Origin of the sequence: Collinsella sp. CLA-ER-H4 (genome assembly GCF_040092395.1) — a bacterium.
GTDB lineage: Bacteria > Actinomycetota > Coriobacteriia > Coriobacteriales > Coriobacteriaceae > Collinsella.
In genome coordinates, this window is the sequence record NZ_JBBNLQ010000007.1 from 1 (window position 1) to 57,106 (window position 57,106).

54 protein-coding genes and 5 tRNA genes (1 of these 59 cut by a window edge) are annotated in these 57,106 nt (G+C 59.2%); 19 read left to right on the forward strand and 40 right to left on the reverse strand.

What is annotated here, in order from left to right; all coding sequences use genetic code 11:
* Nucleotides 1-170 precede the first annotated feature (170 nt).
* The 5 genes from AAAX34_RS05950 to AAAX34_RS05970 form a co-directional block, all read right to left on the reverse strand.
* Nucleotides 171-1,175 carry a nucleoid-associated protein gene (locus tag AAAX34_RS05950; protein WP_022094136.1) on the reverse strand — a complete coding sequence of 335 codons (1,005 nt, stop codon included), beginning with the start codon at nt 1,173-1,175 and terminating at the stop codon, nt 171-173.
* A gap of 111 nt (nt 1,176-1,286) precedes the next feature.
* Nucleotides 1,287-2,321, reverse strand: coding sequence for a DUF2974 domain-containing protein (locus AAAX34_RS05955; protein ID WP_162010697.1), 1,035 nt, complete (start codon nt 2,319-2,321; stop codon nt 1,287-1,289).
* 255 nt (nt 2,322-2,576) lie between these two features.
* Complete coding sequence (locus tag AAAX34_RS05960; RefSeq protein WP_006234343.1) at nt 2,577-3,527, reverse strand: L-lactate dehydrogenase; 951 nt, start codon at nt 3,525-3,527, stop codon at nt 2,577-2,579.
* 201 nt (nt 3,528-3,728) lie between these two features.
* The gene (locus AAAX34_RS05965; RefSeq protein ID WP_117745888.1) at nt 3,729-4,892 is read right to left on the reverse strand and encodes an aminotransferase class I/II-fold pyridoxal phosphate-dependent enzyme; all 1,164 of its coding nucleotides are present in this window, start codon (nt 4,890-4,892) and stop codon (nt 3,729-3,731) included.
* 118 nt (nt 4,893-5,010) lie between these two features.
* Complete coding sequence (locus AAAX34_RS05970; protein ID WP_349110410.1) at nt 5,011-6,990, reverse strand: NAD(+) synthase; 1,980 nt, start codon at nt 6,988-6,990, stop codon at nt 5,011-5,013.
* Nucleotides 6,991-7,193: 203 nt separating this feature from the next.
* Between AAAX34_RS05970 and AAAX34_RS05975 the strand changes: the two genes are divergently transcribed.
* Together AAAX34_RS05975 and AAAX34_RS05980 are read left to right on the forward strand one after the other, a co-directional pair.
* On the forward strand, nt 7,194-8,156 hold the full coding sequence (locus AAAX34_RS05975) for a hypothetical protein (protein WP_349110411.1): 963 nt from the start codon (nt 7,194-7,196) through the stop codon (nt 8,154-8,156).
* 140 nt (nt 8,157-8,296) lie between these two features.
* Nucleotides 8,297-9,589 carry a hypothetical protein gene (locus AAAX34_RS05980; protein ID WP_349110413.1) on the forward strand — a complete coding sequence of 431 codons (1,293 nt, stop codon included), beginning with the start codon at nt 8,297-8,299 and terminating at the stop codon, nt 9,587-9,589.
* A 214-nt stretch (nt 9,590-9,803) separates the two neighbouring features.
* On the opposite strand, the gene ettA is transcribed toward AAAX34_RS05980, so the two are convergent.
* From ettA to AAAX34_RS05995, 3 genes are all read right to left on the reverse strand, one after another.
* Nucleotides 9,804-11,483: an energy-dependent translational throttle protein EttA gene (gene ettA, locus AAAX34_RS05985; protein ID WP_349110414.1), complete on the reverse strand. Its 1,680-nt coding sequence runs from the start codon at nt 11,481-11,483 to the stop codon at nt 9,804-9,806.
* Nucleotides 11,484-11,667: 184 nt separating this feature from the next.
* Nucleotides 11,668-12,372 (reverse strand): SdpI family protein, encoded by a 705-nt coding sequence (locus AAAX34_RS05990; protein ID WP_349110415.1) that lies wholly within the window; start codon nt 12,370-12,372, stop codon nt 11,668-11,670.
* Nucleotides 12,365-12,643, reverse strand: a complete 279-nt coding sequence (locus AAAX34_RS05995; RefSeq protein ID WP_022094448.1) for an autorepressor SdpR family transcription factor — start codon at nt 12,641-12,643, stop codon at nt 12,365-12,367. Before AAAX34_RS05995 ends, AAAX34_RS05990 begins: the two co-directional genes overlap by 8 nt.
* Before the next feature lie 300 nt (nt 12,644-12,943).
* On the opposite strand from AAAX34_RS05995, the gene AAAX34_RS06000 reads away from it, so the two are divergent.
* Entirely contained in the window at nt 12,944-13,738 is a 795-nt protein-coding gene (locus AAAX34_RS06000) for a tRNA threonylcarbamoyladenosine dehydratase (protein ID WP_117794489.1), read from the forward strand.
* A gap of 14 nt (nt 13,739-13,752) precedes the next feature.
* Nucleotides 13,753-14,535, forward strand: coding sequence for a TatD family hydrolase (locus AAAX34_RS06005; RefSeq protein ID WP_195361224.1), 783 nt, complete (start codon nt 13,753-13,755; stop codon nt 14,533-14,535).
* 279 nt (nt 14,536-14,814) lie between these two features.
* Here the strand turns inward: AAAX34_RS06005 and AAAX34_RS06010 are convergent, their stop codons facing one another.
* The 4 genes from AAAX34_RS06010 to deoC all read right to left on the reverse strand — a co-directional run bounded on the left by AAAX34_RS06010 (nt 14,815) and on the right by deoC (nt 18,128).
* Nucleotides 14,815-15,678 (reverse strand): PfkB family carbohydrate kinase, encoded by an 864-nt coding sequence (locus AAAX34_RS06010; RefSeq protein WP_117855039.1) that lies wholly within the window; start codon nt 15,676-15,678, stop codon nt 14,815-14,817.
* A 59-nt stretch (nt 15,679-15,737) separates the two neighbouring features.
* Complete coding sequence (locus tag AAAX34_RS06015; protein ID WP_349110416.1) at nt 15,738-16,397, reverse strand: HAD family phosphatase; 660 nt, start codon at nt 16,395-16,397, stop codon at nt 15,738-15,740.
* A gap of 64 nt (nt 16,398-16,461) precedes the next feature.
* Nucleotides 16,462-17,304 carry a Cof-type HAD-IIB family hydrolase gene (locus tag AAAX34_RS06020; RefSeq protein WP_349110418.1) on the reverse strand — a complete coding sequence of 281 codons (843 nt, stop codon included), beginning with the start codon at nt 17,302-17,304 and terminating at the stop codon, nt 16,462-16,464.
* A 149-nt stretch (nt 17,305-17,453) separates the two neighbouring features.
* Nucleotides 17,454-18,128, reverse strand: coding sequence for a deoxyribose-phosphate aldolase (deoC, locus tag AAAX34_RS06025; RefSeq protein ID WP_022094433.1), 675 nt, complete (start codon nt 18,126-18,128; stop codon nt 17,454-17,456).
* 757 nt (nt 18,129-18,885) lie between these two features.
* On the opposite strand from deoC, the gene AAAX34_RS06030 reads away from it, so the two are divergent.
* The 3 genes from AAAX34_RS06030 to AAAX34_RS06040 all read left to right on the forward strand — a co-directional run bounded on the left by AAAX34_RS06030 (nt 18,886) and on the right by AAAX34_RS06040 (nt 21,754).
* Nucleotides 18,886-19,776 carry a hypothetical protein gene (locus tag AAAX34_RS06030; protein WP_349110419.1) on the forward strand — a complete coding sequence of 297 codons (891 nt, stop codon included), beginning with the start codon at nt 18,886-18,888 and terminating at the stop codon, nt 19,774-19,776.
* Nucleotides 19,777-19,839: 63 nt separating this feature from the next.
* Nucleotides 19,840-20,457 carry an ATP-dependent Clp protease proteolytic subunit gene (locus tag AAAX34_RS06035; protein ID WP_238022799.1) on the forward strand — a complete coding sequence of 206 codons (618 nt, stop codon included), beginning with the start codon at nt 19,840-19,842 and terminating at the stop codon, nt 20,455-20,457.
* A complete protein-coding gene (locus tag AAAX34_RS06040; protein WP_349076433.1) occupies nt 20,450-21,754 on the forward strand; it encodes a VirD4-like conjugal transfer protein, CD1115 family in 1,305 nt (434 codons plus the stop codon). Before AAAX34_RS06035 ends, AAAX34_RS06040 begins: the two co-directional genes overlap by 8 nt.
* A gap of 141 nt (nt 21,755-21,895) precedes the next feature.
* Here the strand turns inward: AAAX34_RS06040 and pgi are convergent, their stop codons facing one another.
* Both pgi and AAAX34_RS06050 read right to left on the reverse strand, forming a co-directional pair.
* Entirely contained in the window at nt 21,896-23,590 is a 1,695-nt protein-coding gene (gene pgi / locus AAAX34_RS06045) for a glucose-6-phosphate isomerase (protein ID WP_349110420.1), read from the reverse strand.
* A gap of 199 nt (nt 23,591-23,789) precedes the next feature.
* Nucleotides 23,790-24,314, reverse strand: coding sequence for an iron-containing alcohol dehydrogenase (locus AAAX34_RS06050; RefSeq protein WP_158558624.1), 525 nt, complete (start codon nt 24,312-24,314; stop codon nt 23,790-23,792).
* 237 nt (nt 24,315-24,551) lie between these two features.
* Between AAAX34_RS06050 and AAAX34_RS06055 the strand changes: the two genes are divergently transcribed.
* Nucleotides 24,552-26,057, forward strand: a complete 1,506-nt coding sequence (locus AAAX34_RS06055; RefSeq protein WP_346979392.1) for a DNA repair protein — start codon at nt 24,552-24,554, stop codon at nt 26,055-26,057.
* Nucleotides 26,050-26,475 carry a hypothetical protein gene (locus AAAX34_RS06060; protein ID WP_346979393.1) on the forward strand — a complete coding sequence of 142 codons (426 nt, stop codon included), beginning with the start codon at nt 26,050-26,052 and terminating at the stop codon, nt 26,473-26,475. Before AAAX34_RS06055 ends, AAAX34_RS06060 begins: the two co-directional genes overlap by 8 nt.
* Before the next feature lie 26 nt (nt 26,476-26,501).
* On the opposite strand, the gene AAAX34_RS06065 is transcribed toward AAAX34_RS06060, so the two are convergent.
* Nucleotides 26,502-26,885 carry a heavy metal-associated domain-containing protein gene (locus AAAX34_RS06065; protein ID WP_346979394.1) on the reverse strand — a complete coding sequence of 128 codons (384 nt, stop codon included), beginning with the start codon at nt 26,883-26,885 and terminating at the stop codon, nt 26,502-26,504.
* A gap of 175 nt (nt 26,886-27,060) precedes the next feature.
* Here AAAX34_RS06065 and AAAX34_RS06070 point away from each other — a divergent pair, with 175 nt between their 5' ends.
* Together AAAX34_RS06070 and AAAX34_RS06075 are read left to right on the forward strand one after the other, a co-directional pair.
* The gene (locus AAAX34_RS06070) at nt 27,061-27,765 is read left to right on the forward strand and encodes a DUF3793 family protein (protein WP_349110421.1); all 705 of its coding nucleotides are present in this window, start codon (nt 27,061-27,063) and stop codon (nt 27,763-27,765) included.
* A 46-nt stretch (nt 27,766-27,811) separates the two neighbouring features.
* A complete protein-coding gene (locus AAAX34_RS06075; RefSeq protein WP_349076427.1) occupies nt 27,812-28,231 on the forward strand; it encodes a flavodoxin in 420 nt (139 codons plus the stop codon).
* 115 nt (nt 28,232-28,346) lie between these two features.
* On the opposite strand, the gene AAAX34_RS06080 is transcribed toward AAAX34_RS06075, so the two are convergent.
* From AAAX34_RS06080 to AAAX34_RS06105, 6 genes are all read right to left on the reverse strand, one after another.
* Entirely contained in the window at nt 28,347-29,096 is a 750-nt protein-coding gene (locus AAAX34_RS06080; RefSeq protein ID WP_128620108.1) for an amino acid ABC transporter ATP-binding protein, read from the reverse strand.
* A 12-nt stretch (nt 29,097-29,108) separates the two neighbouring features.
* Nucleotides 29,109-30,470 carry an ABC transporter permease subunit gene (locus tag AAAX34_RS06085; RefSeq protein WP_349110422.1) on the reverse strand — a complete coding sequence of 454 codons (1,362 nt, stop codon included), beginning with the start codon at nt 30,468-30,470 and terminating at the stop codon, nt 29,109-29,111.
* 118 nt (nt 30,471-30,588) lie between these two features.
* Nucleotides 30,589-31,449: an ABC transporter substrate-binding protein gene (locus AAAX34_RS06090; protein ID WP_349110423.1), complete on the reverse strand. Its 861-nt coding sequence runs from the start codon at nt 31,447-31,449 to the stop codon at nt 30,589-30,591.
* 147 nt (nt 31,450-31,596) lie between these two features.
* Nucleotides 31,597-32,463, reverse strand: a complete 867-nt coding sequence (locus AAAX34_RS06095) for a deoxyribonuclease IV (protein ID WP_349110425.1) — start codon at nt 32,461-32,463, stop codon at nt 31,597-31,599.
* A 151-nt stretch (nt 32,464-32,614) separates the two neighbouring features.
* The gene (locus tag AAAX34_RS06100; protein ID WP_349110426.1) at nt 32,615-33,634 is read right to left on the reverse strand and encodes a Gfo/Idh/MocA family oxidoreductase; all 1,020 of its coding nucleotides are present in this window, start codon (nt 33,632-33,634) and stop codon (nt 32,615-32,617) included.
* 90 nt (nt 33,635-33,724) lie between these two features.
* Nucleotides 33,725-34,915 (reverse strand): aldo/keto reductase, encoded by a 1,191-nt coding sequence (locus AAAX34_RS06105; protein WP_349110427.1) that lies wholly within the window; start codon nt 34,913-34,915, stop codon nt 33,725-33,727.
* A gap of 326 nt (nt 34,916-35,241) precedes the next feature.
* Between AAAX34_RS06105 and AAAX34_RS06110 the strand changes: the two genes are divergently transcribed.
* On the forward strand, nt 35,242-36,156 hold the full coding sequence (locus AAAX34_RS06110; protein ID WP_349110429.1) for a 2-dehydropantoate 2-reductase: 915 nt from the start codon (nt 35,242-35,244) through the stop codon (nt 36,154-36,156).
* A 109-nt stretch (nt 36,157-36,265) separates the two neighbouring features.
* Here the strand turns inward: AAAX34_RS06110 and AAAX34_RS06115 are convergent, their stop codons facing one another.
* From AAAX34_RS06115 to AAAX34_RS06125, 3 genes are all read right to left on the reverse strand, one after another.
* Nucleotides 36,266-36,472 carry a hypothetical protein gene (locus AAAX34_RS06115; RefSeq protein ID WP_349110431.1) on the reverse strand — a complete coding sequence of 69 codons (207 nt, stop codon included), beginning with the start codon at nt 36,470-36,472 and terminating at the stop codon, nt 36,266-36,268.
* Nucleotides 36,473-36,658: 186 nt separating this feature from the next.
* On the reverse strand, nt 36,659-37,435 hold the full coding sequence (locus AAAX34_RS06120) for a hypothetical protein (RefSeq protein ID WP_349110433.1): 777 nt from the start codon (nt 37,433-37,435) through the stop codon (nt 36,659-36,661).
* A 312-nt stretch (nt 37,436-37,747) separates the two neighbouring features.
* Nucleotides 37,748-39,058 carry an O-acetylhomoserine aminocarboxypropyltransferase/cysteine synthase family protein gene (locus AAAX34_RS06125; protein WP_117564438.1) on the reverse strand — a complete coding sequence of 437 codons (1,311 nt, stop codon included), beginning with the start codon at nt 39,056-39,058 and terminating at the stop codon, nt 37,748-37,750.
* A gap of 273 nt (nt 39,059-39,331) precedes the next feature.
* Here AAAX34_RS06125 and AAAX34_RS06130 point away from each other — a divergent pair, with 273 nt between their 5' ends.
* From AAAX34_RS06130 to AAAX34_RS06150, 5 genes are all read left to right on the forward strand, one after another.
* Nucleotides 39,332-40,234: a LysR family transcriptional regulator gene (locus AAAX34_RS06130; RefSeq protein WP_349110435.1), complete on the forward strand. Its 903-nt coding sequence runs from the start codon at nt 39,332-39,334 to the stop codon at nt 40,232-40,234.
* Between the two features lie 48 nt (nt 40,235-40,282).
* A complete protein-coding gene (rnhA, locus tag AAAX34_RS06135; protein ID WP_117776457.1) occupies nt 40,283-40,819 on the forward strand; it encodes a ribonuclease HI in 537 nt (178 codons plus the stop codon).
* A 73-nt stretch (nt 40,820-40,892) separates the two neighbouring features.
* A complete protein-coding gene (locus tag AAAX34_RS06140; protein ID WP_349110438.1) occupies nt 40,893-41,999 on the forward strand; it encodes a Gfo/Idh/MocA family oxidoreductase in 1,107 nt (368 codons plus the stop codon).
* Nucleotides 42,000-42,001: 2 nt separating this feature from the next.
* Complete coding sequence (locus tag AAAX34_RS06145) at nt 42,002-42,412, forward strand: acylphosphatase (protein ID WP_347478599.1); 411 nt, start codon at nt 42,002-42,004, stop codon at nt 42,410-42,412.
* A 61-nt stretch (nt 42,413-42,473) separates the two neighbouring features.
* Nucleotides 42,474-42,854, forward strand: coding sequence for a transcriptional repressor (locus AAAX34_RS06150; protein WP_349110439.1), 381 nt, complete (start codon nt 42,474-42,476; stop codon nt 42,852-42,854).
* A gap of 23 nt (nt 42,855-42,877) precedes the next feature.
* Here the strand turns inward: AAAX34_RS06150 and AAAX34_RS06155 are convergent, their stop codons facing one another.
* From AAAX34_RS06155 to AAAX34_RS06165, 3 genes are all read right to left on the reverse strand, one after another.
* Nucleotides 42,878-43,675 carry an HAD family hydrolase gene (locus AAAX34_RS06155; RefSeq protein ID WP_349110441.1) on the reverse strand — a complete coding sequence of 266 codons (798 nt, stop codon included), beginning with the start codon at nt 43,673-43,675 and terminating at the stop codon, nt 42,878-42,880.
* Nucleotides 43,676-43,759: 84 nt separating this feature from the next.
* Entirely contained in the window at nt 43,760-44,338 is a 579-nt protein-coding gene (locus tag AAAX34_RS06160; RefSeq protein WP_349110442.1) for a hypothetical protein, read from the reverse strand.
* A gap of 3 nt (nt 44,339-44,341) precedes the next feature.
* Nucleotides 44,342-44,770, reverse strand: a complete 429-nt coding sequence (locus AAAX34_RS06165; protein WP_055286916.1) for a peptidylprolyl isomerase — start codon at nt 44,768-44,770, stop codon at nt 44,342-44,344.
* A gap of 120 nt (nt 44,771-44,890) precedes the next feature.
* Here AAAX34_RS06165 and AAAX34_RS06170 point away from each other — a divergent pair, with 120 nt between their 5' ends.
* A complete protein-coding gene (locus AAAX34_RS06170) occupies nt 44,891-45,904 on the forward strand; it encodes a membrane dipeptidase (RefSeq protein WP_117640822.1) in 1,014 nt (337 codons plus the stop codon).
* A gap of 74 nt (nt 45,905-45,978) precedes the next feature.
* Entirely contained in the window at nt 45,979-46,755 is a 777-nt protein-coding gene (locus AAAX34_RS06175; protein ID WP_349110444.1) for a SprT family zinc-dependent metalloprotease, read from the forward strand.
* A gap of 6 nt (nt 46,756-46,761) precedes the next feature.
* On the opposite strand, the gene folB is transcribed toward AAAX34_RS06175, so the two are convergent.
* From folB to AAAX34_RS06240, 13 genes are all read right to left on the reverse strand, one after another.
* Complete coding sequence (gene folB / locus AAAX34_RS06180; protein WP_349110446.1) at nt 46,762-47,247, reverse strand: dihydroneopterin aldolase; 486 nt, start codon at nt 47,245-47,247, stop codon at nt 46,762-46,764.
* A gap of 43 nt (nt 47,248-47,290) precedes the next feature.
* Nucleotides 47,291-47,872: an HD domain-containing protein gene (locus tag AAAX34_RS06185; RefSeq protein ID WP_175406008.1), complete on the reverse strand. Its 582-nt coding sequence runs from the start codon at nt 47,870-47,872 to the stop codon at nt 47,291-47,293.
* Nucleotide 47,873: 1 nt separating this feature from the next.
* Nucleotides 47,874-48,431 carry a GTP cyclohydrolase I FolE gene (gene folE / locus AAAX34_RS06190; protein ID WP_349110447.1) on the reverse strand — a complete coding sequence of 186 codons (558 nt, stop codon included), beginning with the start codon at nt 48,429-48,431 and terminating at the stop codon, nt 47,874-47,876.
* Between the two features lie 66 nt (nt 48,432-48,497).
* Complete coding sequence (gene nrdG / locus AAAX34_RS06195; protein WP_196022653.1) at nt 48,498-49,079, reverse strand: anaerobic ribonucleoside-triphosphate reductase activating protein; 582 nt, start codon at nt 49,077-49,079, stop codon at nt 48,498-48,500.
* A 426-nt stretch (nt 49,080-49,505) separates the two neighbouring features.
* Nucleotides 49,506-51,728 carry an anaerobic ribonucleoside-triphosphate reductase gene (gene nrdD / locus AAAX34_RS06200; RefSeq protein ID WP_349110449.1) on the reverse strand — a complete coding sequence of 741 codons (2,223 nt, stop codon included), beginning with the start codon at nt 51,726-51,728 and terminating at the stop codon, nt 49,506-49,508.
* Nucleotides 51,729-52,407: 679 nt separating this feature from the next.
* Nucleotides 52,408-52,482: transfer RNA gene (locus AAAX34_RS06205), tRNA-Val, on the reverse strand.
* Nucleotides 52,483-52,485: 3 nt separating this feature from the next.
* A tRNA-Gly gene (locus AAAX34_RS06210) sits at nt 52,486-52,561 on the reverse strand.
* Between the two features lie 132 nt (nt 52,562-52,693).
* Nucleotides 52,694-54,427: a glycoside hydrolase family 13 protein gene (locus AAAX34_RS06215; protein ID WP_349110450.1), complete on the reverse strand. Its 1,734-nt coding sequence runs from the start codon at nt 54,425-54,427 to the stop codon at nt 52,694-52,696.
* Nucleotides 54,428-54,605: 178 nt separating this feature from the next.
* Nucleotides 54,606-54,681, reverse strand: a tRNA-Gly gene (locus tag AAAX34_RS06220).
* 42 nt (nt 54,682-54,723) lie between these two features.
* A tRNA-Cys gene (locus AAAX34_RS06225) sits at nt 54,724-54,797 on the reverse strand.
* A 34-nt stretch (nt 54,798-54,831) separates the two neighbouring features.
* Nucleotides 54,832-54,907: transfer RNA gene (locus tag AAAX34_RS06230), tRNA-Gly, on the reverse strand.
* Nucleotides 54,908-55,012: 105 nt separating this feature from the next.
* Nucleotides 55,013-55,759 carry an anti-sigma factor antagonist gene (locus AAAX34_RS06235; RefSeq protein ID WP_349110452.1) on the reverse strand — a complete coding sequence of 249 codons (747 nt, stop codon included), beginning with the start codon at nt 55,757-55,759 and terminating at the stop codon, nt 55,013-55,015.
* 81 nt (nt 55,760-55,840) lie between these two features.
* Nucleotides 55,841-57,106 carry the 3' portion of a SpoIIE family protein phosphatase gene (locus tag AAAX34_RS06240; RefSeq protein ID WP_349110453.1) on the reverse strand. The gene runs 1,080 nt beyond the window's last position, so only the last 1,266 of its 2,346 coding nucleotides appear in the window; its start codon lies beyond the right edge, outside the window — the gene reads right to left on this strand; it ends in the stop codon at nt 55,841-55,843.

Genomic DNA, 57,106 nt, shown 5'->3' on the forward strand with positions numbered 1-57,106 from the left:
ACATAGTCTACTGGAATACGAGCCGGAGGCAGGTAAGATTGAAGGGCCTGACCCCGGAGGAGTTCCGGAATCAGGCCCTCGCGGCCTAGTCGCTATTTAGGGCGCCCAAGATTTGGGACGCAGTTCATTGGGGCTTCGGCCTTTGTTTTTCTGCAGCGTCCAAGCGCAGTTTATCGATTCTCAATTGACCCGATGTTCTTGAGCTCGATGGAGATGAGGCCGTTGGGCTCGTTGACAAACTCGATGTACTCAGAGTTCGAACCCATCTCGGCCGGGAAGCTGATCTCGATGCCCGTGTCGGTACGGATCTTGTGGTTGCGCACCGCCGCGCGTTCGACCTGCTTGCGCTCCACGGGCACACGCTCAGGCACCTTCTCCTCAGTCAGTGCCGCGCGCACGCTCTCCTTGATAACCGGCTCGTCCTCAAAGACCTCATCGACGATATCCCAAGGGGGCAGTTCCTCGTCATCCTCAACTTTCTCGGCAACAGCAGCCTTAACCTTGGCGAGTGCTACAGCCGTGTTGGCACCGTGCTCCTCGGCGACTTCCTCGACCACACGTGTCACGGTGTCGATTACCTCCTTGCCCGATACCCCCGTGTCGCACTGCAGCAGGCCATCGGGAATGAGCATGCGATCCTCGCCGGCAATCTTGCGCTTCTTATCCACATAGCCGATCTCCATGGTGCTTGCACGCACGATTGCATAGCTCGGCACCTTTTGCGAGGGATTCGGCAGAATGGCGTAGTGGCGCGCAATGTCGTTGCGCACCTCGCCCTCTTCGCGACCCACCTCGTGCATAAAAGCCTGCTTGGAGCCCAGCAGCATCACGGCAAACCAGCGGGCATCCTCATCGTCATCAAAGTCCGCCACAAGCACGTCAGTGGACTCGGCTTTCTCGGCCTTGGTAAGTTCGGAAGAGATGAACTCCGCAATCTGCTGAGACAGATCCACGAACTCACGCTCACCAAAGAAATAGCCCTTGAGCTCGCCGCCGAATGCGGAGTTCTCGGCAAACGTGGCACGCTTGTTATCAGCCGAGGTACGAGCGCGCCGCAGGTGCGTGGTTACGAAATTACGCACGGTGCGGCTCTCGATATCGAGCTCGCGCTGGCTCATAACGTTGACGGCAGAGTCAAAGTCCAGGATATGCAGAATCGCGTGATTGATTTTCATATACGGCATTCCGTTCTAGATCGATTTCGGCACGAACCAGTATAGCGGTCGATCCCGCCCCAGGCGCATCGAAGATTGGTGCATCGGGGACAGGTTGCTTTGCACCAATGGTTAGCGCAGGAGCTCGGACTGCCAAGCCTCGAGCTGTTCTGCCAAGCTCTTGCCGGCAGCGGGCATGTCGATCTGGGGACGTTTGGGCAGAAGCGCACACTTAAGAATCGCAACGATAGTCTGCGAGACAAAGCGTCGCGTATCCTTGTCAAAGCCTTGCGCAGCCTGGAGCATCACGGGCAGGCTCTCGCGCAGATTCCCAGCGATATCCGCAAACCGCTCAGCACCCGTAGCCTCAAGCACGGAGAACAACGCATCTACAAAACGCTCGCGCTCGTTAGGCGACACCGCAAGCAGCATCTCGCGAATGGAGCCATCAACGTATCGAGCACCGGCGGACAGGCGCTCACAGTACACGAAGTCGCGACCATCAACCACCCAGCTAAAGGGATTATGCTGAAGCAGGCTGAACTCGGTGCTCTCAACGATGGCATAGTCCTCCTGTGTCTCGAACATCATGCCAAAGATCGACGACCGAGGTAGCGTCTTGTCGATTCGACCGGATAGATCGGCGAAGGCGTTGCCGCTCAGAAACTCCTCGACGAAGCCCGGACCATCATGGGAATACGCCCGTTCGATTCGCTCACGGGCGACATCGGGGCACATCGCCGCACCGTACACCGCAAGGTTTCCACCCTTGGAATGACCTCCGCACAAAAGCGGCCCGTCAATCGCATCCGCCGCCTCGTCTACATAACGCGCCGCGGATTCCTGGGCCGGCACAGGACACCGGAACGCCATGTTAAAGTCCTCTTTCCAGCCCACAATCGTGCTGTCGGTCCCCCGGAAGGCAAGATAGCTAAACCCCGCCGGAAATCGGAACGTCATGGCCGCAAACTGCTCCGTTGTCTCGGCATCACTCACGCTACGATAGCCGCAAACACGAACGCCACGGTAGCGAGGGCTTGCTGCCACAGCCTCCAACAGGGCACGACTCCCCTCCGGATCCCACAGGTCGCCAATCATGTCTTGGTAGCACTCGGCGCGCAGCAGCTCGCGTACGTCTAGGCCCTGCCAGTTCGTCAGCTCCGCCATATCACCCGGCAAACGCAAATAGGACAACCACGCAAAGACCAGGCTATCCACCGCGCAGAACGGCCGTTCCTCAAACGGATCAAACGCTGTCTGGGCATAGGTCAAAAAATTAGGCGAATCCGACATGGCCCTCCCATCAACTATGGTGCATTGGGGTGGTGCAAAGTAACCTGACCCCCCCTCGCACTAAAAAGGCGCCCGGACCGTGTGGCCCGGACGCCTTTCATTGTAGCCTGTTGCCCAAACGAGCCGAATTTAGCAGGAGAAGTCGACGCTGTCGATGATGTCCTTGAGGGCCTTGGCGGAGGCGGTGAGCTCATGCTGCTCGTCATCGTTCAGCGGCACGGGGACGCGGCAGACGACGCCGTCGCGGCCAACGACCGTCGGCATGGAGATGGCCAGATCGGACAGGCCATACTCGCCCACCATGAGCGAGGAAACGGGCAGAACGGTCTGCTCATCGCGCATGACGGCAGTGCAGATGCGCTTGACGGCCATGGCGACACCGTAGTAGGTGGCGTGCTTCTTCTCGATGATGGTGTAGGCGGAGTTCTTGACGTCCTCGGCGATGCGCTTCTCGGCAGCCTCATGCTCCAGGTGGCCGTGAAGCTCGCAGAAGGTGTTCAGCGGAACGCCAGCAACCTGAGCGCTGGACCAAGCGACAAACTCGGAGTCGCCGTGCTCGCCCATGACATAGGCCTGGACATCGCGCGGGTCAACCTCGACGTGGGCACCAAGCATCTGCTGCAGACGGCCAGTGTCGAGCACGGTGCCGGAGCCGATGACATGGCCCTCGGGCAGGCCGGACATCTTAATGGCAGCATAGGTCAGAACATCAACCGGGTTGGAGACGATTAGCAGAATGCCGTCGAAGCCGGACTTCTTAATCTCGGGGATAATGGACTTAAAGATGTTTACGTTCTTGTTGACCAGGTCCAGGCGGGTCTCACCGGGCTTCTGGGCAGCGCCAGCGGTGACGACGATCATGGCGGCGTCGGCGACATCGGAATAATCGCCGGCGTAGATCTTCATCGGCTCGGCAAACGTCATGCCGTGCGCGATATCCAGAGCCTCACCCTCGGCGCGGTTCTTGTCCACGTCGATGAGGACCATCTCGGAGAACAGACCGCTCTGCATCAGAGCGAACGCCGAAGACGAACCGACGAAACCGCAACCGACAATAGCGACCTTCTTCTCGTTAACCATTAGAAACTCCCATCTCTCTCCACAAACAAGCCGCCCGGGAACGACCCGAGCGGCTTGCCGTAATCCCAATACATCCAATCGGGACTTTGATTATGCTCCTATTCGCAGCCAAAAATCGACCGTTTACCGAAATTGTTTGCAGAATTCGTAAAATAACTGCACGAAATCGGTTTCGAGCTATTGACGAGTCGAAATAGGTTTCTAATACAGGCCCGCCTCGCGAATGGCCTCGACAGCCAAAGCGATCTGGTCGGGCGGCAAGACCAGCGCCATGCGCACGTGCCCCTCGCCCGAAGGACCAAAGCTCGCGCCCGGCGTCACCACAACGCCGGCCTTCTCCATAAGCTCCTCGCAAAACGCCATGGAATCGGTGCGACCACCGGGAAGCTTGGCCCACACGAACATAGAGCCATGCGCGTTGGGACGCTCCCAGCCCAGGCCCTCAAGACCGTCGCACAGGGCATCGCGGCGCTCCTGGTACTTCAGACGCTGCGCCTCGACCTCATCGCGTGGACCGTTCAGACAGGCGATAGCAGCCTTCTGGATCGGGAAGAACATACCAAAGTCGATTTGGCTGCGCAGCTTGGCAAAGGCCGAGACCACGTCCTCGCGGCCGACCAAAAAGCCGATACGCGCACCGGTGACGTTAAACGACTTGGAGAGCGAGAAGAACTCAACGCCCACCTCGAGCGCACCGGGATACTGCAAGAAGCTTCCGCCCGGCTCGCCGTCGAACACGATGTCGGAGTATGCGTTGTCGTGAACAATCAGTAGATCGTGCTCACGCGCGAAGGCGATAATCTCCTCGTAGACCTCGGGCGTACCCACCGAGCCGACCGGGTTCGCGGGCAACGAAACGATCATGTACTTGGCGCGATCGGCCACCTCGGGATCGATGCCCGCCACATAGGGCAGGTAATTGTGCTCGGCAACCAGCGGATAGTACTCGAGCTTGGCATCGGCGATCTTCGCACCCGCCTCAAAGACCGGGTAGCACGGATCGGGAACTAGAATGGTGTCACCCGGATCGAGCAGGGCCAGGCCCAAATGACCCACGCCCTCCTGCGTGCCGTTGCACGACTGCACCATGGACGGCGTAATGCCCGAAACGCCAAAGCGACGCTCGTAGTAATCGCACACGGCTTGCTTAAGCTCAGGCAGGTCGCGCAGGGCGTACTTCCACATCTCGGGATCTTGGGCCGCCTGCGTGAGCGCCTCGACCACGTGGTCGTACGGCTTAAAGTCGGGCGTGCCCACGCTCATGTTGTAAATGGTCTTGCCCTGAGCCTTCAGCGCGAGAAGCTTGTTGTTGAGCGAGGCGAAGACCTCCGCGCCAAAGCGGTCGAGACGCTGAGATGCCTGCATGGTGCCACCTTTCGATATAAAAAACGCGGCGCTCCGACAAGAGCGCCGCGCGATACGGGCCATCAGATTGCAAAAGTGTAACGCTTGCAACCCCCGTATTGGTTCAATTTAGCCAACCTTAGTCAACTGGATTGAGCGCGTCGATCTGCGCAAGCCACAGACGCGAGCTAGCGTCACTCGGCATACGCCAATCGCCGCGCGGGCTGAGCGTCACCGAGCCCACCTTGGGACCATCGGGCAGGCAACTGCGCTTAAACTGCTGGGCAAAGAAGCGACGGTAGAACGTACGTAGCCACGTGTGGACGGTCTTAGCGTCGTAGACGCCCTCGAAGCTCTTGAGCGCCATGCGGTAGATCTTGCCCGGCTCAAAGCCAAAACGCAGCAGGTAGTAGAGGAAGTAGTCATGCAGCTCGTACGGGCCCACCAAATCCTCGGTCTTCTGCGCAATCTCGCCGTCGCCCGTGGGCGGCAGAAGCTCGGGGGACACCGGCGTATCGAGGATATCGAGCAAGACCTCGGCAATGCGCCCGCCAAAGACATCGGCGGCATAGCGCACCAGATGGCGCACAAGCGTCTTGGGCACGCTCGCGTTGACGGCGTACATGCTCATGTGGTCGCCGTTATAGGTAGCCCAGCCGAGCGCCAGCTCCGACAGGTCGCCTGTGCCGATGACAAAACCGCCGGCCTGATTGGCCAAATCCATCAGAATCTGCGTACGCTCGCGCGCCTGGCTGTTCTCGTAGGTCACGTCCTGCACGGCCGGATCATGCTCGATATCCTTAAAGTGCTGTTCCACGGCAGCATGGATTGAGACCTCGCGGAAGCTCACACCCAAGTCACGAGCGAGCGACTCGGCATTGGACTTAGTGCGGTGCGTCGTGCCAAAGCCGGGCATGGAAACCGCCGTGATACCCGTGCGCGGCAGCCCCAGCGCATCGAAGGCACGCACGGTCACAAGCAGCGCTAGCGTGGAGTCCAAGCCGCCCGAAAGGCCGATGACCGCAGCCTTGGTACCTGTGTGGGCGAGGCGGGTCTTGAGGCCCGCAGTCTGCAGACCGAGGATCGTCTCGCAGCGCTCGGCCAAGTCGCCGTGGTCGGCCGGCACAAAGGGCGCGCGCGGGAAAACGCGGTCGATATCGCAGGCATCGCGCAGGACAGGTTCTTCGGCCAGCACGCCCTCAAACGAAAACTCAACGGCCGTGGCCTCCGGCGCATCGTCGGTGCGCGTCCACGTCGTCGAGCGACGGCGCTCGGCAACCAGGCGGTCAAGGTCAACGTCGGCGATGGCCATATCGCAGGTAAGCAGTTTGGTCGCGGCGAGCTTGGAGCCGTTTTCGTAGACGAGGTTCTCGCCCGCAAAGACCATGTCGGTCGTGGACTCGCCCTCGCTCGCGTCCGCGTAGGCATAGGCGCAGTACAGGCGCGCGCTCTGGTTGGAGATTAGGCTGCGGCGGTAATCCGCCTTACCGATAATCTCGTCCGAAGCCGACGGATTGAGGATCACCGTCGCACCGGCAAGCGCCATCTCGGTCGAAGGGGGCGCCGGCACCCACAGGTCCTCGCAGACCTCAACGCCCAGCACCATATCCTCGGCACCTTCATCACAGCAGCGGTAGACAAGCCCCGAACCCAGCGGAACCGGACCCTGACCGGCAAACTCGACCCACACGGGATCCGCAGGCGATGGAGCAAACCAGCGACGCTCATAGAACTCACCATAGTTGGGCAGATACTTCTTGGCCGTAAGACCCAAAAGCTCGCCCGCGCAGCACACGGCAGCGCAGTTGTAGATATTCTCGGCAACTGCAACGGGAAGACCGATGGTAAAGACAATCGGCAGCTCGCGGGTTTCATCGAGGATATGCACCAGAGCAGCCTCGCAGGCATGCAGCAGCGTGCGGTTATGGAACAGGTCGGCCGCGGTATAGCCGGTCAGGTTAAGCTCGGGCAGCACCAGCGCGCGAACGCTGCGCTCGGCAGCATCGCGAACAGCCGCCAGCGCAACCTCGGCATTGCCCTCGACATCGGCAACGCGAATCTGCGGCGATGCCGCCGCCACACGCAAAAAGCCATCAGACTGAGAAAGGTGAAGATTCATAAGAATGCTCCCGTGCGTAGACGCCATTCACAACAATTAGCAAGTCCTATTGTAGTTCAACCGCCGGGTGTAACCGCATCCCACCAACTTGGTGAGCAATTGATGAGTTGATGGTATCTGTTAAATGTCACGTACGATTCACATCTGGTGGGTACCCTGATGGCTACACGAAACGAAGCAGATTTACACCGGGAGGACCCCGTATGACAACCAAGTACACCGACGCGCCGCGCACGCGCGTCATGACGCCGGCATCGCTCAACAACGGCGTGCACGAGAACCATTCCATCGGACAGACCATGGCCATCGCGCCCAAAAAGGGCCTGTTCGATGACATTTCCATTCCCCAGATCATCGCCGGCGCCGCAGCTGCTGCCACGAGCGTAGCGCTTGCCTCCAAGATTGGTATCGCTGGTTCAGTAATTGGTGCCGCCGTGAGCTCGGTCATCACCGTTGTGTCCTCGCAGGTCTACCGCCACTTTATCTCTGCCAGCGCCAAAGCCCTCAAAGGTACGCACGCCGACGTCGACTACCCCGCCGGCGCCTATGAGCCCGTTGAGCTTAATGCCGAGGAGCACCTGGGCGGCGCCGCGACTACGCAGGAGATGCGCCAGGTTGCGGGGCGTGCGACCACGGCGCGCGTCGCCCCTAACAGCCTGCGCGCCAAGGCCGCGGCAGAGCGCAGCCAGACGCAAAAGAAGGTCATCGTCTTCTCGATCGCCATCGCCATCGTCGCGGTCATCGCCTGCACCGGCGCCATCCTTATAACCACCGCCGGTGAGGGTCTGGGCGAGCGCCCCGAGCCAATCCTTTCGTCGCGCACGACCGAGAGCGATGCAAATGGCAACACCCAGTCGCAGGATCAGCAGGCGCAGACGGACGATACGCAAGACAGTTCTACCTCTGCCAATTCGTCCTCGAACACCCAAAACCAATCGCAGGGCACCGATTCCTCTACGGCCAACAGCAGCACGCCGTCCGGCACGACCGACTCAAGCCAAACGACTGGCGGTTCGCAGCCGAGCACGGGCGGCCAGACGAGCGACACCACTTCGGGAACGGGCACAGCAGACAGCAACAACACCAACAGCTCGAACAGCTCGAGCGGAACCGCGTCCGGCACGGCATCTGACAACTCGAGCCAAGGCACGGCATCGGGCAACTAAGCACATTTGCCTCTCATAGATAACCGACCTATACAACGGGCGCGAATCGAAAGCGGTTCGCGCCCGTTTGCCTTGGGCGCCGCCATGGCGAACGCTATGCGATGGTAAGATGCTTTACATGTGTAAAGAGGAGATTTGCCATGAGCAAGACAATAGTTAGGCCCACGCTATCGCTGGGCAACCACATCTATCTGTATCGCCTGCTACGCGATGCAATCGGATGCGGCAAGCAAACGTTTATGACGCAGGTCGAGGAGGCACTCGCTACTGGTGACATGGCCGCTTATGACCTGGGCTTTGAGTCCACGCGCGAGTTGCTCGAGGAGCTCGACGACTGCATTAAGCTGACCGTCTTTAAGGGCGGTCGCCTGTATGCCACTGTCATCGCCAACGATGCCTGGGATACCGCCCTTGCCAAGGGCGAGGATAAGCCCAAGGCAGCCAAGGGAGCCAAGCAGTCCTACAAAAAGAAAAAGCGCGGCGAGAAGGACCTCAAGGCCGTGCGCCCTAAGCACGTTAAGCGTCCCGAGCCCGAGCCCGTGGCCGAAGTCGCTCCGGAGCCCGAGCCCGAGCCCGAGATCGAAGTCGCTATTGAGGTAACGGCAGAAGCCGAAACCGAAATCGCCGCCACGACCGATCCCGAAGTCATATCCGAGCAGGAAGTCACTGCTGAGCTCAACGAAGCTCCCAAGTCGACAACCGAAGAAGCCGCTAACCAACCCGAGACGTCTGCGTTCCAAAACAGCGATGTCTTTGGCGACGAGGCCGAGGACGATCAGCCCGCCGATCAAGGCGCTTCCGAGTCGACGCCGGAGCCCGAGACGCCGCAGCCCGCCATCTCGCTCACGGTCGTCTATGACCCCGAGAACGCCAACGCCGGCATCACCACCATGGCATCCACGCCCATCGAGGCAAAGTCGAGCGTCGAGAATCAGAGCGCTCCGCAAGTCGAGCTCGACACCGCGGCCGTAGACGCACCCGCTATCGTCGAGTCTGCAGATTCCGCGGCGATGCCAAAAGTGGGCACCGAATCAGTGCTCGGCACCGAACCCGTGCCCGTCGTCGAGGTGACGCCCGTCAATGAGCAGGCCTTCGCACCGGCGATGGTACCGGCCCCCGCACCCGTAGCGCCCGCCATTCCCGAGGACTTCCCCGTCGATTTCGCAACTGAGGTCTTCTGCCCCGGTCCGTTGCTACACCAGCTGTCGACCTATCTCCCCTACGGCGCCGATACCCTCGGCATCGTCGGCGAGTACTACTGGATCGCCCGCGAGCGCGGTACCATCGAGGCCGCGCGAAACCGCGCAAGCTTCCCCCTGCGCTACACGCAGGACGGCGAGCGCCACGAGGTTGCCGTGCGCATCCGCCGCAACACCACCGGCGGTCTCGGAGCCACCTGGACCATCGATAAAGTCGAAGAACCCGAGCAGTAACGACAAACGGCTCAAATCCAAATCAGGATTTGAGCCGTTTTTATTTGTTGATGTTGCGTAACCAACAGCGAGCGGGCCGCAAGTGCCCCAGGTTGCCGTGAAAGAGGAGCGACGCGTACTTCGGTACGCGAGCGACGGCTTGAACGGCAAGATGGGGTGCTTGCGACCCGCGCAGCGTCGAGCAGTTACGCGGTTTGGAAAACCGCGTAACGATCTAGTCGCGCGTCAGCTTACGGTGGATACGATGCGGCTGGGCCGCGTCCTCGCCCAGGCGCTCGATGCGATTGGCCTGATAGGCCTCGAAGTTGCCCTCGAACCAATACCAGTTGCCCGGGTTCTCGTCGGTGCCTTCCCACGCCAGAATGTGCGTGGCGACGCGGTCCAGGAACATACGGTCATGGCTAATGACCACCGAGCAGCCCGGGAACTCGAGCAGCGCCGCTTCGAGCGAGGACAGCGTCTCGACGTCGAGGTCGTTCGTGGGCTCGTCGAGGAGCAGCAGGTTGCCGCCCTGCTTGAGCGTGAGCGCCAGGTTCAGACGGTTGCGCTCGCCACCGGAAAGTACGCCAGCGCGCTTCTGCTGGTCCTGGCCCTTAAAGCCAAAGCTCGCCACATAAGCGCGGCTCGGAACCTCGGTCTCGCCGACCATCATGTGGTCCAGGCCGTCCGAGACGACCTCCCACAGGTTCTTATCGGGATCGATGCCAGAACGGTTCTGGTCGACATAGGAGATCTTGACGGTCTCGCCCACCTCGAGCTCGCCCGAAGTCAGCGGCTCCAGGCCCACGATGGTCTTGAAGAGCGTAGTCTTGCCCACACCGTTGGGGCCGATGACGCCCACGATGCCGTTACGCGGCAGGGTGAACGAAAGGTCGTCGATGAGCACACGGCCATCGAACTCCTTGTGCAGATGATGGGCCTCGAGCACCTTGTTGCCCAAACGCGGGCCCACAGGGATGCGGATGTCGGTCCAGTCGAGCTTCTGGCTTGCGCGGGCCTCGGCCTCCATCTCCTCGTAGCGAGCCAGACGGGCCTTGTTCTTTGCCTGGCGAGCCTTGGGCGAGCTGCGTACCCACTCGAGCTCGGCCTCCATGCGCTTGGCGAGTTTGGCGTCGCGGTTGCCCTGCGACTCGATACGGGCGGCCTTGGTCTCCAGATACGTGGAGTAGTTGCCCTTGTAGGGATAAAGGTGACCGCGGTCGACCTCGCAGATCCACTCGGCAACGTTATCCAGGAAGTAGCGATCGTGCGTGACGGCAAGCACCGCGCCCTGGTAGTTGTGCAGGAAGTGCTCGAGCCACAGGATCGACTCGGCGTCCAGGTGGTTCGTGGGCTCGTCGAGCAGCAGCAGGTCGGGAGCTTCGAGCAGCAGCTTGCACAGGGCCACGCGACGGCGCTCGCCGCCGGAAAGTACGTTGACCGGCATGTCGGAATCGGGCAGCTGCAGGGCGTCCATGGCCTGGCCGAGCTTGGAATCGATATCCCAGCCGTCGGCGGCGTCGATCTCGTCCTGGAGCTTTCCCATCTCGGCCATGAGGGCGTCCATGTCGCAATCCGGGTCGCACATCTCCTCGCCGATCTTGTTGAAGCGATCGACCTTGGCGATCATGTCGCCAAATGCCATGCGCACGTTCTCGATGACGGTCTTGTCGTCGTCGAGCGGCGGCTCCTGCTGCAGGATACCCACGGTGTAGCCGGGGGTGAGCTTGGCATCGCCGTTGGAGACCTCCTCGATGCCGGCCATGATCTTGAGCAGGGTCGACTTGCCCATACCGTTGGGGCCCACGACGCCGATCTTGGCACCGGGGTAGAAGCTCAGGGTCACGTCGTCAAGGATCACCTTGTCGCCATGGGCCTTGCGAGCCTGATACATCTGGTAGATAAACTCTGCCATTTGCCTGTTCTATCCTTTCTACCTGCTGTTTCCCTATTCTTGATTCGCCTTAGTGGAAACGAAATGAGGGAACCAGCTCTGAAACGTAACGAAAAAGGGGCATGGTTGCCCACACCCCCTAATACTACCTGGGAAAAGTCCCCCGGAACATACTATGAACTGCGTACGCTAGTTTTCCGCAACCTTAACGAGCGGCTCGCTGCGATTTGCGCCACAACAGATACGAGTAGACGTAGACGGCTCCAACCGAACCAAACGCCAGAGCCGCAATCACCGCGGCGACGACTTCACTCGAAAGCACGCTGCCTGCCACGCCCATCACAATCAGGCCAATACCCAGCACCATAAAGCAGGCGCCGCCAAAACGCTGCGTACGGCGCCAGTTCTCGGAATCGGCAAGCGCCCAGGGTGTCTTGATACCGAGCGTATAGTTCTGCTTCACACGCGGCAAGTAGTTGCCTACGCCGATGAACAGCAAACCGACAACACCGGAAATCAGCACGTTAACCGAACCGACCGCCGGCACCACGCCCCAGACCGTAAGCTCTCCCAGCCAGCTTATGGCGCACATGAACAAGGTGAAGGCGATTACGAAGCCCTGGTAGAACTTGCCCGAGGTTCGATATGCCTCACCTTTGGGGTCGATGCGCGGCACCACGCAGAACATTGCGAGAAGTGCCAGAGGCAGCACGCCGAGCGCGGAGGCCATCCAGCTAGGACCCCAACCGTCGACGGCGCCGTTCGCGCCCCAGTGCGTGGGAATCTGCGCAGGCAAGCTCGGCATCACCATGAGGTGCGCTACGACATTGGCGACGCACAGAGCGACCAGCGCAATCCACACGCGCGACGATACCCCCGTGGGGTGAATGCCCTTGTTTTCGTTATTCATCCTTATCACCTTCCGTGTTTGTAAAACCCATAAACCAGCCAATCAAATCCTGCATGACGGTGGTGTTTAAGCTGTATACGATGTTTTGGCCATGGCGCTCGTCGGTCACCAACCCGGCGTTTTTGAGCGTCGCCAAGTGATGGCTCAGCGACGGCTTACTGATATCGAAATGCTCGGCAAGCTCCCCCGCCGTGCAATTGCCCTCGCGCAGCAACTCCAAAATGCGCCGTCGCGTTGGATCGGCAAGCGCCTTAAAACCCTCTCCCGGCATAAGACCTCCTCTCATCATCTCTCATGACGCGCACACTATACTCGATATTTAGATGTTTGTCTAACTATCTAATCTTGTACTCAAAAAAAATAGCCGCCTCCGCGTAATGCGAAGACGGCCACTTCTCACGCTACAAACGTGTTTTGGAGTTGGCCAACCCGCTGCAACGGGTGCCATCTGCTTCAATCTTATGCGAACCCCGATCCCATTTCAACAAGCCCAAGGGCTCAAATGGAATCGCGATAACACCTATAATGGCGATAGCTAAAACACGATTCGCTTCCCCATCGGAGGATGTCTATGACCGAAACCGCTGCCGCTCTCGTCGAGACACGCGACACCAAGCTCGAGATCATCATGGGCCGCGAGGCACTCGATAAGCTCGCCGATGCTACGGTGTTGGTGCTCGGCTGCGGAGGCGTGGGCTCCAACTGCTGCGAGGCACTCGCCCGCGGCGGCATTGGTCATTTCGTCATTCTGGACAAGGACATCGTCGCGCCCAGCAATATCAATCGCCAGGCTATCGCCTTTCACAGCACCATCGGCAAGCGCAAGGTCGATGTTATGGAAGCCATGATCCACGACATCAATCCCACCGCCACCGTTATCAAACGCACCGAATACCTGCTGAGCGACAACATCGACGAGTTCTTCGCGAGCGTTTTGGAGCAGACGGACGGCAAGCTCGACTACGTCGTCGACGCCATCGACACCATCTCGGCCAAGCTCACCATTGCCAAATATGCTCAGGACCACGACATTCGTTTGGTTAGCTCCATGGGCGGGGCCAACAAGCTCCATCCCGAGTGCCTCCGCTTTGCCGACATTTTCGATACGGTACGTGACCCCATGAGCCGCATCATGCGCAAAGAATGTAAGAAGCGCGGAATCAAGAGTCTGCACGTGCTGTTTAGCTGCGAGGAATCGGTTAAGACCCAACCTCGCGACCCGTCCAACATCCACGAGCGTACCGAGTTGGGTACCGCCAGCTTTATGCCGCCCATCATGGGTCAGATGATTGCCGGCGAGGTTATCCGCCAGATCAGCGGGCGCGGCACCGAGCGCGTACGCGCCGACGGCCAACGCCTGGACTAGCAGGATGTCCTGCGATGGAACCGCAATTCTTTGACACGCATTGTCATCTTGATTTGATGCTCGGCCCCGATGCTGCAGCCAGTGAGTCGGCGGCGTCGGGTCTGGGGCTCTTTGACTGCGGGGTCGACCCACGCGACTTTTCGGCCGCAAACGAGCGCGCCCGTCGCCTACCAGGCATCATCGCTGGCGTTGGGCTCCACCCCTGGTGGCTCGCCGACGGCCGCTGCGGTCCTGCCGAAGTCGATCTGCTTTGCGAAGTTGCTGCCCAAGAGCGCTACATCGGCGAGGTGGGACTCGACTTTTCCGCACGCTTTGCCGGAAGTGAGCCGCTACAAATACAGGCATTTGACCGGCTCTGCGATACACTCGTGCAGCATCCTCTTACCGGGCGCGTGATATCAATTCACGCCGTTCGTTCGGCAGGAGCCGTACTGGACGTCCTCGAATCGCATGGACTACTCATCCCAAACCCCGACTCCCCCGTTATCATCTTCCACTGGTTTAGCGGCACTTCGGACGAACTCGTCCGCGCGCGTGATGCGGACTGTTATTTTTCCGTCAACGAACGCATGCTCGCGTCTAAACGAGGACGCGAATACGCACGACAGATTCCACTCGATCGTTTACTGCTCGAGACCGATGCACCAGCGGAGGCAAACACAGAAACAAGCGCGCAGTCGCTCATCAAATCGCTCACAAGGACCTCAGAACGCATCGCCTCGCTCAAGAATTGTGACGCAAAGCGCATCGAGTCGGCAGTTTTAACAAATGCGCACTCTGTTTTTGACCTTCGCTAGCCCCGGTGGACAAAAAATGCCAGATATGAGTACTGTTGCAAATCCAGTCACATTATTTTACGGCAAAATAGTGCCTTGATAATGTACAGCTATCCATTATCAAGGCACTTTAAGGTGGTTAAAGTCATTTTTAGCAGGTTTTAATCGCTCGCAGACACCCAACTAGGCCCTCAAAAGCTAAATTTCGCTGTTACTAAATTAGTGACAGTACTCATATCTGGCATTTTTTGTCCATGGAGTCCCGGGGAGGCGACAATTCGACTCCCCGGGACTGCTCGCCTATTCGGAAATCGGCGCCCCATGGCCCCAAGAGCCTTCCATGCCGCATACGGTCGAAGCAAACCCCGCCGCAAAGTCGAGTGCACGCTCGATGGCCTCGACGCCATCCTCGCCACGCTTGGCGGAATCGAGATAGCACATCAAGAACGAAGTCAGAAACGAGTCACCCGCACCCATAGTGTCCTTCATTTCCGTTACCGGTTTAGCCAGTTGGCGGTAATAACGATCGCCATCATAGGCAATGCAGCCCTCAGCGCCAGCCGTTGCCGATACAAAACGCGGACCTAGGCTCTTCACCCATGCCAGACGCTCGCGAATCTCATCCTCGCTCGCGGCGTCTGCCGCGCTAAAGAATGCGAAGTCAACGTAGGGAGCAATCTGCTCGTAGTACTCGTCGGTCGAATCGTCCGAGAAGTCAAACGAAACCGTGATGCCCGCGGCCTTCAACTTGGGAAGTTCGCGCTCGGTAAAGCAATAGTTGCCCGAGTGGACTACGTCGAACTGCTTCATGTACGCAAGGTCAAAGCGATCGAGCACATAGCGAGCATCACCACGGATGCCACCCTCATTGGAGCCAAGGAAAACACGGTCGCCGTTAACGACGGTCACGCGCGCAGCACCATTCTCACCGATGAGCTGCTTGCATTTGGCTAGTTCAACGTCCTCATCTTCAAGACTCGCAATCACGTGCTCGGCAGCAGCGTCATTACCAAAGATGCCCATATACGCGGAGCGCGCGGCTCCGCATTTCTTGGCATACACGGCAAAGTTCACCGCATTGCCACCCGGATACATCGTGCGAATATGCTCGTAGCGGTCGACGACGTTGTCGCCAAACCCCAGTGCGCTCACGTTAAATGCCATAGCGCGCGCCTCTCTTATGCCAACGGAACCACTGTTGTGACAGCAGTACCGCCCAGGATCTACGCGAGTTCCAGTAGCTCCGGCAGCTGGTCGATAATCTTGTCCGCGGCATCCTGGCTAAAGCCAAAGCGCTCCTCGCGCTTGGCAATGACTGTCAGGCCGGCTCGCTTGCCGGCAGTGATGCCAGGCACCGAATCCTCAACGCAGCAGCAGCGATTCGCGGGCAGCCCCAGCAGGTCCAGCGCATGCAGGTAGATGTCGGGCTCGGGCTTGCTCTCCTTAAACTGCTCGCCGCTCACCACATACTCAAAGGCATCCGACAGCCCGCATTCGTTGAGCACTTCCTCGATGCTATCCATGGGAGACGAGCTGGCAAGCGCCACGCGAACGCCGCGGCGCGGCAGCTCTCGAATCGTATCCACGGCGCCTGGGTTAATCAAAGCCTGATAGTCGCGCGGACGCTCATGCGCCCACTCGTCCCAACGGGCCAACGCTTCCTCGCCAGTGAAATGCCCCTTACCGGCGCGCTCAAACCAATCGACCAACATATGCAGGAAGAACTGATGCGAGGTACCGACCTGCCCATTCAACTCCTCTTGAGTCAGGTTAAGCCCAAGCTCCTTGGCAAACGCGGCAGTCTCGCCCAAGTAGTAATACTCGGTATCGACAATGACGCCGTCCATGTCAAAGATAACGGCGTCGAACGGAAATGCGGACACGGCACCCTCCCTAACAAAAGGACGCCCGCAAGCAGGCGCCCGAGCCATGCATTAATCGGCGATTCTAACCCAGCAGCTTATCCAGCGCCACCGCAATGCCATCTTCGTTGTTATCGGCGGTCACCATCTGGGCTACAGCCTTAACCTCTTCGACGGCGTTACCCATGGCAACACCGGTGCCGGCCCACTCAATCATGGACTTGTCGTTCTGGCCGTCGCCAAACGATACGACCTCACTGGCATCGATGCCGAGCTTGGGCAGGGCACCCTCGAGTGCGCGGGCCTTGTCGATACCGGGCGCCGTGTACTCAAAGTACCAGTCGGCCGTAAACATGCCCGAAAGCGTCTGCTTAAAGGGCGCATACATCTCCTCGTAATGCGCCTGCAGGTAGGCCGGATCGCCCGCCGTCAGCAGCTTGTCCACGGGATAAGCATCAGCGACCTCATGCAGGCTCTCCACCTCGCGAATCTTAAGATCGCACGCATCGCGCTCGTATTTGACGATGTTTTTCTGCGAGCCGTCAGGCAGCGTGATCATGCAGCGGTACGAATCCTCGACGTGCAGATCGCGACCGAGCGAAATCATAGGGATCACGTCAAAATTACGCAGGTGATCAATCAGACGGTGCAGCTCGTCAGCCGGCATAGCCTGGTCAAAAAGGACCTCATCGGTCTGAGCGTCGACCACATGCGCGCCATTAAAGGCAACCAGCAGACCGTCATGGTTTTGAAGGTCGAGCTCCTGCGCCAAGGCGTGCAGTCCCCATGCGGGACGGCCCGAAGCCAAGATGAGCTTAATGCCCGACTCCTGCGCCGCGAGCAGCTTCTCGCGCGTACGCGGGCTAATCACTTTCTGATCGTTGGTGAGCGTACCGTCGATATCCATCGCGATGGCTTTGATTGCCATATATGCCTCCCTGTCATTGAACAACCTTGTCTGAGCCATCATACAGAACACCCATCGCGACTCCGTTTACAACGGGCAAAAAGTCATATTGTCTCGAACATGAACGGCGTGTGGTCGTGAAGCTTTATCGCTCAGGTCAAATACGTCTGCTAGCGACGCTCATCCGTCGGTGCGCCCTCGACGATCGCGATGCCCGCCGATGCGCCTAACGCGCTGGCGCCGGCCTCGATGAATGCGCAAGCCTCTTCGTAATTATGGATACCGCCCGCCGCCTTGATTGCCACGGCATCGCCGAGCACCTCGTGCATCAGCCGCACGTCCTCGAGCTTAGCACCGCCAAAGCTTCTGCCGGTCGATGTCTTAAGGAATCCCGGCTTGGCCTCCAGCGCGATCTCGCATACACGGCGCTTGGCGGCGTCGTCGCCGTCCAGCTTGCACATCTCGACGATTACCTTGTCAGTGATGCCATGCGCGCGACAAAAATCAGCAATGGTAGTCATCTCGCGCTCGATGGCATCAAAATCGCGGTTCTCGATCGACCCCTGATTCAAAACGTAGTCAATCTCGGTAAAGCCACACGCAGCGTATTCCTCAAACCTCGCAAGCTTCTCCTCAAGCGTCATAGTGCCCTGGGGAAAGTCGATGGCGCCGGCAAGGATGATGTCAGAGCCCTCGAGCATGGCGCGGCCCGTCTCGTACTCCTGAAGGTTCGCAAATACGCAGCGAAAGTTGTACTTTAACGCCTTCTCGACATATTGCTCAAACGTGTCCTCGGGGGCATCGATATAGTCGATGTATTTATTGATGGGTTTGGCAAGCGTCATGCTGGGCCTCCTTGTTCAGGACTGACAACCGATTCGTGGTTTCACGCGAAAAACCACGTTTAATGTACGCCCGACATGCAAGGACAGCGTCCGCATTCCGACAAGTGGTATGAAATTAGCTGTAAACGTATATTTACAGACAGCGAATGGCACCGCACGCGGATGCCGACAGCAAGACATCCCCCCCTCAATACACCCTCATGCCCCTTTACTGTTTGCGACCAGAAATGATGAGCTGCACAACGTCGTTAGCGGTCGAATTCGACCTCTGACGACGTCACGCGACTCATCGTATCCGACCGACAACAGAAAAGGGGCACGTTCGCATAGCGTGGCGCGTGACGGTTGCAAAACCACCCCATTTGAAACAAACGCAAAAAAGTACTTGCAAAGACACGTTCCGACATATAAGTTGATAAAAGACCGCCGTTGCGGTTTTAAGTAGATCGAGCATATGAAGTTTCAGTTTTTAGCGTGTAAGAGAAGGAAGATCGGCAAAGTACAACCCCAAACGCAATGACAACTTAATGAGGTAACTGCCACATGTGAGGCACCCAGGGCATTGCTGTCTCGATTTTGAGCACGATGCCTTCCGCCTTGCATGGGCCGTTCCATCCCGCCCCTGCAGCAACTGCCTCACGGGCTCATTGAAAACCGCATAGCACCCCAACGTCAGCACATCACCCACGGCAAGCACATCACTCACGACAACCAACACATCAACAAACAGCACGAACATCAACCGATTGGAGAAGCTATGACAAACCACCACGCAGAAGACGGCGATAAGAAAAGCATTCTGGATGCCCGCATTGAGCGAGCATATGCAAACGAATATGACGCCGCCTTTGCCGCCGCGACCATCAAGAACTACGCGTCGCTACCGCTCGCGACGATCTTGGCCGACCACCCTCAACTGCTGAAGCGCTGCACAAAGATCATGGGCGACCCCGACATTCGCAAGCTGACAGACCCCTATGCCCCAAAACGTGACAACGATTCGTACGTTCTTACCGTAGGCTGCCTAGCCCATATGCTTACGGCGCTCGACACGAAACTCAAGCTCGAATGGGAACCCGACGAGCGTCATGAACTCGAAAGCAAGCGGAACACCCTGCGCACCGCACTGTTCCTTCCGTTGGACGGCCTCAAGCGCTGCAACGTCGAGCTCAATACACAGGCGCGGCAAAAGCCCGGGACCACGGGGCAGAAAACTCCAAGACCCCATGCGGCCATCGTCGACCGCAACCGATATAACCGCATGACCGCGCACTTTTCCGCCGAGGGAGCAGCCATAAGGACGCTGATCGACCTGCTGTGCCTCCTGAGCATCAACGAGCTATTTGATGGCTATCTCGCCCTTGTTCCCGCGACGGCGCCCAAGTCGGTAGCAAAGATCATCGAGACCTGCAGACGCCAGTTTGAGCGCCATCGCAATGGCAGCGAGATGAACGCCAGCATCGCGCAGTACTACGCGGCTCATTACAAAAATGACGGATGTGCCCCTGTCGAGCATCAGCTGCGGCTCGCCTACACCACGCCCGTCGCAACGCTCCATCGCTTTGGAGCCCTTGGCGCTTGCGAGCCGCACGAACAGGCAGCCTGCCCCACAACCGAGCTCGATCTCAGGCTCGGACGAACCCTGTAGCCCGCCAGCCCCTCCGCGGGCAACAATCCTATTCCACAACACAACCAACAGAAAGGAGTCCTCATGGACACCAATCATTCCCCCATCATCAGCCCCCTCACCATGCGTGAATCCGCCCGAGGTATCACGCTCACCAGCATTTACGATGAGATGCTCGCCCGTCGCGAGCTCTCCGTCATGGGAAACATCGAAACCCCGATGGCCCACGACCTATGCCAGCAGATCCGCCTGCTCGATGCCACCGACCCCAGCCGCCCCATCACCATATTTGTCGCCAGCGTCGGCGGAAGCGTGCGATCGGGTCTTGCGATCTATGACGCCATGCGCCTCGCATCGTGCCCCATCCGCACCGTCTGCCTGGAATTCGCCGCGTCCATGGGCGCCGTGATCTTTATGGGCGGCGACGATCGCCGTATGGCGCCCCATGCAGAGCTCATGATTCACGACCCGCTGATCCCCCAGGGGGCAGGCGGCTCGGCACTTGCGCTGCAGGAAACCAGCCGGCGTCTCATGCAGACCCGCAAGACCCTCACGCAAATCCTCTCGGACCGCAGCGGCCTCACGCCCAAGCGCATCCAGTCCCTCACTGCAAAAGACACCTACCTTTCGGCCGAGCGCGCCGTCGAGCTCGGCTTTGCCCACGAAATCCTCTCGACCACCAAGGAGGTCGCCCATGTCTAACCTCGCCAGCCGTCTCGCCGCATCTGAGTCCGCATCGTCCACCATCCTCGCCAAGGATCGAACGCTTTCCTGCGACACCCGCCAAACGGGACTCAACAACAATGCACTTGTGATCGGCCCCTCGGGAGCCGGCAAGACCCGAAACGTCCTCAAGCCCAACCTGCTGCAAATGAACGCAAGCTACATCGTGCTCGACACCAAAGGCACGCTCTGTCGCGAAGTGGGACCCGTGCTGGCAGCCCACGGTTACCGCGTGCAATGTCTCAACTTCGCCGACCTCAACACCGTCCCGGCCCTTGCGCCCGGCATCGAGCGCTGCGGCTACAACCCCCTGAGGCACATTCGCCGCAAGGCGGACGGCAGGCCCAACCAGCAGGACATCCTCTCGGTGGCAAAGGCCATCTGCCCCATCGAGGACAACAACCAGCCTTTTTGGGATCATGCGGCGGCAAACCTGCTGTCGTGTCTTATCGCCTACGTCACCGAACAGCTACCCGCCGACGAGCAGACGATCAGCTCGGTCATCAAGCTGATCGAGCACCTGCAGGACGGCGCCACAGGTCGATTGTTTGACGACCTGATCACGACCGACCCCCAAAGCTACGCCCTCTCGCTATGGCGGCGCTACGCCATTACGCAAAATGCCGAGCGCATGCACGCGAGCATCGTCGGCATCCTTGCCGAAAAGGTCATGTGTCTGGGATTCGACGGTGCGGCACAGCTCTATCGTGAGTGCCATCAGGCGGACTTCGCTTCCATGGGACACACCCCCTGCGCCCTGTTTGTAACCGTGAGCGATATTGACCGCAATCTCGATCCGCTGACCGGCCTCTTTATTTCGCAGGCGTTTATGGGCCTCATTCGTGAGGCCGATAGGCAGCCCGACGGCAGCCTGCCCGTGCCCGTGCGCTTTATGCTCGATGACTTCGCAAATCTGCAGATCCCCCAGATCGACAACGTGCTCTCGATTATCCGAAGCCGCAACATCTGGGCAACGCTGCTGCTGCAGTCGACCAACCAGCTCGATGCGCTCTATGGCGAGGCACGCGCACGCTCCATCATGGGCAACTGCGACACGCATCTGGTGCTGGCGTTCCAGGATCCCGAGAGTGCCCGGGTGTTTTCCGACCGCGCCGACGCGCTGCCCAGCACGCTCATGGCGACGCCGATCGATCGCTCGTGGCTCTTTGTGCGCGGCTGCACTCCCGAACAGGTCGAGCGCTTTAGGCTCGAAGACCATCCGCTCTACGGGGAGCTGCCCGAGGCGCAGCGAGGCCATGCGGAGGCCGAGCTCTAGACGCAGGGCCCTCGCAGCACGCGACGCTCCGGCGAAGATCCTTAAAGGCCGTGCGCCCCGGGGCCACGGCAAAGCAAAGGGGCCCGCATCCGATGGGATACGGGCCCCTGACTATAAGGCGCGATGCGTTAACAGCAGCGACTACTTGCGGTGAGCGCGGTAGAACTCGATGAGCGCCTGGGTCGAAGCGTCCTGCTCGGCCTTGGCGGCGTCGTCATGGAAGGCTGGAGTGATCTGCTTGGCAAGCTGCTTGCCCAGCTCGACGCCCCACTGGTCGTAGGAGTCGATGCCCCAGACCGTGCCCTCGACAAACGTGATGTGCTCGTACAGGGCGATGAGCTCGCCGAGTGCGAACGGGGTCAACGTGTCGCCAAAGATCGAGGTCGTCGGACGGTTGCCCTCAAAGCAGCGGGCCGGGACGATCTGCTCGGGCGTGCCCTCGGCGCGCACCTCATCGGCCGTCTTACCAAAGGCGAGCGCCTTGGTCTGGGCCAGGAAGTTGCCCAGGAACAGCTCGTGCACGTCCTGGCCGCTGTCGGTCGCAGGGTTGGCGGTATTGGCGAAGGCAATGAAATCGGCCGGGACCACCACGGTGCCCTGGTGCAGCAGCTGGTAGAAGGCGTGCTGACCGTTGGTGCCGGGCTCGCCCCAGAAGATCTCACCGGTGTCGGAGGTCACGGCGCTGCCGTCCCAGCGGACATGCTTGCCGTTGGACTCCATGGTGAGCTGCTGCAGGTAGGCCGGGAAACGATGCAGGTACTGGCAGTACGGCAGCACGGCGTGGCTCTTGGAACCGAAGAAGTTGACGTACCAGACGTTGATCAGGCCCATCAGCGCAACGGCATTGTTCTCGAGCGGCGTGTTGCAGAAGTACTCGTCGATAGCGTGGAAGCCCTCGAGGAACTGCTGGAAGCGCTCGGGACCGAGCACGACGATCAGCGACAGGCCCACGGCGGAGTCGACGGAGTAGCGGCCGCCGACCCAGTTCCAGAAGCCGAAGGCGTTGGCGGGGTCGATACCGAAGGCCTCAACCTTCTCGAGTGCGGTGGAAACGGCGACGAAGTGCTTTGTCACGGCCTCGGCGTTCTGCTCATCGGAGCCGTCGATGGCGCCCTGGGCCTTGAGCTGCTCGAGCATCCAGGTCTTGACCTCGCGGGCGTTGGTGAGGGTCTCGAGCGTGGTGAAGGTCTTGGAGACGATGATCACGAGCGTGGTCTCGGGATCCAGGCCCTTAAGCTTCTCGGCCTGGTCGTTGGGGTCGATGTTGGAGATATAGCGGCAGTCGATACCGGCGTCGGCATAGGGACGCAGAGCCTCGTAGGCCATGACCGGGCCCAGATCGGAGCCACCGATGCCGATGGACACCAGGTGCTCGATCTTCTTGCCGGTAACGCCCTTCCACTCACCGGAGCGCACGCGCTCGGCGAAGGCATACATGCGGTCGAGGACCTCGTGCACGTCGGCGACGACATCCTGGCCGCCGACGATGAGCTGGCCCCTCTCGGTTGCGGGGCGGCGAAGCGCGGTGTGCAGGACGGCGCGGTCCTCGGTGGTGTTAATGTGCTCGCCGGAGAACATGGCGTCGCGGCGCTCCTCGAGCTTCACCTCGCGGGCAAGATCGCACAGCAGCTTGACGGTCTCATCGGTCACCAGGTTCTTCGACAGATCGAAGTGCAGGTCACCGGCGTCAAAGCTCAGCTTGTTCACGCGCTCGGCATCGGCAGCGAACCAGGCCTTGAGGTCGATACCATCGGCCTCGAGCTTCTCCTGATGAGCCTCGAGTGCCTTCCAAGCGGCAGTCGACGTAGCATCGATAGGTGCGGCAACAGTTGCCATAGAGTCCTCCTCAGCATACGGGCGCACGCCTCCATGCGCCCGGACATTCAGATGCCACTATTCTAGCGCAGGTCAAGACTACAATCAGCGAGCGTTGCCAATCGGCCCCCAAACGGCAACCGATCAAAAAGGGACAGGCTTATTTTGGCAGGTCAAACGCTTTACCAACCAAAAATAACCCGTCCTTTTATGGCAAATATTAGGCCGCGGCGCAGACGCTACCGAGTAACTCACGCAGAGGAGACCCGATGCCCTCCAGCAGTTCGGGCGCGATAATGGCAAAAACGGGAACCTCGCCGGTGCCCACGACAGCAGGCACCTTGCCCTCCGAGACAATGCATCCATAAGGCACAAAGCCGTCTTCGCCGGCATCGAGCGCCGCCATGCGACGCGCGAGCTCGCGCGCAAAGCCGGCAGTATCGGCATCGCCAATCGCCAGGACAAAGTCCACGCCTTCGTCGGTCGCCAGGGCTACGGCCTCATCGACCAAATCGTCTCCCCCATCGCCCCCGACCAAGCCGCAGCGAAAAAGCACGCGTTCGAGCAGAGCTCGATCAAGCGAGCCGAGCGCCGCCGAGACGAGCTCATCGTGCGTATGTTTGTCACCGCCCAACACGACCAGCGCCTTGGTGCCACCGTAGTGAGCGACCAATCGTCCGCACCAGCGAGCCACGTCTCCATCCGCAACAAGGCGCGTCGGCATACCAAACCCATAATTGACCATCTTTTCCACAACCCTTCCGTGCGTATAGGCGGTATCAATCGTTAGGCTCATGCTACGAAGCGAGGTTTTCCGAGCTGTTTCGCACTCTTTAGAGCTGCGTTAAAACCCGATCCAACCGCACGACCATACCTACCAAAACAAACCAGTCCCTTTTTGACAGGTTTTGACGACGTCCGGACGAGCGGGTATTATCGAACAGGTATTCGATAAGAACATGTGTTTGATGAAGGGACACGGATGGCGCACGAGCAGCACACCTATATCTGCATCGACCTCAAGACGTTTTATGCCAGCGTCGAGTGCGTCGACCGTGGGCTCGATCCGCTCACCACCAACCTGGTCGTTGCCGACGAATCGCGCGGGCGCACGACCATCTGCCTCGCCATCACGCAGGCCATGAAGGACTTAGGGATTCACAATCGCTGCCGCCTATTCGAGATTCCCGATGGCATCGACTACATCACGGCCGTACCGCGCATGCAGCACTATATGGAGGTGTCGGCGCAAATCTACGGCATCTATCTGGAATACGTAAGTCCGCAAGACATTCACGTCTATTCAATCGATGAATGCTTTATCGACGTGACGCCCTATCTGGACCTCTATCACACAGATGCGGAAGGGTTCGCCTGCACGCTGCGCGACGAGGTCCTCGCGCGCACCGGCATCACGGCGACGGTCGGCATCGGCCCCAACCTATTCCAGGCCAAGGTAGCGCTCGACATTACCGCCAAGCACGTACCCAGCCGCATCGGCATACTCGACGACGAGACCTTTCGCAAGGAGATCTGGCCCCATCGTCCCATCACCGATATCTGGGGCATCGGTCCCGGCGTGGCAGCCCGCCTCGAGAAATACGGCGTCTACGATCTGATGGGCGTCGCGGCGCTCGACGAAAACCTGCTTTACGACGAGCTCGGCGTCAATGCCGAATATCTCATCGACCATGCCTTCGGGCGCGAGCCGACAACCATCGCCGATATTCAAGCCTATCGCCCGCAAGCAACTTCGACCACCACAGGACAGGTGCTCTCGAAGGGTTATGCCTACGAACAGGCCTATACCGTCTTGCGCGAGATGGTCGACAACGCCGTTTTAGACTTGGTCGATAAGCACGTGGTCTGCGACAGCATCTCGCTCTTTGTGGGCTACGCGAGCGAACGCGCCGACATACGCCGCCTCGACGCCAGCGGTACAGCGCAGTATGTGGACGGATGCGGGCACCTGCGCTCGAGCACATCGAGTATCGAACCCACCGCAACCGCCGGCCCCGAGCTCGCGCCCCGTGCGCCCAAGCCCGTCCAGCGCGATGACGAACGGCGTCGCCTGGTGCGCGAAGCGCAGGCAATCGATGGCATCTTTGTGGGAGAGCATGGCGGCAAACCGCGCGGTGGCTATGCCGCACTCTTTGCGCACTCTAACGCCTCGCGAAAGCTGAGCGAGCGTACCAATTCGTTTAAGAAGATCATGGGCTATTTCGATGAGCTCTGGGCGCAGACTGTCGATCCCAAACGACCGGTCAAGCGCATCAACCTGGGATTTGGCAACCTCATGCCCGAGGAATTTGCCACCATCGATCTGTTCAGCGATATCGAGGCCGATGAGCGCGAGCGCGACCTGGCGCGCGCCGTCCTGGCCGTGAAAGGCAAGTACGGCAAGAACGCGCTCGTCAAGGGATTAAGCTTTACCGCCGGCGCCACCGCGCGCGAACGCAACGAACAAGTTGGAGGACACCGTGCCTAAACCCAAACAACAGCCCGTGCGCCCGCCGACCGCCTTCGAGCGCCTGGCGGACCCCGAGGGCAGACGCCGCGCCGCCGACCCCAACCTCACTGCCAACGGTGCCGTGCGCGCCAACCGCGCCGCACAGTTTATGCCCTTTGCCGCCCTCACGGGATACTACGAACTCGTGCGCAAGCAGGAAATCACCGTCGAGCCAAAACGTGAGCTCGCGGAAGAAAAAGCCCTCGTGCTTTCTAAAAAACTCGAGGGTCTCAAACGTGGCGACTTGGTTCGTGTCACCTATTACGATACATACGGCTATCGCAGCCGCACCGGCATCCTCGACGAGGCGCTCCCCGCCTTCAAGCTCCTCAAGCTCCGAGACATCGCCATCGACTTCGACGACATCCAAGACATCGAACTGCGCGGACGAGCCTAGCCAAGGAAGCGCATCCAGAGCGACGCTTACAGCGTCATGACGTAGTAGCCCGCGTCTTTCACGGCCGTCTCGAGGACATCACGATCCACCGGCTGCTTAGAGCGCACGCGTGCCGTGTGGTCCGCATACGTCACCGTTGCCCACACGCCATCCAGTGCATTGAGGGCATTGGCCACGTTCTGAGCGCAGCCGTCACAGCTCATGCCGCCGATGAGCAGCTCATCGCTATAGGGATAGTGTGACGCATCGGTATCCACCACAACAACCTTTTTGGCCTTCTTGCCGCTCGCACCATCGCTGCAACAACTCTTCCCGTGTGTCGAAGCGGCAATGCGACGCAGTCCAAAAAACATGCCGACGGCAATGACGGCCAGCACGATGAAATTCGCAGGGCTGAGCAAGTCACTCATGCGTTCCCCTTTCAAGTAGCCCTATCTAGATACCCCCATGGGGTGTCCCCATCTTAACCCAAAATCATGTCTGTTCGGTCAATTAGTTTCCCTCTTCAAACTTTTTTGTTGACCATGGCTTACTTTCGTGTATAAGTTTTCCTAGGCTAACAACTGAGGACCCGAAAGGGGCATCGTGACTCGAACCATTGACATCCCAACATACCAAACGGCTGTCGTGCGCAACTGCTCCCCTACGCTCGCAGGTATCAAGCCGGCTTCGCTCTTTACCTATCCCGGCGTTTACGCCAACCAAAACGGAAAACCCAGCGCCGCCCATATCGAAGAGCGACGCTCTCGCCTGCTCGCCGTCATAGCCCAATGCAACCGCGAGCTCCAGCCACTCGGGATCCATATGAGCGTTTTGGTCTGGCGCCCCTGCGGAGCGCTCATCTATGTGTACCGCCCTGCAGACCTCATGCGATACCTCTCCGACCCCCGCGCCACGACGGCGCTTGCCGCCGAAGGTTACGATGTCCACAACCTGCCCGCGTCCCTGGTGCATCTCGCCGCGCGCATCACGCTGGCAAGCAGCAATGCCGCAGAGAGCGCCTATGACGGCAGCGTCTGCGCGCTCGCGCGAAATAGGCACTGCGATACGGGGTGCATGTGCGAGTTCCCCCACGAAATTGGCTATTTTTTGGGCTATCCCTACGAAGATGTCCATCAGTTTATCGTCCAGCACGGCGAAAACTATAAGGTCTTTGGCGCATGGAAGGTATACACAAACGTTGAGCAGGCGCTCACGACCTTCGATTCCTATCGCGCATGCACGCAATACCTTACCTACATCTATCAACAGGGCTGCACTCTGGGACAACTTGTCCAGGCAACCCGATAGAGCATACAAAACGCGGCCGCACGCCGCACAACCGAAAGGAAGACATATGAGCAAGATCGCAGTCGTCTACTGGAGCGGTACAGGCAACACCGAGGCCATGGCAAACTTCGTTGCCGAGGGCGCAACCGGTGCCGGCGCCGAGGCAGAGGTCATCTCCTGCGCCGACTTCTCTGCCGACAAGGTCGCCGAATATGATGCCTTCGCCTTCGGCTGCCCCGCCATGGGTTCCGAGGAGCTTGAATACGATGAGTTCCAGCCCATGTGGGATGAGGTCAAGGAGACCCTCGGCGACAAGAAGGTCGTCCTCTTTGGCTCTTATTCGTGGGCCGAGGGCGAATGGATGGACAACTGGAAGGCGGACGCCGACGAGGCGGGCGTCAACGTCGTGGACTCCACCATCTGCTACGACGCGCCCGACGACGAGGGCGAGACCGCTTGCAAGGCCCTCGGAGCCGAGCTCGCGTAACGAACCCAGGGCCTCCAAGAGAGCCTGCATCAAAGCGCATCCCCATCCCTACAAAAGAGCGGGGCTGGATTCAAGTCCAGCCCCGCTCTTTTGCAACGGCAGTTACATCAACCGGCTACGAGATATTGCCCAAGAACGCCTTGGTGCGCTCGCTCTTGGGGTGGTCGAAGACCTCGCTCGGCGTGCCCTCTTCCACGATAACGCCGCCGTCCATAAAGACGACGCGATCGGCGACGTCGCGAGCAAAGCCCATCTCGTGGGTCACCACGATCATGGTCATACCGTCACGTGCCAGGTCGCGCATGACGCCCAATACATCGCGGACGAGCTCGGGGTCGAGCGCCGACGTGGCCTCGTCAAAGAGCATCACGTGCGGGTTCATCGACAGGGCGCGGGCGATGGCCACGCGCTGCTGCTGGCCGCCCGAAAGCTGACTCGGCATAAAATCGATGCGCTCGGCCAGGCCGACCTTGGTCAGCTCCTCGATGGCGATCTTCTCGGCCTCTTCCTTACTGCGCTTGAGCACCTTTTGCTGCGCAAGCATGACGTTCTTTTTAACCGACAGGTGCGGGAACAGGTTGAACTGCTGAAACACCATGCCCAAGTGCGTACGTACCTTATTGAGGTCGACGCCCTTGGCACACACATCCACGCCCTCAACGACAATCGAGCCGCTCGTGGGATGCTCCAGGCGATTGATGCAGCGAAGCATCGTCGACTTGCCCGAGCCCGAGGGGCCCAGGACCACAACGACCTCACCTTTGTGCACGTCCAGATCGATATCACGCAGGACCACGTTATCGCCAAAAGCCTTTTGGAGGTTCTTGATGCTGACAACGACCTCGTTGGAATTCGTTTCACTCATGACAGGACCTCCTTACAGACCGGCGATATGATCGGCGGGCGTCGCGACAACCTGTCCGGCGCTCTTGGTGGGACGCTTCTTCTTGGTCTCGGCCGTGCCCAAAAGCCTCGCCTCAAGACCGCTCACCAAGCGAGCGAGCGGCAGGGTGATGACCAGATAGAACAGGGCGGCAACCACGTACGGTGTAATGGAGCCCGTCGTGGCCACGATGGTACGGGCGTTCATGACGATCTCGACCACGCCCACGGCCGCAAGCAGCGACGTATCCTTGTAAAGCAGGATGAACTCACTGGTCAACGTAGGCAGGACATTACGGAACGTCTGCGGAATCATGACATAGAGCAGCGTCTGGAACGCGTTCATGCCCAGAGAACGAGCGGCCTCGTTTTGGCCCTTGGGGATCGACTGAATACCGGCGCGGAAGATCTCACACAAGTAGGCGGACGAGTTCATGGCCATGACGATGACGCCGAGCACGTAGTCATCAACCTTGACGCCGGCCAACGGCAGACCGAAGAACGCGATATAGATCTGCAGGAACGCCGGCGTACCGCGAATGATATTCACGTAGATGCCGGCGAGGCAGCGCAGGATGCGCGACTTGGAAATGCGCATGAGCGACAGGGCAAAGCCAAAGGGAATTGCCAGCGGAAACGCCACAAGCACGATCGAGAGCGACATAAGGAAGCCCTTAAAGACGATCGGCAGGCTTTGGACCAAAATGACCGGGTTTAAGAACAGGCGCAGGAACATATTGGAGTTCCACGCCTCGACCCACGGCTGCTCCTTAAGGTCGGCCAGGAAGTTATCGAATGCCGTCACGCCCTTAATCTCGACGGAAGGAATCTTGGAAATCTTCTTGGTCGAACCGTCGGCGAGCGTATAGGTGCCGCTAAAGGCCTCATCGCCGCCCTCGACGGGAAACGTCACACCGTAAACCTCGACACGGAAAAAACCGCCGGCAGGCGCCGTCTCGCCAAAGTCGATCTTGAGCGTCTGGCCGTCAGCCTTGCACGTAGGTTTCATGGGCGTACGATCCATGAGGTCCTCGCCCGAGAGCATCGTCAATCGCGTGTCATCGGTACCAAACGTCGTGCCGTCGACAAACGTCAAAGAAAGACCGCTCAGCTCCTCGTCGGCATCGGCCTGAACTTCCCAAGTGATGCGCGTCTCGGTGCCGCCGACCACATCGCTACCCGAACCGGTATTGGGTCGGGCGGTAATCTTTGCGGTCTCAAGCGCCTGGGCGGTCGTGGGCACGCAGGCCCCCGCGCATACCAGGGCGAGCGCCACAGCCAGGGCACAGGCCAGCTTTTGGAGCATCGAGGGCAGTGGAAAACGCTGCTCCGCGGCCCCTTTGTTCAGTCGAGACAAGGTGGCTCCTATCGTAGAAGTTGCCGGCAAAACGAGACGGAAACGCTCTCCGTCAAGAGAAGCGCAAAGGCCCTTCCCGCTAAAACGGAAAGGGCCCGCGCGCAATCAAGTAGTTATTTTACTTGATATTGTACTTAGCCATGAGGGCGTCGACGGTACCGTCGTCGGTCAGGTCCTTGATGGCCTGGTTGATGTCGTCCTTGAGCTTGGTGTTGCCCTGGTTGATGGCGATGGCGTACTCCTCGCCGGTGCTGACCTGCTTGATGGTCTGGCAGGTGTTGAACTGCTCGGCGGTCAGCTGGCTGGCAACGGAGCGGTTGGTGACTACGGCGTCGCCCTTATCGGACTGCAGGGCGCTGAAGCACTCGGTAGCGTCCTTGTAGGGGACGATCTTGGCCTTCGGGAAGTTCTCCTGGGCAAAGGCCTCGGCGGTCGAGCCAGACTGGACGATGATGGTAGCGTCGGCGTTGTTGAGCTTCTCGCTGTAGTTGTCGGCCGTGATGTCGGTGTTATCGACCTTGGTCACGATAGCCTGATCGTCCATGTAGTAGGAATCAGAGAAAGTGACTTCCTTCTCACGCTCGGGCGTGTCGGTGATAGCCGCGATGGAAACGTCATACTTGGCGCCCGAAGCGACGCCCGGAACCAGCGTGTCGAAGTCGTTGTTGACGTACTCGACATCCAGACCCAGCTTGTCACCGATAGCCTTGATGAGCTCAAGGTCAAAGCCCTGGTAGTCGCCGTTGTCATCCTTGTACTCAAACGGCGCGTACTCGGCAGAGGTGCCGACGGTCAGCGTGCCGTCCTTGACGAGCGCGTACTCCTTGGAGCCGTCGACCTTCTCGACCTTAGCGTCGTCAGAGCTGCTGGAACCGGCATCAGAACTAGAGGTGGCGTTGGACGAACCGCAGCCCGTCAGAGCAAGGGCGAGCGCCATAGCACCCGTGGCGGCAAATGCGCCAAGCTTCTTCAGCTTCATAATCAGTCTCCTTCCGGTGACCTCGTTTGATTCAGAGGTCTGCAAAAACTGTTGGCTATTATGCACCCGGAATTACGAATCTGCAATGAGAAAACTGATTGAAACAAACCCATAACGTGAATGGAATACTCTACTTTGTGACAGTCATTACTGCTGCAATGACCTTAATAATCTAATTTCAGCTGCATAACCTGCAAGTTCGTTCGGAGTCTCCAAAATAAACGGCAGCGAACACAAACGGCCATTCGATACAATATTCTGCATAACCTGCATACCGCCACCAAATTCCTCGCTGCCAAGGTATCCCTTGCCGATGCACTCGTGACGATCTTTATGGGCGCCACAAGGGTTCTTCGAATCGTTGATGTGTACGGCATGCAAGCGATCGATACCCACCACGCGGTCGAACTCGTCGAGTACGCCGTTCAGATCATGGATGATGTCGTAGCCGGCATCGCTCACATGGCAGGTGTCCAAACAAACGCCCAGCTTATCGGACAGCTCTGGGCACTTGGCGGCAACGCCCTCGATAATGTACGCCAGTTCTTCAAAGCTACGGCCCACCTCGGTGCCCTTGCCGGCCATGGTCTCAAGCAATACCGTCGTCTGCTGGCCCTCAAACATCACCTGGCACAGGGTGTCGACAATCATCTGAATACCGGCGTCGGAGCCCTGCCCCACATGCGCACCGGGATGGAAGTTGTAGTAGTTGCCGGGCAGCGCCTCCATGCGCCGCAGGTCCTCTGCCATGGCCTCCAGGGCAAACTCGCGCGCCCGCTCTTTGGCTGAGCAGGGGTTGTAGGTATACGGGGCATGCGCCACCAGCGGTCCAAAGTCGTTTTGCGCCATAAGCTCGCGCAGAGCCGCCACGTCATCCATGTCAAGTTCTTTTGCCTTGCCACCGCGCGGGTTGCGCGTAAAGAACGCAAAGGTATTGGCGCCAATGGACAGCGCCGTCTCCCCCATTGCCCGATAGCCCTTCGTCGTCGAAAGATGACACCCGATCGTCAGCATCTCCAGCTCTCCCTTATCAGTTGCGGTGAAATACGGTCTATTGGTGCCCTATTTTGGCGCAAACAGACCGTATTCCACCGCAAGTTATAAAAGGGGCATCAGGGACAAAGGCCTCCAGGCATTCCAAGCGCTGGTGCCATGCCCCCACGCCCTAAAGTTTCAAACGAATCGCATCGATGATGCGTGCGCAGCGCTGTGTGGCGGCTAGGGACATGATGGGGCTTTCGAGTTTCCCCGTCTGAATGAGCTGCGTCGCATGCGACGCCTCGCCGTAAAAATCATCGACCTCAAATGGTGTATCGATTTCGAGTACTCGACCGTCGGAATACTTCACATGGGCGAGCTCGGGGCGATGGAGACGCTCGATTTCCAACGAGCCCCGCTCACAGGCAATCGTTAAGCGGCTTTCATATGTTGCTTTGCCGTCGCACACCATATGAATGGGTATACCGCCGACGCTCATACGGATCTCGTCGGCCCAATCGACGCGGCCGCCTGATACGTCACGCCAGCGAACTTCACGGGACGAAACCTCGCAAGCGCCCGCGAGCAAATCCTCAAACCAACCGACCGCATAGCAGCCCATGTCATATAGACAGCCGCCCTGCAACGAATCAAGCAGATAGCCCGAAGGAGGCTCGCCGTAATCGAGCTTTTGCACGCTTTCAATCGAGACAATACGCCCAAGCTCATCCGACGCAAGCAAGTCCTTCACGCGAGTGCGCATCGGGCAAAACCGATTCTTCATCGCCTCCATAAACAGCACGCCGCACTCGCGAGAGGTGGAGGCAATCGAGAGAGCCTCTTCCTCACTCAAAACGGCCGGCTTTTCGCACAGCACGGCCTTTCCGGCGCGCAGCGCGCGACAGGCCCAACGCGTATGCATGCCATGCGGAAGAGCCAAGTAAATTGCGTCGACATCGGGGTCGGCAATCAGCGCGTCATAAGCCGCATCGCCGTTATCGTCGACCGAGGCATGGCCATGCGCAGCATCAATCGAAAACGCTCGGCAAAATTCCTCGACATGTGCAGGAGTGCGGCCGGCCGCAGCCACCAGCCGTGCCCCGTCGACCTTCTTGAGCGACGATGCAAATCGATGAGAAATGTGCCCAGCGCCCAAAATGCCCCAACGAACCTCACGCGAATCATCCCATGAATCCCGATGGCCCACGACAGCCCCCTTCAGTTGCGGTGGAATAGTCCCTGTTTAAGCCCTATTCTGCCGCAAGCAGGAACTATTCCAGCGCAAGTTATAAAAGGGTCACGAGGAGCGCGTTTTGCCGAAGGCCTTAAGCACTGCCGTCACGGGGCCAGGCTGGAAACGTCGGCGCACGTCATCGAGACGCTCGGGGATATCGATATGCTGTGGGCAGTGGCGCGCGCATTTGCCGCACTTGACGCAATTGCTCACCAGCTTGGCCTCGCTTGTGCGCACCGCGCTCGCCGTAAAGTACTGCGATAGACCCGTAAACCAGCTGTGCGCATAGCTTGCGTTGTAGGCGGCAAAACATCCAGGGATATTGATGCCTTTAGGGCACGGCATGCAATAGCCGCATCCCGTGCAGGGCACGCGATTCGATTTTTCAAACTCATCCAGCACGTGCGCGATCGTGTCGTGCTGGTTGGCAGTCATCGAATCCGGCAGGGCCCGATCGGCCAACACCGCGTTCTCATCCACCTGCGCGATATCGGTCATACCCGAAAGCAGCATCGTCACCTGAGGATGATTCCAGACCCACGAAAGACCCCAGGCGGCAGGAGTGCGCAAATGCGGGTCACGGGCACTATCGAGCACAGCGCGGGCCCGTGGCGGCAGCTTGCCCGCTAAACGCCCGCCCAGCAGTGGCTCCATCACAAACACCGCGAGGCCTCGCTCGGCGGCGGCCATGAGCCCCGCTGTTCCCGCCTGATATCGCTCTCCAGCGTAATTGTACTGGATCTGGCAAAAGTCCCACTCATATGCATCGAGCATCGTCAGGAAATCCGCCGCGCTGCCGTGGTACGAAAAACCAATCTGGCGAATGCGCCCCGCCGCCTTTTGACGCGCGATCCAGTCCTCGATGCCCAACGCCACCACACGTTCCCACTGGGCGGGCGAGGTAATGTTGTGCATGAGGTAATAGTCGATATGGTCGGTCCGCAGGCGGCGCAGTTGCTCGTCGAAGAACCGGTCGAAATCCTCCGCGCATTTGCACGAAGCATGCGGCAGCTTGGTTGCGAGCAAAACCTGGTCGCGCAAGCCCAGGCGCTCAAGCGACGCACCCACACAAGCCTCGTTGCCGGGATAGAGATAGGCCGTGTCCAGGTAGTTAATCCCCTGCTCCACCGCACGGGAGATGATGGCGTCGGCAGTCTTCGCATCCGGGCGTCCCGGCGCACCGGGAAACCTCATGCAGCCCAGCCCCAACGCCGAGATACGGTTGCCGCTTTTGGGGTCAACGCGATATTGCACGGCCCCTCCCCTCCCATCGAAGCCCTGACAAGGCGAAACAAACCCGTCACGTCATCGAAACACATCGGAATCGCAATTGAGAACGTATCGTAACGCAGCAGAAATCGAGCCGTCACGGCACCGCTTTAACATCAGCAAAAAGCCCGATGAAAGGAACCGGGCGTGACCACGCGCATGTCTTTGTGGTCTGCCCCGCGGCATAAGCGCACAGCGCAATAGTTTCTTTTTCACAACAGCAGCCCCGCGCGCCCACCAAACGCCCCGACGACATACAATCCATCAGGCGCCCCATATGCGGGCGCCTTTTATATGGGGAGATGATTCATATGCAGATCAACAAGGTCGCTTTTATCGGCAAGGGCGGCGTCGGCCTGCTCTACGGCAGCATGATTGCCAAGGCCCTCGGCAATGACGCCGTCGAATACGTTATGGATGACACCCGTTTTGAGCGTCACGCGGGCGATGCGCTCACTGTCAACGGCAAGCCCTGCGATCTCACGTCCGTCCGCGCCAGCGAGGTGACGCCCGCCGATCTGGTCATCCTGACAGTCAAGACCACCGGTCTCGACCAAGCACTCAAGACTATGGAGCGCGTCGTGGGACCCAACACGCTCATCGCCTCGCTATGCAACGGCATTACGAGCGAGCAAAAGATTGCCGAACGCTTTGGCTGGAAGCATACCGTTCTTGGTATCTGCCAGGGCATGGACGCCGTGTTCCTCAACGGCGCGCTCACCTTTACCAATGCGGGCGAGATCCGCTTTGGCGCGGCGGCCGGCACGGACCCCGCGACCGTCGCCGCTATCGACGGGCTCTACACGCGCTGCGGCATCGCCCATACCGTCGAGCGCGACATTGCGCACCGCATGTGGGCCAAACTCATGCTCAACGACGGCATCAACCAGACCTGCATGGCCTACGGCGGGACCTACGGAAGCGCCACGGAGCCGGGCTCCGAGCAGCGCCGCTGCTTTGTCTCCGCCATGCGCGAGACGCTTGCGGTTGCCAACGCCGAGGGCGTTGAGCTGACCGAAGCAGACCTGACGCAAATGGTGCACCTCATCGAGGGAATCGACCCCGTCGGTATGCCCTCGATGGCGCAGGACCGCATCGCACAACGAAAAACCGAAGTCGAGGAGTTCGCGGGCACCATTTGCCGCCTGGCCGCCAAACACGATATCCAAGTGCCGCAAAACGATTGGCTCTACCAGAGGATTCGCGAAATAGAAAGCAGCTGGTAGTGCTCGGCATACTGCAGCCAACAGATCCAATGGCAAAGCCGCCGCAAGGGGCACTCCCCTCGCGGCGGCTTCCTTTTTCATCTTTGGCCAAAAATCAGCTTCACAACGGTTAGAGCTGCGACTCCGACGCCTGGTCCTCATCGTCGCGACAAAGGACTACACCCGCACTTCCCAGCAGCGCGGCCGCGACCAACACGCCAACCACGATAGAGGCAGCCCCACAAGACCCCTGCATACCCGCGACGAGTGCGGCCGTAGGACCAAGGCAGCCAAGAGTCAATGCAACGGCGGCAACGGCGATATCTCGAGCGCTCACAAGACCACTTCCTCCACGAGAAAGACCTTATTTCTCATGAACTAGTGTGCCCCGCGCCCATATGCGCGGCGTACCGCCACGGTAAGGGCTCTGTTAACTCAAACGCGCATAAAGAACGGGCGTCCTTACGTTGCCCTAAAGCTCGGTAAAGACGCCCGTCCGCCAAATATCCGTGATGCAGATAAATTACCAACCGGTGTAGTAGTCGGTGGTTCCGGCAGCGCAGCCGGAGTCATAGACCTTGCAATCACCCTTGGAGCCCGTAAAGGTCGAGCCCTGGGCCATATCGCCCGCGGCAACAACGTAATAGCCGTCGGAATCGCGCCAGAAGCCCTCAGAATCCTGAGTCCATTCGCCCGTGCGATAGTGATAAAGCACATTGCTGCTGTAATAGGTCTCGCGGCGCCCGTTGTAGTTATTGACACCCGCAGAGCGCGTCAGGCCCGATCCGTTCGCGCAGGACACGGCAGACGCGTAGGACGAAGTGTAACCAGCGTTGTAGTACGAAGCCTGGGCGGCCTCGGCAGCCTCCGCCTCGGCGGCAGCAGCCTCGAGCGCTTCGCGCTTGGCATCCTCAAGTGCAGTGCGCAGCTCATCGAGCTCGGTCGACTTCGCGTCGACCTCCTCCATCGTCAAAAGACTGCCCGCACCGTCGATACAACCCTGCAGTACAGCGCGCTCGTCATCGGTGGCATAGTCACCGTACATGTTCATGATAATCTGAGCACGCATCTCAAGGGAATCGCGCTTGGCCTCCATCGAGGCGTTCCACTCCTGCATGGAGCCAAAGCCGTCGCTGCGATAGTCGACGGGCTGCACCAGCGTCGCCTCGGACGGCGTGGATCCGACCGTGTCGGACAGTGTTGCCGCGTGGGCATCAGTTGCACCGGCGCCCGCCAAAAGCGCCACGGTCAGAGCGGCGGAAAGGGCGGCGGCTTTCGGTTTTCGTGAATCGATCCTCATGTAGCTGGAAACCTCCGTAGTGCGTTTTTGCTGCGTTTGAGCTGCGTGTGATTCGATCGCGCTGCATAGTACCCCGAGCAAATCGCGACCTGCGGTTTTACTCAAAAGGCGCACGTCAATTGCGTAAAACTCACATCCTCTCAACAGGAGTTTTCCACAACTCGAATGCATAAAGCATGTCAAAAACCCTGTTTTTGCGCCCTCTCTATGCAAATAAGACGCCTGTGCAACCATTGTTCGCACAGGCGCCTTGAGCAGGCATTTTATGCAGTTATACCTATCGAGTCGCAAGGGGTCCTTGCACAAGTCGCCTTACTCGTCCAGCGCGGCGAAGGCCTGCTTCAGATCCCAAATGATATCCTCGGCGTTCTCGGTACCGATGGAAAGACGGATCGTGGAGGGCGTGATGTTCTGCTCGGCGAGCTCCTCGGCAGAGAGCTGGGAGTGCGTGGTGGTAGCCGGGTGCACGACGAGCGACTTGACGTCGGCCACGTTGGCAAGCAGCGAGAACACCTGCAGATGATCGATGAACTTCCAGGCCGCCTCCTGGCCACCCTTAATCTCAAAGGTAAAGATCGAGGCACCGCCGTTGGGGAAGTACTTCTGATAGAGCTCGTGATCGGGGTGCTCAGACAGGCTCGGGTGGTTCACCTTGGCGACGTGGCTGTCGCCAGCCAGGAACTCAACGACCTTCTTGGTGTTCTCAACATGACGGTCAACGCGCAGCGACAGAGTCTCGGTGCCCTGGAGCAGGACCCAGGCGTTGAACGGGCTGATGCAGGCGCCCTCGTCACGCAGCAGGATAGCGCGGACATAGGTTGCGAAGGCGGCGGGACCGGCAGCCTCGGCAAACGAAACGCCGTGGTAGGAGGGGTTGGGCTCGGCGATCTGGGCGTACTTTCCGCTCGCCTTCCAATCGAAGTTACCGCCGTCGACGATCACACCGCCCAGCGAGGTGCCGTGGCCGCCGATGAACTTGGTTGCGGAGTGGACGACGATGTTGGCACCATGCTCCAGCGGACGGAACAGATACGGGGTGCCGAAGGTGTTGTCGACGACAACCGGCAGACCGTGCTTCTTGGCGATCTCGGAGATGGCGTCGATGTTGGGGATGTCGGAGTTGGGGTTGCCGAGCGTCTCGAGATAGATGACCGTGGTGTTGTCCTTGATGGCCCCCTCGACCTCTTCCAGGTTATGGGCATCGACGAAGGTGGTCTCGACGCCAAACTGGGAGAGCGTATGCTCCAGCAAGTTGTAGGAGCCACCGTAGATAGTCTTCTGGGCAACCACATGGTCACCGGCCTGGGCAAGGGCCTGCAGGGTATAGGTGATGGCAGCAGCACCGGAGGCGACGGCTAGACCTGCCACGCCACCCTCGAGCGCGGCGATACGATCCTCGAAGACGCCCTGGGTGGAGTTGGTCAGACGGCCGTAGATGTTTCCGGCGTCGGCAAGACCAAAGCGGTCGGCGGCGTGCTGGGAGTTGCGGAACACATAGCTCGTGGTCTGGTAGATAGGCACGGCACGGGAGTCGGATGCAGGATCGGCACTCTCCTGGCCAACGTGCAGCTGCAGGGTATCGAAACCAAAGGTGTGCTCGGGGTTGTTGATGAACTGGCTCATGATGATCTCCTTGATCGAACAAAAGTAAATAAAAAGAGAGAAGTAAGTCGCTGTCTCCTGATCACGCCGACGGGCGCAAACAGGAGCCCGGCATTCGTCTTGGTAAGCAATTCATATGCAGGCCTCCTTTCGCATCCCGGTTCCGTGGTTGGCTTAATTACCTACCGCCTTTGTGTGTTTTGAATAGTACGAGCATTGTTTCCGTCGGTCAATCACTTAAAAGCGCTAACTTGTTATCTGTTTTATAGATAACTATCGAAAGGACGGGCGCCGATGACCCTCCAGCAGCTTCGCTTTTTGATCGCCGTGGCAGAGTCCGGTTCGATCAACGCCGCAGCTCAGCGCCTCTATACCGCACAGTCCAATATCTCCAACGCCGTCAAAAGCCTGGAACAGGAACTTCATATCGAAATCTTTACGCGCTCTAGCCGCGGTGTTGCACTCACCAACGACGGCACCGAGCTTTTGGGTTATGCACGCCAGGTCGTAGAGCAGGCCGACATGCTTGAGGCCCGCTACGAGGACGGCGGTACCCCGCAAGCCCGCCTCGCCATTTCCGCCCAGCACTACGCCTTTTCGGTCGAGGCCTTTGTCAACGTAGTCGAGCGCTGCCGCGACAGCAAGTTCGAGTTCATCATGCGCGAGACCACCACATCGCAGATCATCGATGACGTCCGCGCGTTTCGCAGCGACATCGGCATCCTCTATCTGGACGACTTTAACGTCCGCGTTCTGCAGAAGGCTTTTGCCGATGCGCGCGCGAGCTTCCATCCCCTATTCGACGCGACGGTCCACGTCTTCGTTAGCGAGCGCCACCCGCTTGCCCGCCGCCCGCAGCTGTCCCTTGCCGACCTCACACCATATACGCGCTACAGCTTTGAGCAAGGTACCTCGAACTCCTTCTATTACGCCGAGGAACCTTTTAGCTATATCCCTTGCGACCGCAACATACGAATCTCGGACCGCGGAACACTTACCAACTTACTTATCACGTCGAACGGCTACACCCTGTCGACCGGTGTCCTCTCCAATGAAATGCAATGGGGTATGGCATCGATCCCGTTAGCAGACGCCCCAACGATGCACGTAGGCTATATCATGCACGACGAGCGCAAGCCCTCTCCCCTCTTGCAGCAATACCTCGACGAGCTCAACCGCATCATCCATGCCAACTAACTGTCGGAAGACGGGGTAGAAATCGTAGATTGCTAGCCCCCGGCGGGCATGGCGCTACAATGGTCACTCACACGAAACGTACCCAACGAAAGGAAGCCCGTGAAGGTCATCATCTATACCGACGGCTCGGCCCGATCAAATCCGGGACGCGGCGGCTACGGCGCCGTACTCAAATACACCAACCCCGCCGGCAAGACCTTCACCTCCGAGCTTTCACGCGGCTACGCCAAGACCACCAACAACCGCATGGAACTCATGGCGGTCATCGTGGCGCTCGAGGCGCTCAACCGCCCCTGCGAGGTCGAGGTCCATTCCGATTCGCAGTACGTCGTCAATGCTTTCAATAAGCACTGGATCGACGGCTGGAAAAAGCGCGGGTGGAAAACTGCCAACAAGCAGCCCGTTAAGAACCGTGACCTGTGGGAGCGCCTGCTTGCCGCAAAGAGCAAGCATAAGGTGGAGTTCATCTGGGTTAAGGGCCACGCCGGCCACGAGCTCAACGAGCGCTGCGATGAGCTCGCCACCACGGCGGCCGACGGCAGCAACCTCGATATCGACACCGGCTTTAACGAGAGCGACCTGTAATAGCGTTTTCGCGCAGCTTTATATCCCCACGCGCTACACTCATCCTGTAGACCAAACAACGCAAGGGGGACGTATGCTGCGCATCGCGACCATCGGCACATCCATGATCACCGACGACTTTATCCAAGTCGTCAACGCCAACGACCAAGCCGCGTTTGTGGGCACGCTCTCGCGCGATGCCGAGCGCGGCGCCGCCTTTACCGCCGAACACGGCGGCGAGCGTAACTTCACCGCACTTGACGAGCTTGCGTCCGCCGTCGACGTCGACGCCGTCTATATCGGCAGCCCTAACGCACTTCACCACGAGCAGGCCCTTGCCTGCATCGCCGGTGGCAAGCATGTCATCGTCGAGAAACCCTTCTGCGCCACCGAAGCGCAGGCGCTGGAAGTCTTCCGCGCTGCCGAGGCAGCAGGTGTCGTGGCCCTCGAGGCCATGCGCCCGCTCCATGACCCCGCTTTCCACGCCGTCGAGGACGCCCTGGGCGAGATTGCGCCCATTCGTCGCGCCTCACTGCGCTTTGGCAAGTATTCTTCGCGCTACAACGAGGTTCTCGCGGGGCGCGCCACCAATATCTTCGACTGCAATATGGCATCGGGTTCCCTCATGGACATTGGCGTCTATACCGTCGAGCCCATGGTCGAGATCTTTGGCATGCCCTCCGGCCTTACGAGCATGACCACTCTGCTCGATCCCACCACGCGACAGCTCACACACGGCCCCATCGATGGCTGCGGTTCCATCCTCGCCAGTTACGGCGGTGGCCGTATCTCCGTCGAGCTCGCGCACTCCAAAATTACGAATGACCTGCTGCCCTCGCAGATCGAAGGCGAGCGTGGCACTATCCAGATCGACCATCTGTCCACGCCCCGCAACGTCCGCATCGACTATCGCGGCGACGTCGTACGCGGCTCGGCGACCGAGGCACCGCGCGAACAGGGCGAGAACGGCCGCGTGCTCGACCTGCCCAAATCGAGCAACACTATGGAATACGAACTCACAGACTTTATCACCGCCATCGGCGGCATCGATAACGTTAAGGAAGAGATTTGGGAGACCCCGGCGGGACGCCACGAGCTTGGCCACTACCGCGATGCCACGCTCGTCTCACTGCGCATCATGGATGCCGTGCGCCAGCAGGCCGGCATTACCTTCCCGGCCGACGCAGGCAAGCAGGCATAGCGATGGGTCTCTTCGATACGTTCTTCTCCAGCGTCACCGGCGGCAGTCGAGAACCCCAAAAACCATCAAACGTCGAGCTCGAGCTGCGCCGCAGACTTACTGTGCTCGCAAGCGACGAGGCCACTCAAGACACTCCCCTGCGCTATTTCCTGCGCTGGGCGGGGCAAGTCCAAGGCGTTGGTTTTCGCTTTACCACCACCAACCTCGCGCAGGCACGCTCCCTCACCGGCTGGGTGCGTAATATGGAAGACGGCTCAGTCGAGATGGAGATACAGGGAGCTCCGGCAAACATCCTATCTCATCTCGAGGCGCTTCATGCCTCCTACGAGCGCATGGGAACGCGTTTTCGCCTCGTAGACGCCCAGGCCCGAGCCCCACTTGCCAATGAAGACGGTTTCAGTCCTCATTATTAGTATTGTGTGCTAAATACGGTATCATTTACCTACGACCGTTAATAGAAAAGAGGCGAGGCGCATGGCGGTGCAAAGAAGGAATACCAGGCAGCGAAAGCTGGTTCTTGACGCCGTGCGCCAAAGCTATAACCATCCCACCGCCGACGAAATCTACAACGTCGTGCGCGCGCAGGATGACAAAATCAGCCGCGGTACAGTCTACCGCAATCTCAATCTCTTGGCCGACGCCGGCGAGATTCTCTCCATCAAGACGCCGGGCGGCAGCCGCTTCGATCGCACGATCGAGCCGCATGCGCATATCATCTGCAGCTCGTGCAGCCGCGTCATCGACGTACCGCTCCCCTTCGATGCCCAGCTCGACGCCAAGGCGTCCGAGCAAATCGGCTGGCACGTCACGTCGCACTACACCATCTTCGAGGGTCTCTGCCCCGACTGTAGGTAGATTTCTAGGTATGTCGCGAAAACCTACTCGGCGAGCAGACGGCGCAGTTCTTCTTCGACCGTGCGCACGTAACGGACGCGGTCGTTGATGTCGCGCATGGTGGGGTTGCAGCTCTCCATCAGATAGGGATGGCCCACGACGTTGAGCATATCGCGATCGTTCTCATTGTCGCCAAACGCCATCATCTCATCGGGCGAAATACCCAGGGCACGACCGTAATCGGCAAGCGCGGAACCCTTACCCGAATCAAAGCCGATAAAGTCCGTCCATTCGGTTCCCGACGTCATCACGTCAACACGGTCGCTAAAGAGGTGCTCGAAATACTCCAGGGCCGCCGGCTGATTCACCTCGGGCGTCTGGAAGGCAATCTTAATGACGTCCTCGTCGATGTCCTCGGGGCGGTCGACCACCGCCACATCGCAGTGGACCTCATGGCGCAAATGGTCGACGAACGCATCGTTGCCGCTCATGGTGTAGAGGTGTCCCTCACACGAAAGGGTCACGTCGGCATGGGGATACGCAACCACGGCATTCGCGATATCCATAGCAAGACTACGCTCCACGGAGCGCTTGACGACGGCGCGACCCTCGCTCATGACCAGGGCACCGTTTTCGCATACATAGGCGAGCTCGTCTGCCACCGGCGCAAAGAGGTAACGCAAGCTCGCATATTGGCGACCGCTCGCCGGCATAAACACGATACCGCGACGATGCAGCTCATCGATGAGCTCAAAGGCCTCGGAACGCGGCTCGCGCTCCCCCGGATGCAGCAACGTGCCGTCCAAATCGCATGCAATCAGCTTGATTCCTTCAAGACCCATATGCTTTCCCCCCACAGCATCTCATCAACAGAAAGACGGACTTTGAATAGCTGCCTCTCAAAGTCCGTCTTACTCATACGCACGTTAACCGCGCGCCTTTTTTACGATCGTAAAGTCGGGAGCCATACTCACAACGGCATCCGCCGCACTCGACGCAAAGCGCCGGTCCGCATCGAGTTCACGGGTAACCACCGAGAGCCGAACGCCCTCGACGCCCCGGAGCATGCGGCCCAAAACAGGCTGCACCGGCATATACATGCGCACGGTATACTCGTCCGAATCGCCTCGGAAAAGCGGCGCGTGCATATTGCCGATCTCCCAGCACGCATGCGCGAGCGCAATCGGGTCCATGCGGTCGACTTCGACCAAATAAACCTCGGCACTGCGCAGGCGCACGACAACCGCCACGGGCACCATGCCCGAACGGTCGATGGCGAGCACGTCGCCGTCGGTAAGACGACCGCCGTCGGCAGCATCCAGCCGAACATCGACCGTGCGCCCCAGCTCCGTCACACCCACAAACGCGCGCGTGTCAGCCTGGTCCCAATCGAGCAGTAGCTCGTCAACTTCAAAGACGCCGCCCAAATTCCGGCGGAGCAGGAGTTCATAGGACGGATCGTTGAGATTTCCCAAGCATGTCGTCGAAACCAAGCGCTCGGGCATACTCTAACCCTCGACCTCGACGAGCTCGATATCAAAGTTGAGGTCCTTGCCGGCCAGCTCGTGGTTGGCGTCGAGCGTCACGGCCTCGGGCGTAACGTCGATGACCACGGCGGGGACGGGCATACCGCTCGGCGTGGACAGGAAAAGCTTCATGCCCTTCTCGATCTGCTCGATGTTGGGAACCTGTTCGGCCGGGAAGGTAATAACCATCTCGGGATTGTGCTCGCCGTAGGCATCGGCAGCCGGGATGTGCACGGTCTTCTTCTCGCCCACCTGCATGTCGACAACAGCGGCGTCGAAGCCCTTGATCATCTGACCGGCGCCGCAGGTGAACTCCAGCGGCTCGCCGCGATCGTAGGAGCTATCGAACTGCGTGCCGTCATCGAGCGTGCCGCGATAATGGGTCTTGACCTTCTTGCCCTGGTTGGACATGGTAACCTCCGTGATAAGGGCGGCGCACAACGCGGGCCGCCGTGAACATATGGCGCTAACTATACCCTAGTCATACAATTCAATGACAGTTTGCAAAGAAACGCTGCAACCGGAGGAACCATGGCATATCCCGTATTTGACCTACACTGCGACACCGCCGACCGAATCGGCTGGGCCACGCTCGATCTCGACCTGCGCTTTACCGCCGGCACCGACGGTTATTTCCCCGGCGACGAAACGCATCCGCAAGATTTCGACCTCATCGAGGGCAACGCCTGCGCCATCTCGCTCGCAAAGATCGGCAACACGCCGTGGGCACAGTGCTTCGCCACGTTTGTCCCCGATGAGATTCCCACCGCCCACGCCGCGCGCTTCCAGGCGCAGATCATGGCGCATATGAGCGGCCAGGCAATGCTCAACCACGACCGCATGGTCAACGTACGCAGCGCGGCAGACATTCGCCCCGCGCTCAAAGACGGCAAGGTCGCCTGCATCCACACCATCGAAAACGCCACGTTCTTTGCCGAGGACCCCGCGCTGATCGAGGTGCTCAAGAGCTTGGGCGTACTCATGTCATCGCTCAGCTGGAATGCGCAGGGACCGCTCGCGAGCGGACACGATACCCACGCCGGCCTCACCGCCGCCGGCATCGAGGCACTTACGCAGATGGAGCACGCCGGCATGGTGCTTGACGTCTCCCACCTCAACGATGAGTGCTTTGACGAGGTTGTCGCCCACGCCACACGTCCCTTCGTCGCCAGCCACTCCAACTCCCGTGCGGTTTGCGGCGTCAAACGCAACCTTACCGACGACCAGTTCCGCACCATTCGCGACATGGGCGGTATCGTCGGCCTCAACTACTGCAGCGAGTTCCTTTCCAACGACGCAACCGACAAGACCGCCGCAGACGTCACCTTCGACCAGCTAGCGGCACATATCGAGCACTGGCTCGACCTGGGCGGCGAGGACGTCATCGCGCTCGGCGGCGACTGGGACGGTGCCACGGTGCCCGCCTTCCTCTCCGATGCCAGCAAGATGCCCGAGTTCCAGAACATGCTCTCCAAGCACTTTGGCAAGACCGTGATGCAGAAGCTCTGCAGCGACAACGCGCTTGCCTTCTTTGAGCGTTATTAATTTCACATCCCTTGAGCGGGCCGGCATGCCGAACGGTCGACATGCCGGCCCGTCCCCAATCTGAAGGACCGCTTTTGACGCAGCAGTTTACGATTTCCGCATCCCGACCGGATGGGACGCCCATCCCCGTCGTCGTTACCAAAAAGCGCGTCAAGAACTTCAACCTACGCGTCACATCGAGCGGTGAGGTCCACGCCAGCGCACCGCTCGGCGCCACCCGCGAGCGTATCGAAGCGTTTGTGAAGCGCAACAGCGCCTGGATTATCAGCCGACTTGCCCAGCGCGAGCAACGTCAGGCGACGGCGCGAGAGCCGCTCAGTCCCTCGTCCATCATTGCGCTTTGGGGCAAACCCATCACCGTTCAGGATGCACTCGACCACAACTTTGAGCCACCCGCACCGCGGCCCAAGCAGGCTACCTTCGCAAGTTTTATGGGTACCGACGAGCCAAGTGGGTGCACGCAGGCAAAGCAGCGCACAGCCCTCGACGGCTTAACGCCCAGTGAGATCCAAGCCCATATTGACCAGCTCTATACGTCCGAGGTCACATCGGCACTGCGCGATATTGTGCACGCATACGAAATCGCAATGGGTGTCGCCGTTTCCCGCGTTTCCGTACGCAGCATGAAAACGCGTTGGGGCTCCTGCACGCCCAAATCCGGCGCCGTTCGCATCGCACGAGAACTTGCCGCCTACCCCGTCGAATGCCTCGACATGGTTGTCGCCCACGAGCTCGTCCACTTGCTCGAGCCAAGCCACAATCAGCGGTTTCACGCGCTGCTCGACACGTACTGCCCCAACAACAGGGCTCTGTCGCAGCGGCTCAAAAAACCGCCCGCCAACGAGCTCTAGAGTCGGTTAGCGCACGCGCTCGATCTCGACACCGCAGCTTGCCAGGGGAAGACCGACGGGCGCCCAAGGCTTATCGAGCTTAACGTGCACGCCAAGCAGCAGGGGGTAACGACGCAGCAGCATCTGGACCACACCCTCGGCTGCAGCCTCGATGAGCTTAAACGTATGCTCGCGCAGATAGCCATCGACATCGTGGCATACCGAGCCGTAGTCAATCGAGGCGTCCAGGTTATCGTGCTCCCCCGCTGCACGCAGGTCGGCATAGAGCACCAGGGACACGATGAACTTCTGGCCCAGCGCGTTCTCTTCGGGATATACGCCGTGGTTAGCAAAAACCTCAAGACCTTCAACGGTGATGCGGTCGGCATGGCGCAGATCGTCATAGCTCACGTGGGGTACCGCCGTTGCGGTGGATATTTCGCCCCTTCCACGGCGGGCGAGCTCGGCACCTTCAGTCTTGGTTGCATTCTCGGGCAGTTTCTTATTGCTCATCGCGATCGTCTCCTTCGTTTAGAACCCCGACCGCGCAAACTAACTACACGCGAATCGACAGGTTCTTTTTATCATCGCTCCAGTTGCAAGCATTGCGCGCGGGGCATGCAAAGCAGGCGCGCGACGCTTTATCGGCCGCATAGAGCAGACGCTCAAGCGGTTGGCTGTTCACGCGCAGCTTTCGATGGCCCAGAATGGCCGTCTTAATGGCTGCGGCATCGGCCGGCTCAAACGCCACATCATCGGGCATGCCGCCGAGAATCGCATCAGCGACGCGTTCGCTTGCAACATCATGGGATATACCCGATTCATACTGTTCATCTTTGCCGATATCGTGAAGAAGTGCCGTGGCGTAGATGACCTCGCGGTCAAATTCGAGCTGTTCCTCGAGATTCTTGATCCACATAATGCGAGCGACATCGAGCAGATGGTCAATACCGTGGCGGCAGAAGATGCGCCCCGATTCCAACTGCGCAATGTTGCCCAGGTGCCGCCGAAACAGCCCGTTGGCACAAATGTAATCAATGCGAGGCATGGCATCAAAGGGGGCCAGGCCCGAAGCCATGAAGCCGCGACGCGGCGTCCCCTCATCGGTCTTCGATGTAAAGTCGTTGACGACCCTCATGCTAACGGCCCAGCATCCTAAAGAACCGCTCCTCGAGCGACGGATCGGTCTCAAAGACGCCGTGGCGAGCGAGCGTCACGGTCTTGGTGCCGGGCTTTTGCACGCCGCGCATGGTCATGCACATATGCTCAGCCTCCATGAGCACAATCGCTCCCTGGGGGGCGAGATAATCCATGAGGGCGTCGGCAACCTGCGCACACAGCTGCTCCTGCAGCTGCAGACGACGGGCATAGACTTCAACCGTGCGAGCGAGCTTAGACAGACCCGCCACGCGACCGTTAGGGATATAGCCGATCGCAGCCTTGCCATAAAACGGCAGCAGATGATGCTCGCACAGCGAGTAAAACGTGATGTCGCGCTCGATAACCAAATCGTTCGAAGCGACGGCAAAGGTTTTGGACAGGTGCTCCTCGGCACTCTGGTCCATACCACCGGCGATCTCACCATACATACGGGCAACGCGCGCCGGGGTCTCCAGCAGGCCCTCACGAGTTGGGTCCTCGCCTATGCCCTCAAGCAAAAGCTTAATGGCGGCCTCGACTTTTTCCTGATCGACCATCTGGGCCTCACTTTTCCGATTTCACGTTCGCGCTATGGTACCACGCCCTTTGGCATCGGCCACAAGCTACATAGTATGGGTCGAATAGACTGGATCGTCCCGCCAAAGTTCAACCGCATCACAAAGCGCAACACCCTCGCGCTCAGCACGGTCGCGCGTAGCGTTCATATCGATCACACGCTGGTTACTCGAGCCTCTAAAACGCAATGAGATATCGTACAGATCCTGAACAAACGGGCCGTCCACCAACATGTCGAGGCAGGCCAGGATACGGTTCGTCACCTCGGTATGATGACGGCCACCCGGCATAAGCTCCTCGAGCACGTCGCCGGTAAAGCACCAAATGGTCTTGCCCGACCCCGCGGGATAGGCCGCACGCACGCGTTCGATAAAGTCAACAAGCCCCACCTGATTCTCGGGCTCCATAGGCTCGCCGCCCAGAATCGTCAGGCCATCGATAAAGGGATGGTCGAGGCTCTCGATAATCTTGTCCTCGACGGCACGATCGAACGTTTCACCCGCGGCAAAGTCCCACGCGACGGAGTTAAAGCAATTCTTGCACCCGCGACGGCACCCGCTCACAAACAGAGAAGTACGAACGCCTTCCCCATCAGCAATGTCGAAATACTTAATGTTCGCGTAGTTCATAGGTAACTCTCCCGGGAGGCCGGGACATATCATCCCGTCCTCAAACATTCTCGGCCTTCGGCCTGCGAAACTGCGGGCGGGACGATATGTCCCGGCCTCATGCAAAGGGTAACTCAATGAACGAAGCGAACATCGAGTATAGGGTTCGAGGTCCAATAAAAACTTTGTTGCAGCTCAACCGCCATCGCAAGTAAATCGCAGCTGCAGCTCGAATTATTTCCGCTAAGAACTTCGAGGAGTGAGCAGGCCTCATGCTGCATCTCAGCTACGTCAACTTGGCCGCCCCGTAGCGAGGCCCCGGACCTTTGCTCGATATGAGTTCCGCACGAACAGGAGGCGCCAGTGGCGCCTCCGTCGTGAGCCAGGACTGTCCGAAATAGCGAGTAAAGGTCCGGGGCCTCGCTACGGGGCGGCCTGGGATGGTTATTAGAGATGCAGCACGCGGTCGCGGATCTCCTCGGTTCGACCCTGGTTCCAGAACTGGGTACCGATGTAACCGCACGTGCGACGGGCGACGTTCATCTTCTCCTGGTCACGATTGCCGCAATTGGGGCACTCCCACACCAGTTTGCCGTCATCCTCGACAATCTTGATCTCGCCGTCGTAACCGCACACCTGGCAATAATCGCTCTTGGTGTTGAGCTCGGCGTACATGATGTTGTCGTAGATGTACTGCATCACGCGAATGACAGCCTTGAGGTTGTCCTGCATGTTGGGAACCTCGACGTAGGAGATGGCACCGCCCGGCGAAAGCTGCTGGAACATACCCTCGAACTTGAGCTTGTCGAATGCGTCGATCTCCTCGGACACGTGGACGTGGTAGCTATTGGTGATGTAGCCCTTGTCCGTCACGCCCGGGATGATGCCAAAACGACGCTGCAGGCACTTGGCGAACTTGTAGCTCGTCGACTCAAGCGGGGTACCGTACAGCGAGAAGTCAATATCGCTTTCGGCCTTCCACTCCGCGCACTTGTCGTTCATGCGCTGCATGACGGCCATGGCAAAGGGCGTGCCCTCCTTCTCGGTGTGGCTGTGGCCCGTCATGTACTTGACGCACTCATACAGGCCGGCATAACCCAGACTAATGGTGGAGTAACCGCCCACGAGCAGCTTGTCGATCGTCTCGCCCTTCTTCAGGCGGGCGAGGGCACCGTACTGCCAAAGAATCGGTGCGGCATCCGAAAGCGTACCCATCAGACGCTCATGACGGCACAGCAGGGCGCGGTGGCACAGCTCAAGGCGCTCGTCGAAGATCTTCCAGAACTTATCCATGTCCTGATGCGAGCTCAGCGCGACATCGGGCAGGTTGATAGTCACAACGCCCTGGTTAAAGCGACCGTAGTACTTGGGCTTGTTCGGGTCATAGTTCAGCGCGTTGGCCACGTTGTTAAATCCGTTACCGGAGCGGTCGGGCGTCAGGAAGCTGCGGCAACCCATGCAGGTATAGCAGTCGCCGTTGCCCGCGGTCTCGCCCTTCGACAGCTTGAGCTCGCGCATCTTCTTCTCGGAGATGTAGTCGGGCACCATGCGCTTGGCGGTGCACTTCGCAGCCAGCTGAGTCAGGTAGAAGTACGGGGAATCCTCGTGAACGTTATCGTCCTCGAGTACATAGATGAGCTTGGGGAACGCCGGGGTGATCCACACGCCGGCTTCGTTCTTAACGCCCTCATAGCGCTGACGAAGCGTCTCCTCCACAATCATGGCAAGGTCGTGCTTCTCCTGGGGCGTACGGGCCTCATTGAGATACATAAAGACCGTCACGAACGGCGCCTGGCCATTCGTGGTCATAAGGGTCACGACCTGATACTGAATCGTCTGAACGCCGCGGCGGATCTCGTCACGCAGGCGGTCCTCAACAACCTCGCGGACCTTTTCGGGAGATGCGGAAACGCCGAGCTCCTCGAGCTCGCGGGCGACCTCGCCGCGAATCTTTTGACGGCTCACCTCGACGAACGGGGCAAGATGGGTCAGCGAAATCGACTGGCCACCGTACTGGGAGGAAGCAACCTGAGCGATGATCTGCGTCGCGATGTTGCAGGCAGTCGAGAAGCTGTGCGGCTTCTCGATCAGCGTGCCCGAAATAACAGTACCGTTCTGGAGCATATCCTCCAGGTTCACCAGGTCGCAGTTATGCATGTGCTGGGCAAAGTAGTCCGAATCATGGAAGTGAATCAGACCCTCATTGTGAGCATCCACAATCTCCTGGGGCAGCAGCACACGCTGGGTCAGGTCCTTGGAGATCTCGCCGGCCATGTAGTCACGCTGAACGGAATTGACGGTCGGGTTCTTGTTGGAGTTCTCCTGCTTGACCTCTTCGTTGTTGCACTCAATCAGCGACAGAATCTTGTCGTCGGTCGTGTTCTTCTGGCGCTTCAGGCTCTGAACATAGCGATAGATGATGTAATGGCGAGCGACCTCGTAGCAGTCGAGACGCATAATCTCGTCCTCGACCAGATCCTGAATCTCCTCGACCGACACGGTGTGGCCCGCGTTCTCGCATGCCTCGGCGACGTTTTGTGCCGCGTAAACCACCTGGCGGTCGGTAAGACGAGAGCTCTCCTCGACCTCCAAGTTTGCGGCGCGGATGGCATTGACAATCTTATCGATGTCAAAGACAACCTCGGTGCCGCTGCGCTTGATGATCTTCATCCTCTTGCCCCTTTCGCGTCGAAATCGTATTGCGCTTCAGAGCCAAACGATGCCCGGCAGGGCTTGCCCCTGTCTTGCGGCGCCGTCGCGCAATCTGTGTTTTCGAAAACCATAGGCCCTCATGCGGACAATCCTCGCAGCCAATCAAGGGGCTCGAAGATCCATCCAAATGGGGCGAATAAGGTCCTCGTTCTCTGTCCGCCATCTATCATACGACAAAGAGGCATCTATATCCTGTATTCTTTTTTTAGGTCAAACACAACATATAGTGTTTCAGCAGGTCAAAGCAATTAGTCATTTTGCAGACGCATTAATTATGAGGGGTTCTTGACAAGTCGGTAAAACGTTACCAACACGGCTACCTGCATGGCAGTTATAAAACCCCCTTAGTCAAGCCGCTGACAAATCCTACCAAAACCAAGCCGCTCACGCCAAAAGAATCCAAAAGATTATGCTTGACCAACATGTTGCGGTCGTGCCTTGCCAAGCCTCATGCAACCGCGGTACGAATCCTTGAAAGATATATGCATGCAAACGGAGAAGATGAGAGTTTCCTCGGATGACTACTGAGAAGCATCCCGGAAGATCAAAAAAGTCGAATTTTGGTGGTCTATTTTGTGGTGCGTTTTATGGTAAAACAAAACAGCCCAGAGGACATAGCCTCTGAGCTGCGAACATTTGGTGGGCGTTAGAAGATTTGAACTTCTGACCTCTTCCGTGTCAGGGAAGCGCTCTCCCCCTGAGCTAAACGCCCAAATGGAGCGGACAACGGGGCTCGAACCCGCGACCCCAACCTTGGCAAGGTTGTGCTCTACCAACTGAGCCATGTCCGCTTACGAGGATTAATCTTACGTGATGCCCGCATCCTATGCAAGAACTTTTTTTGAAAAGTTTTGCGACGCTCTCGCGAGGGCATCAGTCGTCACGAAAGGCGCGAACAAACGCAGGCTCGCAGCGAGATGCCCCTACATCTCACCGAGCATGATCCAGGCAGAGCTGTCCTGCGCGAGCCTGCCGTCTGCAAGCGGTGATGAGGTGAGCAGGACCCTGCCCGCCGGCAGCTCCACGGGTGCTGCACCGAAGTTCGTCACACACGCCCAGCCGTTATCGCGGCGATAGGCGATGACGCCGCCCTCAGCGCCCTCGGCACCATCCGCAAGACCGGTGCGCCCGTCAAGATCGAGCCACGCAAGATCGTTGGCGCACCCGCGCAGCTTGCGCCGCAGCCAGAGGGCGTCACGATAGAGCGCAAGCATCGATGTCGGGTCCGTTTCTTCCCTATCGGCAGCATAATCGGAAAACCATGCAGGCTGCGGCAGATGGGGCGCCGCATCGGCGTCTGCCGGCGAAAACCCAAACGATCCGCCCTGCGCGGGATCGTCCGCCGCCACCCACGGCAGGGGCACGCGACAGCCGTCGCGCCCCTTCTCGCGCTTCGGTCCGTGCGTATTGGCCGCACTGGGATCTTCGAGTGCGGCCCACGGAATGTCAGCCACCTCAAAAAGGCCGAGCTCCTCACCCTGATACACGTATGCCGAGCCCGGAAGCGCCAGCTCAAGCAAAAGGGCTGCCCGCGCGCGGCGCTCGCCGAGTTCACGGTCCTCGTCATAAGACGACCCGTCGCGTAAGAGCCAGTCGAGCGCAATCTGGTGGTAGCGCGTCGCCTTGATTTGCGGCAGGGCATAGCGTGTCGCCACGCGCGGCACGTCGTGGTTGGAGAGTACCCAGGTCGAGGCGGAATCGGATTCGACGGCTGCCTTCAAGCCCTTCTCGATTGCAGTGTGCATGTCATCATAGGTCCAAGTGGCCTTGGCAAACTCAAAGTTGAATGTCTGGCCAAGCTCGCTGGGACGCGCATAGAGATACTGGCGCTCGGGCAGCACCCACGCCTCGGCAACGGCACTGCGCGGCGGATTATAGCGGTCGAACACGCGGCGCCACTCGCGATAGATCTCGTGGACCTCATTGCGGTCCCACAGCGGATGGGTGCCGTCGTCAACCATGTCATCGCCCTCGGCGAGATGCCACCGGTCGAGGTCATCGCGGTCGAGATCCTTGGCGAGACCTTGCGCCACATCAATGCGAAAGCCATCGACGCCTCGATCGCTCCAAAACGCCAGGACGTCGCAAAAGAGCGCATGAACCTCGGGGCATGACCAGTCAAAGTCCGGCTGCTCGGGCGTAAACATGTGCAGATACCACTGACCGTCCGCAACACGCGTCCAAGCGGGGCCGCCAAAGTTGGCATTCCAATTGGTGGGAGGCAGCTCACCGTGCTCGCCGCGACCATCGCGGAAGATATAACGGGCGCGTTCGGGCGATCCGGGGCCGGCGGCAAGAGCGGCTTTGAACCAGGGGTGCTGGTTGGATGAATGGTTGGGCACGATGTCGACGATGACCTTGATGCCGCGCGCGTGAGCCGCAGCGATCATGTCATCAAAGTCGTCAAGCGAGCCGAGACGTGGGTCGACATCGCAGTAGTCCGCCACATCATAGCCACCATCGACAAGAGGCGATGGGTAAAACGGGCTCAGCCAGATGGCCTCGATACCCAGTCGCTCAAGATAGTCCATCTGCTGGGTAATGCCCGCGATATCGCCCAGACCCGAACCAGTCGAATCCTTAAACGAGCGCGGGTAGATCTGATAGATCGCGGCGTCGGACATCCATGAGCGCGAAGAAGACTTTTCTGTAGCCATGGGGCGCATCTCCCTTGCAACGAGGTTTTGCGAGATCCCCACGATGATACGCCCAAAGCGGACATTCGCGGCAAACAACGCCACAGCCACGACCCAAAACGCTCGCTCCCTCTCGGGTTCGAGCCCAGGCGATGGGTACGAAAAAGCCCGGCTACCGTAGTAGTCGGGCTGCTGCGTTTGGAGCGGACAACGGGGCTCGAACCCGCGACCCCAACCTTGGCAAGGTTGTGCTCTACCAACTGAGCCATGTCCGCATATGTAAAACAAAACGGGCGCCGGAGCGCCCGGATGTTGCCTGGAGGCGAAGCCCGGATTCGAACCGGGGGTAAAGGCTTTGCAGGCCTCTGCCTTACCACTTGGCCACTTCGCCGAAAAAGGACCGCCTAAACGGTCCGGAAATGCAGTGGAGCGGACAACGGGGCTCGAACCCGCGACCCCAACCTTGGCAAGGTTGTGCTCTACCAACTGAGCCATGTCCGCTTGCGGGTTATTAATTTACGCGAGTTGTCCAAAAGACGCAAGTACTTTTTTCAAAAAACTTGTCTGCCGCATGTTCTTAGTAGCTAAACGCGCTAAAGCGATTGGCTAGGCACACGATTCCAGCGCTCCGCTAAACAGCTTCACCATCTGTACGCGCGTGCCGGCGCCGTCCGTACGACGAGCAACCTCCACGTTATCGACGAGCATACGCATAAGCTTGATGCCACGGCCGCGCTCCTCGGATGCGACCGGCTCGCTCGTTACATCGATAGAATAGCCGGCACCTCGATCAAGCACCTCAACCACAACGCGATCGCCATAGGCCTGAACCGTCAGGACGCACCCGATACCGCCCGCATGGTCATAGGCATTACCCAGCGCCTCCCCCGACGCCAATGCGACATCGTAGCGCTCGTCACGGCGCAACGGAAGCGATTCAAGGAGTTCGGCGATGCGATGTCGGTAGTATGGAAGATTCTCGATACCCTGACGGACCTCGACGCTCTTACTCCAGCGAGGCAGCTCCCCCACCGGAATGGCGGGAATAGACTCCCGTGCCGGCCCCGCGACATGAAGGATATCGACAAGACGAGCAATCTCCAAAAAGCGAACAACTTCACCCGATGCATTGACGAGCGAAAGCAGGCCTTCTCGCCTCATGAGCTCACGAGCGCGCGTAAGCAGGAATGCCAAGCCCGTCGAATCGATAAAGCTAACAGCCTGACAGTTGATGACAACACGACGCACGCCGCGGCCAATCAAAGCATCCAACCGCCGACGCAGCGCAGGCACCGTGGCGATGTCGATATCGCCTGGTGGCGTCAAAACCGCTATGTCATTCCACTCATTCATACGACCATGGTTCCCCAAAAGAGCTTGTTCGATGCATGCGTTTCCGCAACCGTGCGGATTCGACGCGCCCAGCGTCGCTGTTTAGGACCGGCCCCGCAAAAACTCAAGGGACACCAATGCAATGTCATCGTCCAGCGCCGATTCGGTAAATCGGTCGAGCTCGCCCAAGACCTTGCCGCAGATTCCCGATACGCCCTCACCCGAGACAGAGAGCAGAAGGTCACGAAGGCGCTGCTCGCCAAAGAACGCTCCGGTGCGGTCGCGGGCCTCAATCGTTCCATCCGTATACATGAAGAGCATGTCGCCGGGAGCGAACGTAAACACGCCCGTCTCGTAAACCATGCCTTCGAATGCGCCGATTACGCCCGATTGGCATCCAAGCAGTTCGACCTCTCCCCCGCGGGCCACGCCGCCGCCCAGCGGCATCGACTCTGGCCTGATGACCATGGTCGGAGGATGGCCCGCCGAACAATACGTTGCGCGTCCGGCTTTAAGGTCAATCTTGGCGATAAAGGCCGTCACGAACGTCTCGACCCTCGAAAAGCCCATGAGCATGCTGTTAAGGGAGCGTGCCATGCGGGCCGGGCCAGCGCCCTCCCAGGCATATGCCGTCAGGGCCGTCTTGACGAGCGCGGACATCGATGCGGCCTCAATGCCTTTGCCAGACACATCACCCAAAATCATGACGGCGCAGTCGTCGGGAAGTCGGATGAGCGTATAGAAATCACCGCCGACCAACGCCGAGTTCGTGGCCGACAGGTACACCGAATCGGTTGCGATACCCGGAACATCCCCCAGGGAATTTCTCATGCCGATCTGGAGGGTCTGAGCGATATGGCGCTCCTCGCGCTTTTGAGATTCGCCTTCGTAGATCAGTTCAAAGTCATGCGCCAAGTGCACCAAGTAGTCATATTCAAGGTCATCAATCGGCTCTTGGCTACCATCACGAAGCAGCAGCGCGCGCGTCGTCGGACTCTTCGCAACAGAAGCAGGAACAATCGCGTCGTTACTGTGCTTGCCATCACCCTCAGAGCGCGGGCGCCCCGCCTCGATGCCGGAGTCGACGTAGAGACCTTGACAAGGCAGACCATGCGCCCTAAGCCAGCCTCCCATAGGCATCGATTCGTCAACGCGAGTTATACGGACGTGTTTAAGGTCCTCGGCACTCGTGCCGCCCAAAACAGATGCCTCAAAGCCATCAGGGCCAGCCCCCAGACGTGCCGCCGGCGCCGTCGTGGAAAAGAAAAGCTTCTCGGGATCGTCCGGCAAAGCAACGCGACTGCCGCCTTCAAAATCTATGACGTAGGAATCCAGACTGGCGTCATACTCAACAGGGCAAAAATGGCA

Coding starts and splice junctions, on each gene's coding strand:
- AAAX34_RS05950 (WP_022094136.1), bottom strand. CDS start 1,175: ATGAAAATCAATCACGCGATTCTGCATATCCTGGACTTTGACTCTGCC.
- AAAX34_RS05955 (WP_162010697.1), bottom strand. CDS start 2,321: ATGGCGGAGCTGACGAACTGGCAGGGCCTAGACGTACGCGAGCTGCTG.
- AAAX34_RS05960 (WP_006234343.1), bottom strand. CDS start 3,527: ATGGTTAACGAGAAGAAGGTCGCTATTGTCGGTTGCGGTTTCGTCGGT.
- AAAX34_RS05965 (WP_117745888.1), bottom strand. CDS start 4,892: ATGCAGGCATCTCAGCGTCTCGACCGCTTTGGCGCGGAGGTCTTCGCC.
- AAAX34_RS05970 (WP_349110410.1), bottom strand. CDS start 6,990: ATGAATCTTCACCTTTCTCAGTCTGATGGCTTTTTGCGTGTGGCGGCG.
- AAAX34_RS05975 (WP_349110411.1), top strand. CDS start 7,194: ATGACAACCAAGTACACCGACGCGCCGCGCACGCGCGTCATGACGCCG.
- AAAX34_RS05980 (WP_349110413.1), top strand. CDS start 8,297: ATGAGCAAGACAATAGTTAGGCCCACGCTATCGCTGGGCAACCACATC.
- ettA (WP_349110414.1), bottom strand. CDS start 11,483: ATGGCAGAGTTTATCTACCAGATGTATCAGGCTCGCAAGGCCCATGGC.
- AAAX34_RS05990 (WP_349110415.1), bottom strand. CDS start 12,372: ATGAATAACGAAAACAAGGGCATTCACCCCACGGGGGTATCGTCGCGC.
- AAAX34_RS05995 (WP_022094448.1), bottom strand. CDS start 12,643: ATGCCGGGAGAGGGTTTTAAGGCGCTTGCCGATCCAACGCGACGGCGC.
- AAAX34_RS06000 (WP_117794489.1), top strand. CDS start 12,944: ATGACCGAAACCGCTGCCGCTCTCGTCGAGACACGCGACACCAAGCTC.
- AAAX34_RS06005 (WP_195361224.1), top strand. CDS start 13,753: ATGGAACCGCAATTCTTTGACACGCATTGTCATCTTGATTTGATGCTC.
- AAAX34_RS06010 (WP_117855039.1), bottom strand. CDS start 15,678: ATGGCATTTAACGTGAGCGCACTGGGGTTTGGCGACAACGTCGTCGAC.
- AAAX34_RS06020 (WP_349110418.1), bottom strand. CDS start 17,304: ATGGCAATCAAAGCCATCGCGATGGATATCGACGGTACGCTCACCAAC.
- deoC (WP_022094433.1), bottom strand. CDS start 18,128: ATGACGCTTGCCAAACCCATCAATAAATACATCGACTATATCGATGCC.
- AAAX34_RS06030 (WP_349110419.1), top strand. CDS start 18,886: ATGACAAACCACCACGCAGAAGACGGCGATAAGAAAAGCATTCTGGAT.
- AAAX34_RS06035 (WP_238022799.1), top strand. CDS start 19,840: ATGGACACCAATCATTCCCCCATCATCAGCCCCCTCACCATGCGTGAA.
- AAAX34_RS06040 (WP_349076433.1), top strand. CDS start 20,450: ATGTCTAACCTCGCCAGCCGTCTCGCCGCATCTGAGTCCGCATCGTCC.
- pgi (WP_349110420.1), bottom strand. CDS start 23,590: ATGGCAACTGTTGCCGCACCTATCGATGCTACGTCGACTGCCGCTTGG.
- AAAX34_RS06050 (WP_158558624.1), bottom strand. CDS start 24,314: ATGGTCAATTATGGGTTTGGTATGCCGACGCGCCTTGTTGCGGATGGA.
- AAAX34_RS06055 (WP_346979392.1), top strand. CDS start 24,552: ATGGCGCACGAGCAGCACACCTATATCTGCATCGACCTCAAGACGTTT.
- AAAX34_RS06065 (WP_346979394.1), bottom strand. CDS start 26,885: ATGAGTGACTTGCTCAGCCCTGCGAATTTCATCGTGCTGGCCGTCATT.
- AAAX34_RS06075 (WP_349076427.1), top strand. CDS start 27,812: ATGAGCAAGATCGCAGTCGTCTACTGGAGCGGTACAGGCAACACCGAG.
- AAAX34_RS06080 (WP_128620108.1), bottom strand. CDS start 29,096: ATGAGTGAAACGAATTCCAACGAGGTCGTTGTCAGCATCAAGAACCTC.
- AAAX34_RS06090 (WP_349110423.1), bottom strand. CDS start 31,449: ATGAAGCTGAAGAAGCTTGGCGCATTTGCCGCCACGGGTGCTATGGCG.
- AAAX34_RS06095 (WP_349110425.1), bottom strand. CDS start 32,463: ATGCTGACGATCGGGTGTCATCTTTCGACGACGAAGGGCTATCGGGCA.
- AAAX34_RS06110 (WP_349110429.1), top strand. CDS start 35,242: ATGCAGATCAACAAGGTCGCTTTTATCGGCAAGGGCGGCGTCGGCCTG.
- AAAX34_RS06120 (WP_349110433.1), bottom strand. CDS start 37,435: ATGAGGATCGATTCACGAAAACCGAAAGCCGCCGCCCTTTCCGCCGCT.
- AAAX34_RS06125 (WP_117564438.1), bottom strand. CDS start 39,058: ATGAGCCAGTTCATCAACAACCCCGAGCACACCTTTGGTTTCGATACC.
- AAAX34_RS06130 (WP_349110435.1), top strand. CDS start 39,332: ATGACCCTCCAGCAGCTTCGCTTTTTGATCGCCGTGGCAGAGTCCGGT.
- rnhA (WP_117776457.1), top strand. CDS start 40,283: ATGGCGCTACAATGGTCACTCACACGAAACGTACCCAACGAAAGGAAG.
- AAAX34_RS06140 (WP_349110438.1), top strand. CDS start 40,893: ATGCTGCGCATCGCGACCATCGGCACATCCATGATCACCGACGACTTT.
- AAAX34_RS06145 (WP_347478599.1), top strand. CDS start 42,002: ATGGGTCTCTTCGATACGTTCTTCTCCAGCGTCACCGGCGGCAGTCGA.
- AAAX34_RS06150 (WP_349110439.1), top strand. CDS start 42,474: ATGGCGGTGCAAAGAAGGAATACCAGGCAGCGAAAGCTGGTTCTTGAC.
- AAAX34_RS06155 (WP_349110441.1), bottom strand. CDS start 43,675: ATGGGTCTTGAAGGAATCAAGCTGATTGCATGCGATTTGGACGGCACG.
- AAAX34_RS06160 (WP_349110442.1), bottom strand. CDS start 44,338: ATGCCCGAGCGCTTGGTTTCGACGACATGCTTGGGAAATCTCAACGAT.
- AAAX34_RS06165 (WP_055286916.1), bottom strand. CDS start 44,770: ATGTCCAACCAGGGCAAGAAGGTCAAGACCCATTATCGCGGCACGCTC.
- AAAX34_RS06170 (WP_117640822.1), top strand. CDS start 44,891: ATGGCATATCCCGTATTTGACCTACACTGCGACACCGCCGACCGAATC.
- folB (WP_349110446.1), bottom strand. CDS start 47,247: ATGAGCAATAAGAAACTGCCCGAGAATGCAACCAAGACTGAAGGTGCC.
- AAAX34_RS06185 (WP_175406008.1), bottom strand. CDS start 47,872: ATGAGGGTCGTCAACGACTTTACATCGAAGACCGATGAGGGGACGCCG.
- folE (WP_349110447.1), bottom strand. CDS start 48,431: ATGGTCGATCAGGAAAAAGTCGAGGCCGCCATTAAGCTTTTGCTTGAG.
- nrdG (WP_196022653.1), bottom strand. CDS start 49,079: ATGAACTACGCGAACATTAAGTATTTCGACATTGCTGATGGGGAAGGC.
- nrdD (WP_349110449.1), bottom strand. CDS start 51,728: ATGAAGATCATCAAGCGCAGCGGCACCGAGGTTGTCTTTGACATCGAT.
- AAAX34_RS06215 (WP_349110450.1), bottom strand. CDS start 54,427: ATGGCTACAGAAAAGTCTTCTTCGCGCTCATGGATGTCCGACGCCGCG.
- AAAX34_RS06235 (WP_349110452.1), bottom strand. CDS start 55,759: ATGAATGAGTGGAATGACATAGCGGTTTTGACGCCACCAGGCGATATC.